This is a genomic window from Caulobacter sp. (genome assembly GCF_965279145.1).
Taxonomy (GTDB): Bacteria; Pseudomonadota; Alphaproteobacteria; order Caulobacterales; family Caulobacteraceae; genus Caulobacter.
The window spans coordinates 2,001,534-2,059,204 of record NZ_OZ257139.1; the positions used below are offsets into that span (position 1 = coordinate 2,001,534).

General features: G+C 66.2%; 40 protein-coding genes (1 of these 40 only partly in view). 25 read left to right on the forward strand and 15 right to left on the reverse strand.

Annotation, left to right across the window (positions count from 1 at the left end; translation table 11 throughout):
* Nucleotides 1-467 precede the first annotated feature (467 nt).
* Entirely contained in the window at nt 468-1,088 is a 621-nt protein-coding gene (lpxI, locus tag ACQY9P_RS09375; RefSeq protein ID WP_421739526.1) for a UDP-2,3-diacylglucosamine diphosphatase LpxI domain-containing protein, read from the reverse strand.
* Between the two features lie 211 nt (nt 1,089-1,299).
* Nucleotides 1,300-2,190 carry a hypothetical protein gene (locus ACQY9P_RS09380; protein ID WP_421739525.1) on the reverse strand — a complete coding sequence of 297 codons (891 nt, stop codon included), beginning with the start codon at nt 2,188-2,190 and terminating at the stop codon, nt 1,300-1,302.
* Between the two features lie 310 nt (nt 2,191-2,500).
* On the opposite strand from ACQY9P_RS09380, the gene ACQY9P_RS09385 reads away from it, so the two are divergent.
* The 10 genes from ACQY9P_RS09385 (at nt 2,501) to ACQY9P_RS09430 (ending at nt 13,918) form a co-directional block, all read left to right on the forward strand.
* Nucleotides 2,501-3,871 (forward strand): hypothetical protein, encoded by a 1,371-nt coding sequence (locus ACQY9P_RS09385; RefSeq protein ID WP_421739524.1) that lies wholly within the window; start codon nt 2,501-2,503, stop codon nt 3,869-3,871.
* A gap of 703 nt (nt 3,872-4,574) precedes the next feature.
* Nucleotides 4,575-4,898: an STAS domain-containing protein gene (locus tag ACQY9P_RS09390; RefSeq protein ID WP_421739523.1), complete on the forward strand. Its 324-nt coding sequence runs from the start codon at nt 4,575-4,577 to the stop codon at nt 4,896-4,898.
* A complete protein-coding gene (locus ACQY9P_RS09395) occupies nt 4,895-5,260 on the forward strand; it encodes a response regulator (RefSeq protein ID WP_421739522.1) in 366 nt (121 codons plus the stop codon). Before ACQY9P_RS09390 ends, ACQY9P_RS09395 begins: the two co-directional genes overlap by 4 nt.
* Nucleotides 5,257-7,212, forward strand: coding sequence for a chemotaxis protein CheA (locus ACQY9P_RS09400; protein ID WP_421739521.1), 1,956 nt, complete (start codon nt 5,257-5,259; stop codon nt 7,210-7,212). The genes ACQY9P_RS09395 and ACQY9P_RS09400 overlap by 4 nt, the downstream gene beginning before the upstream one ends.
* Nucleotides 7,213-7,226: 14 nt before the next feature.
* Nucleotides 7,227-7,727 (forward strand): chemotaxis protein CheW, encoded by a 501-nt coding sequence (locus ACQY9P_RS09405; RefSeq protein ID WP_421739520.1) that lies wholly within the window; start codon nt 7,227-7,229, stop codon nt 7,725-7,727.
* A gap of 14 nt (nt 7,728-7,741) precedes the next feature.
* Nucleotides 7,742-9,682, forward strand: a complete 1,941-nt coding sequence (locus ACQY9P_RS09410; RefSeq protein ID WP_421739519.1) for a methyl-accepting chemotaxis protein — start codon at nt 7,742-7,744, stop codon at nt 9,680-9,682.
* Between the two features lie 39 nt (nt 9,683-9,721).
* Complete coding sequence (locus ACQY9P_RS09415; protein WP_421739518.1) at nt 9,722-11,404, forward strand: methyl-accepting chemotaxis protein; 1,683 nt, start codon at nt 9,722-9,724, stop codon at nt 11,402-11,404.
* Complete coding sequence (locus tag ACQY9P_RS09420; protein WP_421739517.1) at nt 11,404-11,892, forward strand: chemotaxis protein CheW; 489 nt, start codon at nt 11,404-11,406, stop codon at nt 11,890-11,892. The genes ACQY9P_RS09415 and ACQY9P_RS09420 overlap by 1 nt, the downstream gene beginning before the upstream one ends.
* Before the next feature lie 51 nt (nt 11,893-11,943).
* Nucleotides 11,944-12,801: a CheR family methyltransferase gene (locus ACQY9P_RS09425; RefSeq protein WP_421739516.1), complete on the forward strand. Its 858-nt coding sequence runs from the start codon at nt 11,944-11,946 to the stop codon at nt 12,799-12,801.
* A 13-nt stretch (nt 12,802-12,814) separates the two neighbouring features.
* A complete protein-coding gene (locus tag ACQY9P_RS09430) occupies nt 12,815-13,918 on the forward strand; it encodes a protein-glutamate methylesterase/protein-glutamine glutaminase (protein WP_421740124.1) in 1,104 nt (367 codons plus the stop codon).
* Nucleotides 13,919-13,961: 43 nt separating this feature from the next.
* On the opposite strand, the gene ACQY9P_RS09435 is transcribed toward ACQY9P_RS09430, so the two are convergent.
* Nucleotides 13,962-15,707, reverse strand: a complete 1,746-nt coding sequence (locus tag ACQY9P_RS09435) for a hypothetical protein (RefSeq protein ID WP_421739515.1) — start codon at nt 15,705-15,707, stop codon at nt 13,962-13,964.
* A 101-nt stretch (nt 15,708-15,808) separates the two neighbouring features.
* Nucleotides 15,809-17,740 (reverse strand): ATP-binding protein, encoded by a 1,932-nt coding sequence (locus ACQY9P_RS09440; protein ID WP_421739514.1) that lies wholly within the window; start codon nt 17,738-17,740, stop codon nt 15,809-15,811.
* Nucleotides 17,741-18,023: 283 nt separating this feature from the next.
* Here ACQY9P_RS09440 and ACQY9P_RS09445 point away from each other — a divergent pair, with 283 nt between their 5' ends.
* Both ACQY9P_RS09445 and ACQY9P_RS09450 read left to right on the forward strand, forming a co-directional pair.
* Entirely contained in the window at nt 18,024-20,702 is a 2,679-nt protein-coding gene (locus ACQY9P_RS09445) for a Tat pathway signal sequence domain protein (protein WP_421739513.1), read from the forward strand.
* Nucleotides 20,703-20,704: 2 nt separating this feature from the next.
* Complete coding sequence (locus ACQY9P_RS09450) at nt 20,705-21,436, forward strand: DUF6250 domain-containing protein (RefSeq protein ID WP_421739512.1); 732 nt, start codon at nt 20,705-20,707, stop codon at nt 21,434-21,436.
* Here ACQY9P_RS09450 and ACQY9P_RS09455 read toward each other — a convergent pair.
* From ACQY9P_RS09455 to ACQY9P_RS09465, 3 genes are all read right to left on the reverse strand, one after another.
* Nucleotides 21,433-22,581 (reverse strand): DUF2235 domain-containing protein, encoded by a 1,149-nt coding sequence (locus tag ACQY9P_RS09455; RefSeq protein ID WP_421739511.1) that lies wholly within the window; start codon nt 22,579-22,581, stop codon nt 21,433-21,435. The genes ACQY9P_RS09450 and ACQY9P_RS09455 overlap by 4 nt on opposite strands.
* A 73-nt stretch (nt 22,582-22,654) precedes the next feature.
* Nucleotides 22,655-24,163, reverse strand: a complete 1,509-nt coding sequence (locus ACQY9P_RS09460; RefSeq protein WP_421739510.1) for a tryptophan halogenase family protein — start codon at nt 24,161-24,163, stop codon at nt 22,655-22,657.
* A 136-nt stretch (nt 24,164-24,299) separates the two neighbouring features.
* Nucleotides 24,300-27,209 (reverse strand): TonB-dependent receptor, encoded by a 2,910-nt coding sequence (locus ACQY9P_RS09465; RefSeq protein ID WP_421739509.1) that lies wholly within the window; start codon nt 27,207-27,209, stop codon nt 24,300-24,302.
* Between the two features lie 358 nt (nt 27,210-27,567).
* Here ACQY9P_RS09465 and ACQY9P_RS09470 point away from each other — a divergent pair, with 358 nt between their 5' ends.
* The gene (locus tag ACQY9P_RS09470; RefSeq protein ID WP_421739508.1) at nt 27,568-28,788 is read left to right on the forward strand and encodes an ROK family transcriptional regulator; all 1,221 of its coding nucleotides are present in this window, start codon (nt 27,568-27,570) and stop codon (nt 28,786-28,788) included.
* On the opposite strand, the gene ACQY9P_RS09475 is transcribed toward ACQY9P_RS09470, so the two are convergent.
* From ACQY9P_RS09475 to ACQY9P_RS09495, 5 genes are all read right to left on the reverse strand, one after another.
* Entirely contained in the window at nt 28,785-32,234 is a 3,450-nt protein-coding gene (locus ACQY9P_RS09475; protein WP_421739507.1) for a glycosyl hydrolase 2 galactose-binding domain-containing protein, read from the reverse strand. The genes ACQY9P_RS09470 and ACQY9P_RS09475 overlap by 4 nt on opposite strands.
* Nucleotides 32,235-32,288: 54 nt before the next feature.
* Nucleotides 32,289-33,233 carry an ROK family protein gene (locus tag ACQY9P_RS09480; protein WP_421739506.1) on the reverse strand — a complete coding sequence of 315 codons (945 nt, stop codon included), beginning with the start codon at nt 33,231-33,233 and terminating at the stop codon, nt 32,289-32,291.
* 110 nt (nt 33,234-33,343) lie between these two features.
* A complete protein-coding gene (locus tag ACQY9P_RS09485; RefSeq protein WP_421739505.1) occupies nt 33,344-33,853 on the reverse strand; it encodes a DUF6702 family protein in 510 nt (169 codons plus the stop codon).
* Nucleotides 33,850-36,264 carry a M1 family metallopeptidase gene (locus tag ACQY9P_RS09490; protein ID WP_421740123.1) on the reverse strand — a complete coding sequence of 805 codons (2,415 nt, stop codon included), beginning with the start codon at nt 36,262-36,264 and terminating at the stop codon, nt 33,850-33,852. Before ACQY9P_RS09490 ends, ACQY9P_RS09485 begins: the two co-directional genes overlap by 4 nt.
* 103 nt (nt 36,265-36,367) lie before the next feature.
* Nucleotides 36,368-38,377, reverse strand: coding sequence for a TonB-dependent receptor (locus tag ACQY9P_RS09495; protein WP_421739504.1), 2,010 nt, complete (start codon nt 38,375-38,377; stop codon nt 36,368-36,370).
* 256 nt (nt 38,378-38,633) lie between these two features.
* On the opposite strand from ACQY9P_RS09495, the gene ACQY9P_RS09500 reads away from it, so the two are divergent.
* The 6 genes from ACQY9P_RS09500 to ACQY9P_RS09525 all read left to right on the forward strand — a co-directional run bounded on the left by ACQY9P_RS09500 (nt 38,634) and on the right by ACQY9P_RS09525 (nt 42,892).
* The gene (locus ACQY9P_RS09500; RefSeq protein ID WP_421739503.1) at nt 38,634-39,308 is read left to right on the forward strand and encodes a TetR/AcrR family transcriptional regulator; all 675 of its coding nucleotides are present in this window, start codon (nt 38,634-38,636) and stop codon (nt 39,306-39,308) included.
* A 70-nt stretch (nt 39,309-39,378) separates the two neighbouring features.
* Nucleotides 39,379-40,005 (forward strand): GTP cyclohydrolase I FolE, encoded by a 627-nt coding sequence (folE, locus tag ACQY9P_RS09505; protein ID WP_421739502.1) that lies wholly within the window; start codon nt 39,379-39,381, stop codon nt 40,003-40,005.
* Nucleotides 40,006-40,036: 31 nt separating this feature from the next.
* A complete protein-coding gene (locus ACQY9P_RS09510) occupies nt 40,037-40,492 on the forward strand; it encodes a DUF3429 domain-containing protein (protein WP_421739501.1) in 456 nt (151 codons plus the stop codon).
* Entirely contained in the window at nt 40,485-41,219 is a 735-nt protein-coding gene (locus tag ACQY9P_RS09515) for an SDR family NAD(P)-dependent oxidoreductase (protein WP_421739500.1), read from the forward strand. Before ACQY9P_RS09510 ends, ACQY9P_RS09515 begins: the two co-directional genes overlap by 8 nt.
* Nucleotides 41,213-42,232, forward strand: coding sequence for an NAD(P)/FAD-dependent oxidoreductase (locus ACQY9P_RS09520; protein WP_421739499.1), 1,020 nt, complete (start codon nt 41,213-41,215; stop codon nt 42,230-42,232). Before ACQY9P_RS09515 ends, ACQY9P_RS09520 begins: the two co-directional genes overlap by 7 nt.
* A gap of 132 nt (nt 42,233-42,364) precedes the next feature.
* Entirely contained in the window at nt 42,365-42,892 is a 528-nt protein-coding gene (locus ACQY9P_RS09525) for a hemerythrin domain-containing protein (protein WP_421739498.1), read from the forward strand.
* A gap of 84 nt (nt 42,893-42,976) precedes the next feature.
* On the opposite strand, the gene ACQY9P_RS09530 is transcribed toward ACQY9P_RS09525, so the two are convergent.
* On the reverse strand, nt 42,977-44,158 hold the full coding sequence (locus ACQY9P_RS09530) for a TetR/AcrR family transcriptional regulator (protein WP_421739497.1): 1,182 nt from the start codon (nt 44,156-44,158) through the stop codon (nt 42,977-42,979).
* Between the two features lie 248 nt (nt 44,159-44,406).
* Here ACQY9P_RS09530 and ACQY9P_RS09535 point away from each other — a divergent pair, with 248 nt between their 5' ends.
* From ACQY9P_RS09535 to ACQY9P_RS09560, 6 genes are all read left to right on the forward strand, one after another.
* The gene (locus ACQY9P_RS09535) at nt 44,407-46,695 is read left to right on the forward strand and encodes a TonB-dependent receptor (RefSeq protein WP_421739496.1); all 2,289 of its coding nucleotides are present in this window, start codon (nt 44,407-44,409) and stop codon (nt 46,693-46,695) included.
* A gap of 74 nt (nt 46,696-46,769) precedes the next feature.
* Complete coding sequence (locus ACQY9P_RS09540) at nt 46,770-47,876, forward strand: tyrosine-protein phosphatase (protein WP_421739495.1); 1,107 nt, start codon at nt 46,770-46,772, stop codon at nt 47,874-47,876.
* 193 nt (nt 47,877-48,069) lie between these two features.
* The gene (locus ACQY9P_RS09545; RefSeq protein WP_421739494.1) at nt 48,070-49,551 is read left to right on the forward strand and encodes a phosphoesterase; all 1,482 of its coding nucleotides are present in this window, start codon (nt 48,070-48,072) and stop codon (nt 49,549-49,551) included.
* A gap of 103 nt (nt 49,552-49,654) precedes the next feature.
* Nucleotides 49,655-50,161, forward strand: a complete 507-nt coding sequence (locus tag ACQY9P_RS09550) for an RNA polymerase sigma factor (RefSeq protein ID WP_421739493.1) — start codon at nt 49,655-49,657, stop codon at nt 50,159-50,161.
* The gene (locus ACQY9P_RS09555) at nt 50,158-51,087 is read left to right on the forward strand and encodes a FecR family protein (protein ID WP_421739492.1); all 930 of its coding nucleotides are present in this window, start codon (nt 50,158-50,160) and stop codon (nt 51,085-51,087) included. The genes ACQY9P_RS09550 and ACQY9P_RS09555 overlap by 4 nt, the downstream gene beginning before the upstream one ends.
* Before the next feature lie 115 nt (nt 51,088-51,202).
* Complete coding sequence (locus ACQY9P_RS09560) at nt 51,203-54,127, forward strand: TonB-dependent receptor (protein ID WP_421739491.1); 2,925 nt, start codon at nt 51,203-51,205, stop codon at nt 54,125-54,127.
* Between the two features lie 107 nt (nt 54,128-54,234).
* Here ACQY9P_RS09560 and ACQY9P_RS09565 read toward each other — a convergent pair whose 3' ends face one another.
* On the reverse strand, nt 54,235-55,272 hold the full coding sequence (locus tag ACQY9P_RS09565) for a phosphatidylinositol-specific phospholipase C domain-containing protein (RefSeq protein WP_421739490.1): 1,038 nt from the start codon (nt 55,270-55,272) through the stop codon (nt 54,235-54,237).
* 110 nt (nt 55,273-55,382) lie between these two features.
* On the reverse strand, nt 55,383-57,671 hold the 3' portion of the coding sequence (locus ACQY9P_RS09570) for a TonB-dependent receptor (RefSeq protein WP_421739489.1). The gene runs 366 nt beyond the window's last position; the window shows 2,289 of its 2,655 coding nt (coding positions 367-2,655); its start codon lies off the right edge, out of view; its stop codon occupies nt 55,383-55,385.

Genomic DNA, 57,671 nt, shown 5'->3' on the forward strand with positions numbered 1-57,671 from the left:
ACTGTCGTTCCCGGAGAACGCCTGCCCTCGGACCGAGGCTCCGCATAGCCTGTTAGGCTTTCCCGCCGCAGGGGGTATTCACCGGGACCGACATGCTTGGCGGTGGCGATCTGAATGTCCGAGATGGGAGCCGGAGCCAAAGCGTGCTTCCGACCCTGGGGGGGGGGGCGGCAGGTGCGTCCGTTTCCGACGTTGCGGCCTGGATTGCGCTTTAGATCGCCAGCGCCCATTCATAGTTCTCAGTCGCGTCCGTATTTGCGCACCTACTCTAGTCTACGAAATCCTATCCGGGAGTACGCTCGAACCGCCGACAGTGCGCTTCCGCCAGCGGCTTAACGCACGTCTGGGAAGGGGGCAAACAGGGTCCTGGTTCGGCGGCTCCGTCGAGGGGCAGGCCGCCTTGATCGATCCGGTGGTGTCCGGCGCGTTCCGGACCACCTTTAGCTCTGGGCGCGGTCGGAGCGACGCTATGCGCCGATAATCCAGATGCCGAGCGTACCTGCGACCGCCATGGTCTCGGCGCGATCAAAGACGATGCCATGCTCAGCATCCAGGATAATGCCGCTGATCCCAGCTTGCTTGGCATGGCGCAAAGTCTTCGGGCCGATCGCCGGCGGGTCCAGACCGATAGGCTGCTGAGGGGGGCGGAGCTTGACCAGGACGCGCCGGCCTTTCGGCGGGCGCTTGGCGGCTGAACGCAGCATGGTGTCGGTGCCGCTAGATTCCTGAGCGACCAGTTTACCGTCCTCAAAGATGACGGCCTGCGAGACGCTAAAACGGGGCTGACGTGTCGCCAACTGCAGCAGTGCCTGAGGGCGCAACTGCTCGCTGATCGCCAAGGCCTCAGCTTCGACATCTTGCGAAGAACCGCCGGCCGACAAGAGACCGGATCCTACCGAGAAAGCCTCTAGGAACAGGCTATGAGCCTGCGGCTGAATGCCTGCGTCCTGCAGGGCTTGCAGGTATGGGCGCATGACAGCCTCGATCGGCCCGCCACGCGCGCGCAGCGTCTTGAGCACCCCGCCGCCGATCGCGCCGAAGAGCTGACCCAAGACGTCCGCAGCCGAAAACACGCCGATATGCACCACGTGGGTTACGCCACGAGCCTTGAGTTGGTTAGCGACCGTACGCCAGGACGTAACGTTAAGCCGCTCACGCCCTGCTGGGGGTCGACGCCTCCATGTGAAGACCAAGGCCTCGGGCGCGATCTCGAGGAAAGCCTCGACCTGGCGTTCGACCGACCGGCCGGATCCTACCACGAGGCCCAACTGATCCGACGACGCCAAGTCTGGCGGTGGGTTACTCTGCCGCATCGTTCTTCTTACTCGGCTTTGATTGTCCCGGCGACGAGCGGCGGGGGCGGGCGGTCCGCTGACGCTTGGGCGAAGTCGCCCGCGCTGGCGGCGGGGCTGGACTACGCGACTTTTCGAACTCTTCGCACAGTTTCGCGAGTCGCTCTTCAAGGCGAGCCAGGGTGTCAAGCTGATAGCCCACATAAGCGTCGTGATTGGTCTTGAACTCGTACATGAGGAACAGGTGGCCGGCCTCCCGCCAGCCGGCTCCACAGTGCTGCTCGCCTGCGAAGTAGGGCCGGAAGGTGCTTGGGATGGCCACGCCCGCAGCGGCCATCGCCTCGGAAAGTTCGCGCCAAGCTTCCTCCTCGAGCCGCGTCTTGCGGGCGCGCTTAGGTCCTGCCAAGTGCTCGATGGCCTCCAGGCAGAAGCCGCTCTTCATCCAACCGCCCCTGTCCGGGCGGTCCTTGCGATGTGTTGCTTTTTGTTCGTCCTCGATCCAGGCGGATACGCCATCCTGAAAGTGCTTGGCGACCTTCAGATCATGTTCGCCGTCGAACTTGGCGCGGAGCAGGAAGCGGCCGGTCACCGAGCCGAGGCCGCTCAGAGCGCAGCGACGGCCAGCGCGAAGCGCATCCTCGTTCGAGACCGGGCGGCCGCCTTGCAGCAGCGCCTCGACGCGCTTTTCGACGCTGTGTGTCGCCGTTTCGATGAGTTGGATGGCGTAGTGGGCAGGGATGTGGATGAGCGCGCCAGCCGCGACGCCGGCCAACAGCACCGCAGGGGTGTTGGCAGTGACCGCGCCATGGCCGCCGCCGAGTACGACCGCGGCGCCGGCAGCGCTGGCGCTGGCGATGAGGCCCGCAACCAGCTTGAGGGCTTTTGAGGTCTGGGACATGACGTCCTCCCGTGTTGACCTTTCTACCCTCGCAAGTGCGAGCGTTGTTCTCGACACGAAGTTGACGATTTCGGGAAACTCTTCCCCTGACCAACGCCCACGCAAAGTTATCCACAGCCCATATCTCGGTTAACGGGGAGGGGGATTTCGGCTGTGGGAATTATCTGGGTTTTTCTCGCCGGTATTTCGACGCGCGGAGAGGTTGAGAGAGCGGCGTCTTGGTTGACGGCGGACAATTTATTCTTGCAATGAAACTGTCAAAATTTCTCAAGGGAAATTTTGACCAAGGGGGTGAAAATTGGGGGCGCCGGTGGCGAGGGAAACGTACAAAGCGTTCGCAAAACTTACGCCTGAACGGCAACAGATCGCACTAAACCTTCTGAATGACCTAGGCGCGACGGCGGATGAACAAGCTGCGCGGCGAGCGATCGCCTACGTGTTGGCCGAGTACCGGGGGCCGCGCCGCAGCTGGCAGCAGCTTGCCGATGCGATTGCAGCGTTGAACAACAGCCTAGAGTTGCCGGAGACGGAGATCGGGAAGAAGAATCTCATCAACTTCGTGTCGCGCGAGGTTGAGAAGCCGAGCGTCGAGGTGTTGGGGCTTTATGCTCTCTACGCGTGGGAGTGCCTGGAAGACGAAGCGGTTGGCAAGTCGCTGCGCGATGCCTGCTTCAGCGAGCAGTTGCAGGCCCTTGAGTGGGTCAAGAAAATCCTCTCCACGGGTGTGCGGCCTTTGGCCTTTCCACCCGCACCTGTCAAAACCTCGCCCGAGGCAGCCGAAGAACCGCCGGAAGCCAAGGGCATCACGTTGGCGCGTGTTCGGGAGATTTTCGAGGAACGGATCGTCGACTACCTAAGCGACGACCAGGTTCGTCAGCGTTTGGACTGGTCCCCCGACACCGAGCAGGCCGGCTACCTCTGCTTCCGCGCCGCTTTGGGCCAGGAGCGGATGGTGGTGCAGTCCTTCCTCACCATTCTATCGCCCAAGCGCAGTCAAACGCCCTTCTGGACCTTTGCCCATGTCTATAGGCGCAAGGGCCACGGTCAGCTGCGCGCGGCCGGCGGCGTCATTCTGACTACGACCCACGCCCTCTACATGGTCGGCGGCGAAGGCTGGATCGATCCAGAACACGCCGAGGAAGAGCGGGTGATCTACAACACCATCAAGCCGACGACCTTGACCATGTTCTCCATTCCGATGGGCGCTCTAGGCAAGAAAGAGACTACCCTGCCCGGCGTAGCGATGACGGCTAACGGCAAGGATGAGCCGATTGTCAGTCGGGTCGCGCTACGGCGGGTGAACGCCATGAGCCACAAGGATGTCCTGAGCCTCATTCCGGTTGAAGCCTTCCAAGATCACCTGCTCGACTTGGCCACCAAGGGCGATCGCATCCACATCGTCGGGCTTTTAGAAGGGGATACGAGCCCAGGACGTCAGGACCCGCTAAGCAAGGAAGCTGATCGGATCCTGACCTATATAAATAACAGGCCGACTTCCCATTTCCTCGACGCCAAGGACGACAAGGGGGATGTGCTGGACGAGAAGCATCTGCTCAGTCTGATCAACAAGATTTTCGTCAACGCCAAGGGCGGAGCCAAGTATCGGGCGCCGGACGAATCGCCTTTCCGGTTTGACTTGCACCAGTGGTTTCACGCCCTGGACGCGGCTGACATCCAGTAGCCGCCCTAGTCGGACTCAGCGAGGCAAGAAGCGTAACGTTCAACCACCCATAGCAGCCTGTCTAGGACGGTGGTTGCACACGCGGTCCAAACCATCGGGGGCATTCCCAGAGTGGCCTGCCGTTAGATTTTATCAAGCTATGGCAATGGGTTACGGGATTTCCGGGAAAGAAAAACTATTGGCGGGAAACTGCCGAAATATCCGATCGCGCGGGCTACGAATCTGAGGGTCGGCCTTCTTCTCGTTCCGGGCGCGCCATTTCGGTTTGAGACCGAAAACTCCTAAAATTCCTGGGTTTCGCCTTCGCTGCTTCAGGGCTTCGGGGCCTTGGCCCTTGTCCTGTCGCCGCCCCTGGCTCGCCGTATCATTTCATCGTCGACGTCGGTCTGGACCTTCCCTCAGCGCCACAGCCTGAGGCTGCAAGACCTGACGCCAGACTGCGCTGACGGCGCACGAAGCCGTGAAGCTCGTCGCGAACCCCAAGATCCTCTGTCCCGGCATTTCCCCGATGATCCGGCGATTTCGTCCGGTGACGTACGGAACCGGCGAAACCTCATCGTCGGTATGCGCTTATGATCGTGACATAATGTCGCTCCCCCAGAGGTTGTCTAATTTACTCAAATTTAATCGCCCCCTCCCAAGGTCATGATCAAGCAATCGAATTCGCATATCGGCGATATCTACTGCTGTGGGGCTCGATGTGTTGAAAGATGTCGAATTTCTTCCGGTCTCATTCGCCGGCAGTTTGACTGTATCAAATATTGAGACCGCTCAAGCCGAGTTGGGGGCGGCTGTTCGTCAGAGCAGCTCTGTTCTGATCGATCTCGGCGGCGTCAGCGAGGCGGATCTTACCTTCATTCAACTGATCGAAGCCGCGCGGCGGCGGGTCAGTGAGACGGGCGGCGAACTGACGCTGCGCGATCCCGCCGATGGGGCGGTGCTTGAGGTGCTGCGGCGCGGCGGTTTCCTCGACGACGATGGTTCTGACCGCGCCAAGTTCTGGCTTAAAGAGGCGACCCAGCAATGACCGCGATCCTGACCGTGGATGACTCCGCCAGCATTCGGCAGGCCATCAAGATCGCCCTGAGCGGTGAAGGCTATGCCGTCACCGAGGCCGTGAACGGCCAGGACGGTCTGGATAAGGGCGCCGCCGGCGGCTACGACCTGATCGTCACCGACCTGAATATGCCGGTCATGGACGGCCTGGCCATGATCCGCGAGCTCCGCAAGCGGCCGGCCGGCGCGGGCGTGCCGATCCTGTTCCTGACCACTGAATCCGACGCCGAGATCAAGGCCCAGGCCAAGGCGGCCGGCGCCACGGGCTGGCTGACCAAGCCGTTCGACCCCGAACAGCTGATCCGCGTCGTCAAGAAGGTCCTGGCCAAGTGAGCGCCCTCGATCCCATCGAGACCTTCCGCCAGGAAGCCCAGGAACTGCTTGAGGAGATCGAGCAGGGGCTGCTCGATCTGGCCCATCGTCCCGGGGATCGTGAGCTGGTCGACGCGGTGTTCCGCGGCCTGCACACTCTGAAGGGCTCGGGCGCCATGTTCGGCTTTGACGCCCTGGCCGCCTTCACCCATCACTGCGAAACCGCCTTTGACCGCGTCCGCAAGGGCGAGGTGGCCGCCACCTCCGCCCTGGTTGGCGCGGTGCTGGCCTGTCAGGACCATATGCGCGCCCTGGCCGAGGGCCGTCCCGCCTCGGAAGCCACGGGCCAGGCGCTGCTGACGGAGTTGCACCGCGTCGTCGAGGGCGCGGGCCAGCCGGGGACCGAAGCCACGGCGCCCGCCGCCCCCGCCCTCAACACCTGGCGCGTGAAGTTCAGCCTGCCGGCCGACGCCCTGGTCAACGGCACCCGCCCCCTGCCGCTGCTGGATGAATTGCGCGAGCTTGGCGACTGCCACGTCGTGGCGGTGACTGACGCGGTGCCCGCCTTTGACGATCTGGTCGCGACCGAGTGCCACCTGGCGTGGGATGTCACCCTGACGACCAAGTATGGGCGCGACGCGATCGAGGATGTCTTCATCTTCGTGATCGACGACATGACCCTGGACATCCAGGACCTGACCGCGCCCCTGGTCGAGGCCGAGGAGGCCGCCGCCGCGGCGCCTGTCGCCGGCGCCGTTGACGAGGCGCCCGCCGCCGCCGAGGGACGAAACGCCAAGTCCGGCGACACTGTCCGTGTTCCGGCCGAGCGTCTGGACGAGATGATGGACCGGGTCGGCGAGCTGGTCATCGCCCAGTCGCGTCTCAAGCAACTGGCCAATTCCAGCAGCGACATCGCCCTGCGTTCGGTCGCCGAAGAGATCGAGCGCCTGGCCGCCGAAATGCGCGACACCATGATGGTCGTGCGCATGGTGCCGATCGCCCAGCTGTTTGGCCGCTTCCGCCGGCTAATCCACGATCTGGCCCGGGACACCGGCAAGACCATCGAGCTGTCGACCGAGGGTGAGGCCACCGAGCTGGACAAGACGGTGATCGAGCGCCTGGCCGACCCGCTGATCCATCTGATCCGCAACGCCGCCGACCACGGTCTGGAAAACCCCGAGCAACGTCTGGCCGCCGGGAAGCCCGAAGCGGGCCATGTCGTGCTGGCCGCCCGTCAGTCGGGCGCCGAGGTGGTGATCACCATCACTGATGACGGCCGTGGCGTCGACCGCGCCCGCGTCCGCGCCAAGGCCGAGGAAAACGGCCTGATCCAGCCGGGCCAGGTGCTGAACGACAACGAACTGCTGCAGCTGATCTTCGCCCCGGGCTTCTCGACGGCGGCGACGATCACCAACCTGTCAGGGCGCGGCGTGGGCATGGACGTGGTCAAGCGCACCATTGAAGGCCTACGCGGTTCGATCGAGCTTTCCAGCACGCCGGGCGAAGGCTCTGTCGTCTCCCTGCGCATCCCCCTGACCCTGGCGATCATAGACGGCCTGTTGGTTCGTGTCGGAACCGCGCGCTACGTCATTCCGCTGGCTTCGGTGGAAGAGTGCGTCGAGCTGTCGGTCGAGCAGGATGTCCGCTCGACGGGCCGTAGCCTGATCACCCTGCGCGACCAGTTGGTGCCGTTCATCCGGCTGCGTCAGATGTTCTTCACCGGCCTCGCGCCGGATCCGCATCAGAAGATCGTGGTCGTCCAGGCCGGACAGGACCGCGTGGGCCTGGTCGTCGACCAGATCCTTGGCGACCACCAGACCGTCATCAAGGCCCTGTCGGGCTTCCATGCCGAGGTCGGCGCCTTCTCGGGCGCGACGATCCTGGGCGATGGCGGCGTCGCCCTGATCCTGGACATCGGCCACCTGGTCGCGGCCGGCGCTCGCCCGGACGCGCAGATGCGGGCGGCCAGCTGATGGGAGCGCAAGTCATGACCGCTGAAGTCCTGGACGGCCCGATCGAGGCGCTGACCTTCGACCTACAGGGAGAGACCTTCGCCCTGGAGGCCGGTCTGGTGCGCGAGGTCCTGGACATGCTGCCCGAGACCGCCGTCCCCGGCGCTCCACCCTTCGTGGGCGCGGTGATCAACTTCCGTGGACGGGTGATCCCGCTGGTCGACCTTCGCCTGGCCTTCGACATGACGGCCGGAATGACCACCATCGACAGCCGCATCGTCGTTATCGAGTATGATCTTGACGGTGAGCCCACCCTGATCGGCCTGCGGGCCGACAAGGTGCATGAGGTGACCTCGATCACCCTGGACACCACCGAGCAGGCCCCGCGCGTGGGCATGAGCTGGCGCGCGGATTTCATTCGTCTGCTGGCGCGACGGAATGGCGACCTGATCGTCATCCCCGACCTTGACCAGATCTTCGCGGCGCGGGGCCGGTCGGCCGCTACCGTCACCCCCATCACCGCGCCGCAAGGCTGAGCTGGAACTTCACCATGCGCTTCACGATCAAGTTGAAACTGACGGCGGCCTTCACGCTGCTGACCCTGCTGATGGTCGGCGCCGCCAGCTTTGGCGCGCTTGAAATGAGCAAGCTGAGCCGGCTGCAGGACGCCCTTGTCACGGGGCCGGCGGCGCAACTGCAGCGCGCCCAGACCCTCAATGTCGCTTTCATGGAGATCGTCGGCGCACAGCGGGGCATGGCCCTGGCTGAAGGCGACGCAACGCTGAAGGTCGAGAGCGCTCGCGCCGAAAAGCAGAGCCGCGCGGCCGCGACCGTGCTCCAGGCGGGCCTGTCGGCCGCCCAGGGCGCGGATGAAAAGACCAAGTGGGAAACCCTGCGGACCGAATGGGACCAGTTCGCCGCGATCAACGACCGTGTCCGGACGCTGATCCTGGACGATAAGCGTGAAAGCGCCAAGGCGTTGATGATGGGCGAGCAGGAGCAAGTCGCCGGTCAGGCCAGCCGCGTCATTGGTGAGCTTGTCGCCTTCAGCGACCAACGCCTGCAGACCTCGGACGAGGAAAGCGACGCCATCTCCAAGAGTTCGCGCACCGTTCTTCTTGGTCTGATCAGCGTTTCGGTGCTGATCGCAATCGCGGCCGCGATCTGGATCTCCCGCACCATCGGCCAGGGCCTGACCAAGATCGACACCCTGGCCCGCGCGGTGGCCCTGGGTGATCTGGACCAGCACGTCACCACGACATCGAACGACGAGATCAGCGATCTCATCGCGACGATCAACACCATGACCAACAATCTGCGGGCGACCGCCGCCGTGGCGGACCGGGTCGCCGAGGGCGATCTGGGCATGGACGTCACGCCCGTGTCCGACAAGGACACCCTGGGCATCGCACTGCGCCAGATGGTCGAGAACCTGCGCGCCACCGCGTTGCTGGCCGATCAGGTGGCCGAGGGTGATCTGACCATCGATCCCCAGCCGATGTCGGCCAGGGACGTGCTTGGCCAGGCGCTCAGCAAGATGGTCGAGCGGCTGCGCGGCGTGGTTGGCGACGCGATCTCGGCGTCGGAGAACGTTTCGGCGGGTAGCCAGGAGCTGTCGGCAGCCTCGGAGCAGGTCAGCCAGGGCGCCACCGAGCAGGCGTCCGCCGCCGAGGAGGCTTCGGCCTCGATGGAACAGATGGCCGCCAACATCAAACAGAACGCCGACAACGCCACCCAGACCGAGAAGATCGCCCGCCAGTCGGCTCAGGACGCCGAAGTCTCGGGCGCGGCCGTCAACCGCGCCGTCGAGGCCATGCGCACGATCGCCGAGAAGATCACCATCGTTCAGGAAATCGCCCGCCAGACCGACCTGCTGGCCCTGAACGCCGCCGTCGAGGCCGCCCGGGCCGGCGAGCATGGCCGCGGCTTCGCGGTGGTCGCCTCTGAAGTGCGCAAGCTGGCCGAGCGGTCGCAGACCGCCGCCACCGAGATCGGCGCGGTGTCGTCCGACACGGTCAAGGCCGCCCAGTCGGCCGGCGAGATGCTGACCAGCCTGGTGCCCAATATCCGCCGGACGGCCGAACTGGTCTCCGAGATCAGCGCCGCCTGCCGCGAGCAGGACATCGGCGCCTCGCAGATCAACCAGGCCATCCAGCAGCTCGATACCGTCACCCAGCAGAACGCCAGCGCCTCCGAGCAGATGTCGGCGACCTCCGAGGAGCTGGCCGCCCAGGCCGAGGAACTGCAGACCTCCATCGCCTACTTCCGCCTGTCGACCTCGCCCTCCTTCGCCGCTCGCGGCAAGCCGGCCCCGGTCGTGCGCCTGGCGGCCGGCAAGGGCGCCAAGTCCGCACCGCCGCGTCCGGCGGCGCGCAAAATGGCTTCACGGGGTGGCGGCGTTGCTGTCCAGCAGGCGCGCGCCCAAGGCTTCGCGCTGGACCTGAACCAGGGCGGCCCAGACCAGGCCGACACTGAGTTCACTGAATACTGATGTTCCGACCGCTTCGCCCTTAGTCCAAGGATCAAGACCATGCGCTTCACGATCAAATTGCAGCTGGGCCTGGCCTTCGGGCTGATCATCGCCCTGTTGCTGGCGGCGACCCTGTTTGGGATCAACAGTCTGTCGATGACCAACCGCGAGATGAACGCGATGGTTGATGGGCCGGCGGCGCGTCTGCAGGCCGCCCAGCAACTCAATATCCACATGCTCAATGTAGTCCGCGCCGAGAAGAACATGGTGCTGGTCGGCTCTCCGGAAGAGGTGAGGGCGCTAGAGGCGCCGATCGCCAAGGAAAAGCAGGCCTTTGAAACCCTGCTGACCAAGGCGGAAGGGCTGGCGACGGCGGTAGACAAGCCCAAGTGGGAAGCCCTGGGTTCGGCCTGGGAGCGCCTGATCGACACCCATGCGCGAATCTATGATCTGGCCATCGCCGATCGCGATGCAGAGGCGACCGCCCTGTCGATGGGCGAGGGCCGCAAGATCGTCACTGAGGCTGGTGTTCAGGTTCAGGAACTGGTCCAGCTGTCTCAAGCTGAACTGACCGCAGCCACCGACAAGGCCGACAAGGACTTCGCCGACGTCCGCAACGCCCTGATCGCGCTGACCGTGGTGTCGCTGCTGATCGCCAGCGCCGCCGCCCTGTATATCGCCATGGCCGTCAGCAAGGGTCTCAACCGCGCGTCGGACGCCGTGCGCGCCGTCGCCGAGGGCGACCTGACCAAGACGCTCACGATCACCACCAAGGACGAGATCGGCGACCTGCTGGCTCACGTCAATATCATGATCGAGCGGCTGCGCGGCGTGGTTGGCGACGCGATCTCGGCGTCGGAGAACGTATCGGCGGGTAGCCAGGAGCTGTCGGCCGCCTCGGAGCAGGTCAGCCAGGGTGCCACCGAGCAGGCGTCCGCCGCCGAGGAGGCTTCGGCCTCGATGGAGCAGATGGCCGCCAACATCAAGCAGAACGCCGACAACGCCACCCAGACCGAGAAGATCGCCCGCCAGTCGGCTCAGGACGCCGAAGTCTCGGGCGCGGCCGTCAACCGCGCCGTCGAGGCCATGCGCACGATCGCCGAGAAGATCACCATCGTTCAGGAAATCGCCCGCCAGACCGACCTGCTGGCCCTGAACGCCGCCGTCGAGGCCGCCCGGGCCGGCGAGCATGGCCGCGGCTTCGCGGTGGTCGCCTCTGAAGTGCGCAAGCTGGCCGAGCGGTCGCAGACCGCCGCCACCGAGATCGGCGCGGTGTCGTCCGACACGGTCAAGGCCGCCCAGTCGGCCGGCGAGATGCTGACCAGCCTGGTGCCCAATATCCGCCGGACGGCCGAACTGGTCTCCGAGATCAGCGCCGCCTGCCGCGAGCAGGACATCGGCGCCTCGCAGATCAACCAGGCCATCCAGCAGCTCGATACCGTCACCCAGCAGAACGCCAGCGCCTCCGAGCAGATGTCGGCGACCTCCGAGGAGCTGGCCGCCCAGGCCGAGGAACTGCAGACCTCCATCGCCTACTTCCGCACCAGCACGGCCGGCGCGCCCGCGCGGCGTCCGGCGCAGCGCGCCGTCGCCAAGCGCTCGCCCGCCCCCATCCAACGCAAGCCCGCCGCCGCTGCGCGTCAGACGGTCGCCAGTCAGCAGGCCCGGGTCTCGGGCTTCGCCCTGGACCTGACCGCGGGCGGTCCGGACGCCGACGACGCCGAATTCCGGGAATACGCCTGATGTCCGGGTCCGCTGAAGGCCAGTTTGTCACCCTGGGCCTAGGCGAGGAGGTGTTCGCGGTCTCGGTCGCCTTCGTGCGCGAGATCCTGGACTATCAATCCCCGTTCGCCATTCCCGAAGGCCCTGACTATCTGCTGGGCCTGACCGATGTTCGGGGGCGGGGCACGCCGACCATCGACCTGCGCCTGAAGCTGGGCCTGCCCCGCGCCGCGCCGACCGCCACCACGCGCATCCTCGTGCTGGACGTACCGCTGGCCGATCGCGTGCTGTCACTGGGCCTGGTGGCTGACCGGGTGATCGAGGTCGTTTCCATCGCGACGGATCAGATCGAGACGGCGCCCGACATCGGCGTGCCGTGGCGTTCAGAGTACATCCAGGGCGTCGTGCGTCGCGAGACCTCCGCCGGGAAGGGGGGCTTTGTCGTGCTGTTCGACCTGCCCCGCCTGCTGACCAGCCAGGACGCCGCCGTCCTCAGCCAAGCCGCCTAGTCAGGACACGCGCCGGATGGCGCTTGTCCCTCCCCGGGATAGAGAGCCATCATGTCGTCTCAGGCCGCCCTCCAGGCTCCGCCCCCGACCGAACAGCTGAACGCGCGCAATTTCCAGCGTCTCGCCGAGTTCATCCAGGCCTATAGCGGCATCAAGATGCCGGCCAATAAGCGCACCATGCTGGAGGGACGCCTGCGTCGGCGCATGCGCGCCACGCGGATCGACGATGTCAACGACTACTGCCGCTACCTGTTCGAGGAAGACGGCATGGAGTCGGAGGTCATTCACCTGATCGACGCTGTGACCACCAACAAGACCGAATTCTTCCGCGAGCCTGCCCACTTCGATTTTCTGGTCAACAAGGGACTGCCCGCCATCGCGGCGACCCGCACGCGCGAGATCAAGGTCTGGAGTTCGGCCTGCTCGACTGGGGCCGAGCCCTATACCCTGGCCATGATCCTCGACGAGTTCTGCGAAAGCCAGCGCGGCGTCGACTATTCGATCCTGTGCACCGACATCTGCACCGAGGTGCTGGACCAGGCCATCGCCGGCCGCTTCTCCGAGCAGATGATCGAGCCGGTTTCGATGGCGCGTCGCCAGCGCTACGTCATGCGCTCCAAGGATCGCAACCGGCCGGAGGTACGGATCATTCCGCAGCTGCGTTCAAAGCTCTCGTTCGCGCGATTGAACCTGATGGACGACGCCTACCCGATCGAGGGCGATCTCGATATCATCTTCTGTCGGAACATCCTGATCTATTTCGACAAGCCCACCCAGGCCAGCGTGCTGCGGCGGCTGTGCGGCCACCTTCGGCCCGGTGGCTATCTGTTCCTCGGCCATTCGGAGTCGATCGTCGGCATCGATCTGCCGGTCAAGCAGATCGCCAACACCGTGTTCCAGAAGCGCTAGTCCAGTGCCTCCCATCAAAAAAATCCGGGTACTGATTATAGATGACTCCGCCACGGTGCGGCAGACCCTGGCGGCGGTGCTGGAGTCGGACCCACAGATCGAGGTCATCGGCGTCGCCTCTGATCCGTTTGTCGCGGCCCGCCGGATCGCCGAGGAAATCCCCGACGTCATCACCCTGGACGTCGAGATGCCGCGCATGGACGGCATCACCTTCCTGCGCAAGCTGATGGCCCAGAAGCCGATCCCGGTGGTGATGTGCTCGTCGCTGACAGAGGCGGGATCGGAGACCCTTCTCCAGGCCCTGGAGGCCGGGGCCGTCGATATCATCCTCAAGCCCAAGGTCGGGGTCGCCGACCACCTGATGGAATCGAAGATCCGGATCTGCGACGCCGTGAAGGCGGCGGCCGGCGCGCGGCTTGCCGGGCAGCGCCGGGCGGCGTCTCCGACGACCCTGTCTCCCACCCGTTCGGGGCATGAACCTGAAAAGAAGCTGACCGCCGACGCCATGCTGCCGCCGCCGGGCGCGACGCGGGCCATGGCGCGAACCACGGAAACCATCATCTGCGTCGGCGCCTCGACCGGCGGAACCGAGGCGCTGCGTGTCCTGCTGGAAGGCCTGCCGGCGGACTCGCCCGGCATGGTGATCGTGCAGCACATGCCGGAGAAGTTCACCGCCTCGTTCGCCAAGCGGCTCGACAGCCTGTGCGCGGTCTCGGTCAAGGAGGCCGAGGACGGCGACACCGTGCTGCGAGGCCGGGTGCTGATCGCGCCGGGCAACAAGCACACCCTGCTCGAGCGCAGTGGCGCCCGTTACTATGTCTCGGTCAAGGACGGGCCTCTGGTCTCACGCCACCGACCGTCGGTTGACGTGCTGTTCCGCTCGGCCGCCCGCTCGGCCGGTTCGAACGCGGTTGGGGTGATCATGACCGGCATGGGCGATGATGGCGCGCGCGGCCTTGAGGAGATGAAGCAGGCGGGCGCCTATACCCTGGCCCAGGATGAGGCGACCTCGGTCGTGTTCGGCATGCCCAAGGAAGCCATCGCGCGCGGTTGCGTCGATCGCATCGTGCCGCTGCAGAACATCAGCCAGGAAGTGCTGCGCGCCGCCGCGCGGTAAACGGGTAGGACAGTGGCTCAGGGCCCTTTCGCGAGGACCCGGATCAGAACAGAACGTCGTCCGGATCTTCCGCCGGTGCGACGGCGACTGCGACGGAGGCCGAGCCGTGATCGTCGCCCAGGCAGTCGGTGAAGGTGCGATGCACGTCGCGTTCCTGGGCCATGGTGTATTGCTTGGCCAGCCGCGCCATGAACGGATGCAGGACGCCGCCCAAGTCATCGGTGGCGATTTCGGACTCGCCAGCCATGTCCAGCAGGTCGTCGGCGGCCTGATCCAGGGCTGAGCCGATCTGGCGCTCGAAGTCGAACCGGCCAGCGGCCCGCTGCAACATGTCGACCACGTCCTGACCCTGACGAGCCACGGCCGCGAGATCCTTTTCCACACCGTCGCCTGCCTTGCCGATCCGGGCGACCGCGCCGCTCAGCACCGAAGCCGCGGTCGTGGCCTGGCCCCCCTCGGAGGCTTCCGAGGCATCGCGGCGCCCCAGCGCCTCGGCCGCGGAAGACAGGCCGTCGAGCGAGGTGAGGGTCAGGGCGGCGGACTTTTCAAGGTGGATGGCATGCTGACGCAGTTCGACGGCGATGACGCCCAGCGGCTTGCCGGTCTCGCCGATGCGACTGCATTTCAGCGTGGTGTTCAGCGCCATCATCTGGACGTCCGCGCGGATGTTCTGAATGCCGGCGATACGTTCGGTCAGTTCGCGGGCCGCCTCGGCCGCCGAACGGCTGACATCCTCGGCCGCCTGTTCGCCGGCCGTCATGTCGCCCACCAGATCAAGCGCCTGGCCGACATTGCTTTCGAGGCTGCGGAGGAAGCCGTTCTCGGCGCCTTCGTTCTGACCATAGGCCAGGTCGCGCAGGCGCAGAATTTCCGAAGCGTCGGAGGCCATGCCCGAGATGTTCGAGCCGATCCGGGTGACGTCGCGGTGAAAATCCTCGGCTGTCGAGATCAACTGGGCGGCTAGCAGGCGATGCACGAAGGCGTCCGCGCGTTCGCGCTGGTCTGCCGACAGGGCGCCCCGGCTCTCCGCCAGGAATTGCAGACCGGCCTGTACGTGTTCGATCCGTTGGCGGGTGATGTCGCCGATCTGCAGGGCGGCAAGGCCGCTCCCGACCTTCTTCTGGACGTCTCGCGCCAGGGCCGACACGCTGACGGCGACGCTGGAGATCTTGGCGTGATGCGCACCGATCGCCGTGGCGCTGGCCATCAGGGCGTCCGGCACGGCAGGCAACAGGGTCACGCAGTGTCGACCCAACTCCTGCTCCTGGCTGAGCGCCGTCCGCAGAGTGTCGTCCAGGCTCATCAGGTCGGCATTGAAGGCGTCGAGCTGGGCGCGGCCCATATCGATGCAGTCATAGATCTCCTGCGCGAAGATCGCGAACTCGGGTCCGGCCGCGACAATGCCGCCGGAGGTGATCTTGATGTTGATGGCGAAGACCCGGAGATAGGCCAGATGCTGGCGCATCTCCTCGATGCACGCCGCCAGGCTGTCGCCGACCTTGACCAGCTCGCCCACGCGAACGCGCCGGCTCTCGAGACTGTCGGGCAGCGAGCGCAGGGTCTTGGCCGCCTCGGCCAGTTCCGCTGTGGTAGTCGTGACGGTCTCGACGTCGAGATTGTCGCGCATCCGGTCCAGCGAGGCGATCAGGGCGCCGACGCCTTCCACGGCCCGCGACAGAACGTCGCCGGCCTCCAGGAAGCGTCCCTCGATCGCTTGACGGGCGGCCTCGAGACGCGCGTCGATCTCCGATCCCTGGAGGGGCGGGGACGTCGTGGCCGCAACAGCCAAAGGTGATGCCAAGCCCATGAATTCGCCGGATGATTTACACTGGAGGCCAGTATCGCCGGTATGTGCGAAGGTCCGGTAAAGACCGGCGGACATACCGCGCCTCAGGCGCTGATCGCGAGGCCTTCGGCATGGGCGCTCGCCGCCTCGAACGCTTGGCCGATGGCGGCGAACAGCATGGCGCTGGTGATCGGCTTCTCAAGGTGGAGATCGGCGCCCGCGTCGCGGCTGGCGCGGATGTGCTCGGGACGCGCATTGGCGGTCAGCATGATGATCGGCACCCGACCGCCGCCGGTCGATGCTTCCAGATCACGGATCTCACGAACGGCCGACAGCCCGTCCATCACCGGCATCTGCATGTCCATCAGGATCAGGTCCGGACAGTCGCGCCTGAACACGTCGGCGGCCTCGCGGCCATTCTCGGCCGTGTAGATATGGGCCAGGTCGCCCAGGATCAGTTCGACGATCTTGCGGTTGGTCGGGTGGTCATCGGCTACCAGGATGCGGGGAACGCCGGCCGTGGCAACGGCGACTTCGTCTGGCGCCGGGGCGGCTTCCGCTGCCCGGTGCGGGGTCAGCGGCAACTCGAACCAGAACGTGGATCCCACGCCCGGTGCGCTGTCGCAGGACAGGGTCCCGCCCATCAGCTCCACCAGTTCGCGCGAGATGGCCAGACCCAGACCCGAGCCGCCGAACCGGCGTGTGAACGAGGTGTCGGCCTGCTGGAAGCGATCAAAGAGCCGGCTCTTTTCGGCGACATCGAAGCCGATGCCCGTATCCGCAACCGAGAAGCGCGTCGCGCCGCCGGCTCCCGGGACTATATCGAGCCTGACCTGCCCCCGGTCTGTGAACTTGACGGCGTTGCTGAGCAGATTGGTCAGCACCTGTCGCAGACGGGCGCCGTCGCCGGTGACCACGATGTCCGAACCTGGGGCAACGTGGGTTTCGAGCACCACACCCTTTTCCTCGGCGCGCAGCGCGCAGAGCGCCGCGATCGAGCGCGCGGTGTCGCCCACATGGAAGGGGCCGGTCTCTATCACGACCTGGCCCGACTCGATGCGCACCAGATCCAGAATGTCAGACAGCAGACGTTCCAGGCTCTGGCCGGAGGCCAGGATGATATCCACGAGTTCCCTGGCGCGCGGAGTCAGATCGCTTTTGGCCAGCAGATCGGCGCCCGCGACAATGCCGTTCAAGGGCGTACGGATTTCGTGGCTCATATTGGCCAGGAAGGCGGTCTTGGCCTGGCTGGCCTGTTCTGCCTGGTCCAGGGCCACGCGCAGGGTGGCGGCGGCGGCCTTCTGGGCGGTGATGTCCTCGCCCAGCGTGATCAGGTGGCGGGCGCCGACATCGTCGTAGGTGGCCAGGGTCTTGGTCAGGTAGCAGCGCGCCTCGCCGCCATTGCCCTGGCTGACGACCTGTTCCGAGAGATGCATCTCGCCTGTGTTCAGAACCGAGGCCTCGCGCTCTGCTGTCCGCGCCGCGAAGTCGGGGTCGGAAGCGAAGATGTCCGACACAGTCCGGCCCAGAGCCTCGTCGGCGACTATATCGAAGGCGTCCTCGGCCGCGCGATTGATCAGTACGTAGCGGCCGTCCTCAACGTTCTTCACGGTCAGGGGCGATGGAAGAAGCTGGATGACGGTCTTCAGAAAGCCCTGGGTCTCGACTTCCTGGGTAACGTCACGGGCGGTGGCCAGCAGGCGCACGACAGCGCCGGCGCGATCACGGATGGGCGAGATGGTGGTGTCGCAATAGGTGCGACTATGCTGGGCCTCGCCCAGAAAGGCGCGAAACCGCGCCATCTGGCCGTTGACGGCGGTATTGAAGGCGCGGTCCAGGGAGAAGCGGCTTTCCTCGGGCCAGATGCGCCGCCAGTTACTGAGGTCGACGGACTCAGCGGGAAACTTCGCCTGCGCGCGCTGGTTCACATGTTCGATCGAGCCGTCTGGTCGCAGGATCCAGGCACAGTCCTGACTGGCGTCCAGAATATCAAGGGCTCCATAGCCGCCTTGATCGCTCGAGGACTTGCCGGCCACTGCTTCAACACCTCTTGCTTGGGTCAGAGCGCGGCGCACGGATCAGCGGACTCTTGCCGCCATAAGGGCATGCCGGATTGAAAAGACTCTTAAGTTGATGGCGCAAGCTTGACCTTGTCTCCATAATCCCAAAAAATGAGATCAGTATCTGAAATGTGAAACTAATTGCATCCTTCATATCTCGCTGTTACGGATTCCATGGCGGTGGCGCGAGATCCGATCACGCGCCTTGGTCATGGCTGGATCGCCCGGAGCCCACGGACGACGCGCGCGGGAGTGAGCGATGCCCCCCATTTCTCGCCGAAATCTGATGCAGGGCGCGGCGGGACTGGCCGCTGTGACGGCGGCCTTACCGGCATTGCCTGCTCCATCGTCCAAGCCCAGCGTCGACCTCACCTGGCTGGGTGGCGCGGCCAGGCGTGTGGAGGGCGAAGCCGTTTGGGGAGCGCCGTGGCCGCGCGGCGCGATCAAGGCTTCCTCCCGCTTCAGGGCATCGGCGGGGGCCGGCGAGCTTCCGCTCCAGACTTGGCCCCTGGCCTACTGGCCCGACGGCTCGCTAAAATGGACCGGTCACGCGCTGGCGGGACCCGTGACCGCCGAAACCATACGGATCGAACCAGGCCAGCCAGCCCGGCCCGCCAGCCCTGTCATCGTTGTCGCGACGTCCGAGTCGATCACTGTCACGACGGGCGATCTGATCTGTCGGCTGGCCCGTCGGGGATCATCCCTGATCACTTCGGTCACGCGCAACGGTCGCGAGGCGCTGCGTAACGGCCGTCTCGTCTGTCTGCGCCAGGATCGGTTCCAGGCCGAGACCGGTGTCCTGCGCACCCAGGCCTTCGAGAGCCAGGTGACCAGCGCCACGGTCGAGCAATCGGGCCCAGTGCGGGCGGTGGTGCGGCTGGACGGGATACATCGCGGCGCGGGGCGCGACTGGCTTCCGTTCAGCGTGCGGGTGGCCATTGCGGCCGGCGGCGGCATGACCCTGACGCACACCTTCACCTTCGATGGCGACGCCGCGACCGATTTCATCTCTGGGCTGGGGGTGCGGTTCGATGCGCCGCTGACGGACGAACTTCACAATCGCCACGTCCGCTTCGCCGGAGCCGCCGACGGGCTCTGGGGCGAGGCAGTGCGTAATCTGCCGGGCTGGCAGCCGGCCAAGTTCGCGCTGGCGGGGCGCTTCGCCGACCAACTCGAAGGCAAGCCGGTTCCGTCCCTGGCCGAGATGGACGCCAAGACCCAGGCGCAGCTTCTGACCGTGCCGGCCTGGGACGACTTCTCGCTATTCCAGGGCGACGCTGACCATTTCGATGTTCGCAAGCGCACCGGCCAGTCCAGCGCCTGGCTGCAAGCCGGGCAGGGCGCGCGCGCGGGCGGACTGGGCTATCTCGGCGGGCCTTCTGGCGGCGTCGCCTTTGGCCTGCGCGATTTCTGGCAGCGGCATCCGACCGAACTGGAGATCAATCGCGCGACCAGCGACCTGGCCAGCGTGACCCTGTGGCTCTGGTCGCCGCGCGCCCAGCCGATGGACCTGCGCCACTACAGTGACCGCGCCCACGGCCTGGAGATCCAGTACGAGGACGTCGAGGCCGGTCACAGCACGCCGTTGGGCATCGCCCGGACCAACGAGATCTTCCTGTGGTTCACGTCCTCCACACCCGCCCGCGCCGCCCTGGCCAAGATGGCGGAGACCGTGCGCGCGCCGCCGCTGCTGGTCTGCGCGCCGGCCCACTACAAGGCCTGCAGTGTGTTCGGCGTGTGGAGTCTTCCCGATCGCGCCGATCCCTCGAAGGCAAGGTTGGAAGAGGCCCACGACAGCTTGCTGGCCGTGTATCTGAACGAGATCGAGCAACGTCGCTGGTACGGGTTCTGGGACCACGGCGATGTCATGCACACCTACGACAATGAGCGCCACGCCTGGCGCTACGATGTCGGCGGCTATGCCTGGGCCAATAGCGAACTGGTGCCGGAGCTGTGGCTGTGGAGCGCCTATCTGCGGTCGGGGCGCGCCGATCTGTTCCGGATGGCCGAGGCCATGACCCGCCACACCAGCGAGGTCGACACCTATCATCTGGGGCCGTTCGCTGGCCTGGGCTCGCGACACAATGTCAGCCATTGGGGCGACGGGGCCAAGGAAGCGCGGATCAGCCAGGCGCTGCTGCGCCGTCACTACTACTATCTGACCGCGGACGCCCGAACCGGCGACATCATGGCTTCGATGGTCGACGCCGATCACGCCCTGGTGGCGGTGGATCCGCTGCGCAAGATTCTCAAGAAGCCCGAGCAGCCGACCCACGCCCGCAGCGGTCCAGACTGGTTCGCCTTCGCCAGCAACTGGATGACCCAGTGGGAGCGCACCGGCGACTGGCGCTGGCGGGACAAGATCGTCAGGGGCCTGGATGCGATCTCGGCCTCGCCTTACGGCATGTTCTCGGGGCCGGGTTTTGGCTACGATCCCGCTACCGCGACGATGACCTCTATCGGCGGCGAGTTCGGCTCCAGCTATCATCTGGTGACGATCATGGGCGGGGCCGAGTTCGTCTTCGAGCTTTCGACCCTGATCGACCATCCGGCCTGGACGAAAGCCTGGACGCGGTTCTGCGCCTTCTACAACGCGCCGCAGGCGGAACGGGTGGCGGCCCTGGGGCCTAAGGCGGTCGATCGGCTGTTCGGCTATCCGGTCTGGCACGCGCGCCTGACAGCCTATGCGGCCCGAATGACGGGCGACCCGGCCCTGGCGCGACGCGCCTGGTCGGAGTTTCTGGTCGATGGACGCACGGGTGAGGCCAGCCTGTCGGTCGCCACCGTCAAGGTCGGCGGGCCGGCGGTGCTGGAGCCGATCCTTGAACTGCCGGCGCTTTCGACCAACCATTCCTCGCAGTGGGGGCTGAACATGATCGAGGTGCTCGACTTGGTGGGCGATGCGATCCCGCATCCGCTGCCTTCGGTCTGGCGCTAGCCATGCCGTCGCGCCGCCAGGCCCTGGTTCTGGCCACCGGTTGTGTTGTCACGGCGTTTGGCGGCGCCCCGGCGATCGCCGCGCGAGCCTACGAGCCCTGGCGAATTGGAAGAAATCTCTACACGGACAAATTTCGCGACGGTCTTGGCCGCTGGCTGGTCGAGGCCGAGGCTCCGTCGCGCGTTCAGGCGTCCGGGGGTGTGCTGGAGATCGACGCGCCCGAAGGTGTGTCGGTCTGGTTCCGTACGGAACTGATTGGTCCGGTGATGATCGAGTACCGCGCCCAGGCGGTGTCGGCCGGCGGCCCCAACGACCGGGTCAGCGACCTCAACGCCTTCTGGATGGCGAGCGATCCGCGTGCGCCCGGCGACCTGATCGCCCGTCCGCGCTCCGGCGCCTTCTCCGACTATGACCCGCTGCGAACCTATTATGTGGGGCAAGGCGGTAATGGCAACACGACCACGCGGTTCCGACGCTATGTCGGCCGTGACGGTGAACGGCCGCTTTTGCCGCAGAACGATCGCAGGGGCGCGGTCGACATGCTGGTTCCCAACGCGATCCAGACCGTGCGGCTGATCGCGTTTGGCGATCTGATCCAGTACTGGCGTGACGACCGGAAGGTGTTCGAGTACCGCGACGACGCGCCCTATACGCGGGGCTGGTTCGCCATACGCACCACGCGCAGTCACCTGCGGATCAGTCACTTCAGCATCCGCGCCCTCGAAGCGCGCTAGACACCGGCGTCCAGAACGGCCGCAACATGGGCAAGGGTCTTGGGGCGATAGGCCGGCAGCTTAGTCCAACGCGTACGGGCCGCCTGGGACACCTCGTCGATGAACTTTGGGCCTTCCCGGTCCTTTGACCCTATCAGGCCCAGCACGATCGAGCCCACGCTGCGGTCAGAGCCACGGAGGGGCGCGGTGGGGTCGGCCGCCGCCGAGAAGTCGCCCAACTGATCGGGAGAGAAGGCCAGACCCGCCTTCAGCGCACCGTCCATCATCCAGAGCAGCGGCGGTAGCGAGATGCCCCCATCGGACTCGCCGCCGCCAACAGCCCCATGCCCGCCGGGAAACCAGGTCTGCTGATAGGGGCGCTGGTCATAGGGCAGGTCGCTGGCTCCGGCATTGGCGTTGAGCGCGTCGATATTGCTCCACAGGGTGGGGGTGAAGGTCTCGCGTCGCTCGTCGATGGCCACGGCGTGTCGGGCGTTCCAGACGAAGCGGGACAGGGCGGTGTCGTGGAACTCGTACTTGCCGTTGATCTGTTCCGAAAAGGGCAGGCCGCGCGGAATGCCCAGCGAGCCGACCGTGTCCCAGACGCCCAGGAACTGGATCCAGCCCGTCTGGTCGACGTCGTGCGTGACGGTCTTGGCCGGGGAGTCAGGATCGAAGGCCCGGCTCGCCAGCGCCGGATCGCCGTCGTGACAGAAGTTGCGCCGGAAACGCTTGATCTCGACGGCGTCCTTGTCGTGGTCGCGATAGAGGGTGATGGCGCGCTCGCATTCCGAGGCGTTCTCGCGCTTGAGCACCCAGACCTGCCGCAGCAGGCCCGCCAGACTGCGGGCGGTGTAGGCGCCGCGACTGAAGCCGAAGATGAAGATACGGTCGCCGGGCTCGTAGTTGAGGGCCAGGAACTCGTAGGCTTCCATCACCTTGCGATCCAGGCCCTCGCCCAGCGCGCCGCCCAGGATGCGGGTGGCCTTGTCCAGCACGCCCGTGCCCACCCCGACGCCGTCGTCATAGAAGATGACCTGCGGAATGCTCTGGCTACCGCGTGTGGCGCGCGGAGCCAGGGCTCGGGTCAGGCGGGTTACGTTGGTGGGGAAGCGCTGTGACAGCTCCTGCCAGGTGCCGTCGCAACAGATGACCAGGTTCTTCATCGTCGTCGCTCCCCGTCAGGATTGCGCGCGATGATACAACCAAAGGTCTTTAAAGCGAAGAGTGATCGCCTTGTCAGGCGCGCGCCAGCGAGGGCAGGACGTCGGCATGGCGGGGCATGGCGTCGGCGGTCTGCCGGATCTCGCGCCGAATCTGCTCGAACTCGGCCGCGATGCGATCGGTGTCGTGCAGATCGACCAGAGGGTCATAGGACCTGGGGCGGATGCCCTGGCCGTCCAGAACCGCCTGCCAGCTGGTGGCGGTGAACATCTCCTCGGGGTGCTGGGACAGGCGACCACAGGCCCGGAACAGGGCCAGGCGTTCGGACAGGCTATCGGGCAGCTCCATCTCGCGGCGCGCCCGCCACAGCGGCTCATCGCGCTGGTTGGCGTGATAGTGCAGGATGATGAAGTCGCGGATGCGCTCGAAGTCCAGCCGGATGCGCCTGTTGTAGTCGTCGACCTGGGCCGGCTCCCAGGTCTTGCCCGGGAACGACGACAGGAACTTCAGCAGCCCGGCCTGGATCATGTGGATGCTGGTCGATTCCAAGGGCTCGATGAAGCCGCTGGCCAGGCCCAGGCTGAGCACGTTCTTGTTCCACGCCTTCTTGCGACGGCCGGTGACGAAGCGCAGGCGATTGGGTTCTGCCTGGGCCTCGCCGCCCAGGCTGGCGCGCAGGGTGCGCTCGGCCTCCTCGTCGTCGATGAACTGGCTGGAATAGACATAGCCGTTGCCGTCGCGATGCTGCAGCGGGATGTTCCATACCCAGCCGCCGGCCTTGGCCGTGGAGCGGGTGAAGGGATCTGGATCGCCGGATCGCGCGCACGGCATGGCCATCGCCCGGTCGCAGGGCAGCCAGTGCGACCAGTCCTCGTAACCCGTCTCCAGGACCTGCTCGATCAGCACGCCTCGGAAACCCGAGCAGTCGATGAAGAAGTCGCCTTCTATCCGGCGATCCTGGTCCAGCAGCAAGGCCTCGACGAAGCCGTCGGTTCCGCGCTGGGCGACATCGAGGACCTTGCCCTCGACGCGCGTGACGCCCAGCCGCTCGGCGTAGGTCCGCAGGTAGCGGGCATAGAGCCCGGCGTCGAAGTGGAAGGCCGAGCCGAAGGTCGAGAGTGGGGAGTTGGGATCATGGCTCTGTTGGCCAAACCGACCGCGCCGCGCGGCCTGGTCGCACAGGGAGTAGTCGCCCAACGGCCCGGCCTTGTTCAGGGCCGACAGTTTCAGCCAGTACTGATGAAAATAGCCAGGATCGGGCGACACGCCATGGACGCCGAACGGGTGGAAATAGCTCTCACCGGGCCGTGTCCAGCCCTGGAACGCGATGCCCAGCTTGTAGCTGCCCTTGGTCTCGCGAATGAACTCGGCCTCGTCCAGGCCCAGGGTGGCGTTGAAGCTCCGGATCGGTGGAATGGTCGCCTCGCCCACGCCAACCGTGGCGATCGCGTCGCTCTCGACCAGGGTGATCGCGCAGCGCCGCCCCAGGGCGCGAGAAAACAGCGCCGCCGCCATCCAGCCCGCCGTGCCGCCGCCCAGTATGACGATCGAATTGGGCAGGTTGTCGCTTTTCGGGTCGATCACCGGATGCTCCTTGAGCGCCGCCGATCATGACCCGCCGGCGGCCGGAAACAAGTCCGGGACCGCCCACGCAGGAGGGGCGGTCCCGGTAAGGTTCAGAACGGCGGGAGGGGATGCAAACCCGCCGTCAGGGAGGCGATTACATGCCGAACTTGAACCGCGCCCCGACCGACAGACGGCGGTCGCCGCCGACGAACCGGAACGGCAGGTTCGGGAACTGCAGATAGGTCTTGGCGTCTTCCTTGGTCAGGTTGGACCCTTCCAAGGTCAGCTTCAGAGCCGGCGTGACGGAGAAGGCGACCTGACCGTCCAGTTGTCCGTAGGCGTCGTTGTAGATGCCCAGGGTATGGACGTCGGTCCCGGCGCCGAAGCCGTAGTTGCCGACGAAGGCCTTGTCGCGCCAAGCGTAGGAGAGTCGGGCCGAGAAGGGGCCGGTCTCATAATAGCCCTGGACGTTGAAGGCGCTCTTCGACACGCCGGGGATCGGCAGGCTCTTGGAGTAGTCGTTGAAGTAGGGCGAACTGGAGTCCGAGTAGGTGTAGTTGGCGGTGAAGCCGACCCCGAAGTCGAACGCATACTGAGCCTGCAGTTCGACACCCTTGATGGTGCCGCCTTCGCCGTTCACGACCGACGAGAACGGACCGACGGAGCTGCCGGCGACCGACTGGTCCTTTACGGTGATGCTGTAGGTGTTGGAGACGATGAACGAGTCCACCGTCTTGTAGAAGAACCCGGCCGACAGCAGGCCCTGGCCGCCGAAATAATGCTCATAGGCGATGTCGAACTGCGAGGCCCGGAAGGGGTCGAGGTTCGGGTTGCCGCCGCTGCCGTTGGTATAGAGGAACTTGTCCAGGTTCGGGCCGGGGTTGGACGAGCGCGTGAAGTTGTACGACGCGCCCTGACCCAGATCGAAGAGGTTCTGCGACGAGACCACGCGGGCGGCGCTGGCGCGGACCTTGTCGGTGTCGCTGACCTCGAACACGCCCGACAGGCTGGGCAGCACATCGGTGTATTCGCGGACGGTGCGGGCGGCGTCGGGGTTCTTCAGCACGCCGTTCCAGCTGTCGGTGCCCCACCACAGGGGGGTGACCGGCGTGTTGGATGAGTCGATGACCAGCTTGGTGTGAACGATCCGGACGCCGGCATTGACGTGATAGGCGTCGTCGGCGTCGCCCAGGTCGGCCATCGCGTAGCTCGAGGTCGTCTCGTCCTTGATTTTGAAGGACTCGATCGGATCCTTGTAGAAGCCCAGCTTGGTTGACGGATACAGGGCCTGCAGCCAGGCGACCGGATTCTTCATCTGGCCGTAGTCCTGGAAGATCGCCTTCACGCCATGCACGTTATCGGTGACCGCGCGGCTCGGGGCCGAGGCGGCGGTCTGGTACGGCGTCACGACGGCCGGCGAGTTGCCGAAGCGCGAGCAGCCGTAGAAGGCGATGTCGCACTTCTTCAGGCCGATGGCGCCGTCCTGGAAGTAACCCAGCGGCGTCCAGTCCACGAACACGCCGTGGTCGGTGGTGCCCTGGGCCGTTGCCGGCAGTTCGCCCTTGCCCGAATAGTCAGCCAGATAGCGGCCATAGGTCGAGTCGATCTTGCGGTCCGAATAGCGACCGCCGAAGCTGATCACCAGATTGGCTTCCTCGGCGAAGGTCGGCTTGTATTTGAAGTCCGCCGTCAGCGCGGTGTCGTCGATCTTGGACTTGTCGCCGAAGGCCCAGTGCGACTTGAAGAACACCGAGCTGGGCGTCGCCATGGCCGTGGCCAGATTGGCGGCCGGCGTGAAGGTCGGGTAGTCGCCGTTGGTGTAGCCGTAGGTGGCGACCAGCGGCGCGGTCGAGTTCGGCGCGAAGCCGGCGATGCCGTCACGCACGCCGTACTGGGTATAGCGCGTGTCGACCTGACCGGAGGTCGAGGCGTAGTCGGACTTCGACACCGCCGCGCGAACCTTGCCGGTCAGGCGTCCGCCATTGTCCCAGTCGGCCGCGAACTGCACGTTGTCGGTCTTGGCGTGGGCGTTCTTGGCGAAGGTGTCGCCTTCCGACGAGTTGGCCGTGACGTTGCCCGACTGCAGGATGCCGTTGCTAACCGACAGGCCCTGCGCGTTGTAGGTCGCGTTTTCGTTGGCATAGGCCCACTTCAGGGAGTGCTCGCCCGTGAAGATCTTCAGGTCCGAGTGGAACCAGTCGGCCCGGACCGAGAGCGAGTCGGAGACGCGCAGGTCGGCGTTCAGCGAGAAGGCCTTACGCTCGCGTTCCTGGTGCCGGTTGTTGGTGTAGCGGTATTCCGGCGACCAGACATTGACCGTGCCGGTCTGGGTCTGGTTGTTCCCCGTGGCCGTGGCGCGGCCCAGATAGGCCCAGTTGCCCCGGTTTTCACCGCTCAGGATCTCGGTGTCGATATTGGTCTTGTCCCAGGTGAAGCTGCCCAGGAGGCCGAAATTGTCCGTGAACTTGTGGCCCAGGACGACCGAGATCTGGGGCTGTTCCTTGCCCTTGAACGAGCCCTTGTTGTAGCGCAGGTCGGCCGACACCGTGGTGTCGCCCTTCACATCGAGGGCGTTGCGGGTCTTCAGGTTGACCGTGCCGCCAAGCCCGCCTTCGATGACGTCGGCGCGGGGCGACTTGATCACATCGACGCCGGCCAGCAGGTCGGACGGGATGCCTTCCAGCGAGTTGGTCTGCTTGGCGTTGCCCTCGCCGAGGCGGAAGGCTTCAAGGCCCGACAGGAAGGTGTCGCCGTTCAGCAGGGTGACGTTCTGGTCCAAGCCCCGGATCCGGACCTTGGTGCCCTGGCCGTTTTCGCGGTCGATCTGGACGCCGGGCAGGCGCTGCAGCGACTCGGAGATGTTCTGATCGGGGAATTTCCCCATGTCCTCGGCCGTGACCGATTCAATGATCAGGTTGGAGTTCTTCTTCAGGTTCAGTGCGTTGGCCAGCGAAGCGCGGAAACCGGTGATGACCACCTGTTCGACTTCGGTGCTTTCGGTTTTCGCCTGGGCGTGAACCTGGCCGGCGGTGATCATGGCGAGCGCCGACGTCGCGGTCAGCAAGGTCGCGCGAGACCTATGGAATGACTTTCTCAAGACCTAGTACCCCTCTGCATAAGTTGACGCGCGGAGGCTCACGCCCGGAATCAGAGATCCGGGATGGAACCGCGCTAGCTTTTGGGATGCCTGACGCATCCTCCCCGTACTGATCCCGGCTCTCGTTGGGCCGGTGACCTTGAGCCCCGAAGGATCCAAAGGCAGCGCTGTCAATTGAAATCGACAGCGCTGTCAGCGACAGTCAGATAACAACGTTTCAATTCTTCTTGCAAGTTGTTTTAATTGGCCTGACGTGCGCGTCGGGCCTGTCAGACCAGTGGCTGGAGCGCTACGGTGAGCCGACAGTTTTTGACGAGGCATCCTCTTGGTCGATCAGTCCGCTCCCGCGGCAAACACGCGGCGCCGCAGCGTCGGAGCCAGTTTTTCGGGCACCAACCTGGAGCGAGCCGGCGACCACAATCAGCGGGTCACGCTTCAGGCGATCCGGGCCAGGGGGCCGATCACCCGTGTCGAACTGGCCGAGATCACGGGCCTGACGCCGCCGGCCATCGCCAATATCACCAAGCGGCTGATGGACATGGGCCTGGTGCTTGAAGCCGGACGCCTTCACGGCGGTCGAGGCCAGCCCGCCATGACCCTGATCGCCAATCCCGAAGGCGGCTTCGCGATCGGGGTCCATATCGACCGCGACCACATTACCGCCGCCCTGGTGGATTTCTCCGGGCAGGTGCGTGCGCGCGAGAGCCTGGAGATCGCCTTTCCGCTGCCTGATGATGTGGCGCGGTTCTGGGCGGGCGAGGCGGGGCGGCGTCTGTTCGCCGCCGTGCCCGCGCCGGATCGGCTGCTGGGCATCGGCGTGGCCCTGCCCGACGACTTGGGCAAGGTCGTCCTGCCGCATAGGCCCGACAGTTTCGACGCCTGGAACAATGTCGACCCCGCCAGCCTGTTCGCCCGCGCCGGCGGCCCCCCAGTCTTCGTCGAAAACGACGCGGCCGCCGCCGCCCTGGGCGAGCTGCAGTACGGCCACGGGCTGCGCAAGCCCAGCTTCTTCTATGTGCTGATCGCCGCAGGCCTGGGGGGCGGACTGATCATCGAGGGCGAATATTTCCGGGGCGCCGACGGCCGCAGCGGCGAGCTGGGCTTCCTGCCGATGCGGACGGGGTCGAACGGCGCCTCACTGCAGTCTGTCGTGTCGCTTTCGGCCCTCTACGCCGTTGTCGAGGCCGGCGGCTTCTCCGTGGTCGATCCTACCGGACTGCTTGAACTACCGGCCGAGGGCCAGGCTCTGATCGGCGAGTGGGTCCAGCGGGCGGCGGAGGCGCTGGTCGATCCGGTGGTCAATATCAGCTGCCTGATCAATCCAGAGGCCGTGTATCTGGGAGGGCGTCTGCCAGCACGGATCGTCGATGAGCTGGCCACGGCGCTGAACACTCGCCTCGCGGCCCTGACGGGCATGCCGGCCATTGCCCGGGCCCGCCGCGCGGCGACCTCGGCGGATGGCCCCGCCATTGGCGCGGCCATCCTGCCGATCATCGACCAGCTCTTGCCGTCGCGGGCGACATTGCGCAAGACGGCCTCTGTTTAGCGACCGGTGATCGCCGCCTTCGTCGGCGTGACGTTCCAGCCCCGCACGGCCAGATCCAGTTTTCCGGAGGCGGCGGTCAGCGGATAGCGAACCTCCACCGCGCGGCGCTCACCGGGTGTCAGCGACAGGTAGTTGTCGCTGTAATAAGCGGGCAAGACAGCCCGGCCCTCTGCGTCCGTCAGGGTCAGCTTCAGGTTCAGGGCCGGCGCCGCGCCGTTGTTGGCGAGGTCCGCGGTCAGCACCACCTCGCCGCCGTCGACGCGGCGGGTGGTCTTCAGCGCCACGGCCTGGGGCGTCATGGCCGAGAGCTTGCGAGAGCCGGCCGCGTCGCCCGCGATCCAGTAGGTGTTGTTGTCCAGCGGCTCACCCTTGGCCCCAGATAGATCCAGCCGGACGATGACCGCGCCCTCGGCGACGAGGACTGAGGTCAGGTCAAGAGCGTCCCCGACGCTGACGCTGTCAGCCTTGGCGCTGAAGCTGAATGCGCGTTCCGACAGAAGACGGCCATTCAAGGCGAAGACCCTGGCCCGAACCTTGGCGTCACCCAGATCGACGCCGCCGTTGTTGACCAGCGCCAGGCGGTGATCGGCCAAGCCCATCTGGACGTGAACCGTCTCGGCCGCCTTCTTGACCCCGTAGAACGCGCCGTGGGTGTCGTAGTCGTGGCTATAGATTTGCCACATCGTGCTGGGCCAGGCGGGCTGGGTCATCCACAGCAGACGGCCCGAAGACTTGGTCCACAGCTCGGCGTTCATCCCTTCGAACATCGCCCGATGGGTCTCATAGTTCATCAACTGGGCCTTGCGCTCGAAGTCTTCGAGGTCGGTGGGAGGGCCCAGCTTGGCGGCCATGGCATCCTGGAACGATTTCACCGCGCCGTTCCCGGTCGGATGCCAGTCGTGATAGGCCCAGCTGTCGCTGATCGGCCAGCGATCGGCTTCGGGCACGGCGGCCTTGAAGGCTTCCAGCGTCGGGAACGACGGCGTGCCGACCTCGACCGAAAAGCCCTTGGCGTGCTCGCTGAAATAGCTGGAAGGTTCGCGGTAGTTATAGGGCCCGCTGTTCTGCAGGTTCACCCGGTTTGAGCTGCCGGTGTACCAGCGCGTGCCGTCCAGATCGTGGACCAGAGCCTCCAGGCCTTCATTGAGGATCGGCTGTGGCACGCCCTCGTTGCGGCCGAACCACAGGGCGATCGAGGGGTGGTTGCGGAACCGCTTGATCACGTCGGCGGCGTTGGCCAGGAACAGCGGAACGTCCTGCGGCTCGAGTTGGTAGTCCTGGGTCGAGGCCCAGAAATCATTGAGGATCAGCAGGCCGTACTCGTCGGCCAGATCGTAGAAGACCTCTTCGGTGTTCTGGCCCACCCAATTGCGGATGATGTTGAGGTGGGCCTCCTTGTGCAGTCGGAAATAGGGCTCCAGCCGCTCGCGCTCGACGCGCTTGCGCCAGTCATCCATCCCCCAGTTGCCACCGCGCGCGGCGATGCGTCGCCCGTTGACCTTGATCACCAGATACGGCGTCAGGCCGGTGTCCGGTACGTCGCGCACGGCCGGCGAGGTGTCGCCCTGAGCGGTGAGCGAAGTGGCCCAGCCGTCCGGAACCTTGTGGATGCCTTCGTGGCTGCCGTCGGTGATGTCGTGCCCCAGCTGGCGAGCCTTGGAGAAATCCACCTCGACCCGGCGCAGATGGCCGGCGGGGTTCATCAGGCTGAGGTCGTAGGTGATCTGGCGCATGCCAAACCGCAGGGCCTTTTCATCCGAGGTCTGACCGTCGGCCTTGGCGAACAGGGTCAGGGCGTGCAGGGCCGGCGCGCCATACCCATTGGGCCACCACAGCTTTGGATTCTTTACTGACAGCGCCGGGAATTCGGCGGGCGTGAACCTTGCTTCCGACAGGCCGGGCGGGGCCGTGATGGCCTTTTCGACGCGGACGTCGTCAAACGCTGCAGTGACGGTGATCCGCACGGGCCTGTCGCTGAGGTTTTCGACGGGAACCGTGATTTCGACATCGGCCTGGCTGTTGTCCGCCCTGGGCAGGGTGGTGATCACCTGGGCGTCGCCCAGACGCGCGTCGCCGGTGGCTCGCAGGGTGACGTCCTGCCAGATGCCGGTATTGCGGTCTCGGACGCTGGGGATCCAGTCCCACCCTTCGGCGGCGACGAAGGTCGGGCCGTCCAGGGCCATCATGCCGCCGTTCTCCCCCACGCCGGCGGTCAGGGATTCCTCGTGGGCGATGCCTGGATGCGGCGGTGGTGAGACCTTCACCGCCAGCACATTTGCGCCGGCCACCAGCGCCTTGCTGACGTCGAACTGACCGCGAATGAAGGCGCCCTTCATCGCGCCCAGCCTTTGGCCGTTCAGCCAGATCTCGGCAGCGTAGTTGATGCCCTTGAACGTGAGCAGCAGGCGTTTGCCGGCCAGATCCGCCGGCGCGTCGAAGGCCGAGCGGTACCAGTAGTCCTGCCGGCTCAGGCTTTCCGGGATCAGGGTATTGTTCAGCCCATGGTCGGGATCGGCATAGACGCCGCGGTCAACCAATGTGGTCAGCACCGTTCCGGGTACGGTGGCGGCTTTCCAGGCGCTGGCGTTGAAGTCGGGTCTCGAGATCCTTGCCCCGTCCGCACCGACGCTGGGCGCGTCGATCAGCGACCAGCGCTTCAGCGTCCACAGTCCCGCGCCGTCAGGCTTCAGCGCCGGGCCGGAATAGGCGGGAATGGCGACGGGCCGGTCAGGCGTCGGCGCCTTGCTTCTGGGCAGGGTCCAGGGATCCTGCGGCGCGGTCTGGCCATACATCTGGCGCACCTGCACCGGCCAGGTCGGGCTGCCGGTGTCGAACACGGTCAGGGCGTCGTTGGGCGGAGCCTTGGCGAGGGCAGCGATCGCTTCAGGCGTCGCTGCGGCGCCGTCATAGCCAAAGCCGGCCAGGGTTCCGGCGAACGGCGCGAAACCCGCCACCTTGCGCGGGGCCAGACGCAGCCTCGCCGGGACCGGGCCGCTGGCCAGGGGAGCGCCGCCAACAACCTGGCCGTCCACGAACAACCGAACCGCCGCGCCGTCGGACACCGCCGCGACCTGCCGCCACTGGCCGGGTGTCCAGACGATCTTGGTCACGACCTCAGCGCCGTCGCTGCGGACACCCAGACCTTGGGGGCTCAAGATCAGATAGCGGCCCTTGCCGGACGGGTCGCCGACCCCGGCGATCAAGGTCGAGCCCGAAGGCGCCTCCGACAGCTTCACCCAGGCCCGCAGCGTCCAGGGCGCGTTGGCAGGCAGGATCGCGCCGGGCGCGAGGCCCGGCAGGTCGCGGGCGATCTCGTCGCCACCGGCCGGGAACGTGGCGTTGAACGGTCCCGCCGATTGTCGCGTCGACCCGGTGGCGGGCGCGAACAGGGCGGCGGCGACCGCGATCAGCGCCGTCGAGCGGAGCAAGCCAATGCCTGAACCCATGATCGTTTCCTCCTCTTCGCGCCGGCGATTACGTGACCGCCCGGCTGCTCTTGTTCAGATGTGATGCGGTATTGGCGCCTCGGTGGGATTCCACAGCATGGCCGCGCCTCGCACGCCGGAGGCGTCGCCCCAGCGGGCCGGGGCCAGCCGGGCCGTCCAGCGATCGGAAAAGACGTGCGGCGCAATGTAGCCGGGCAGGCGATCGTATAGCGCCTCGACCTTCGACAGACCGCCGGCGAAGACGAAGACGTCCGGGTCCAGGATGTCGCAGATCATCGCCAGGCCGCGGCCCAGTCGGTCGAAAAGTCGATCCAGAGCCTCGACGGCCTGGGCGTCGCCAGCTTCCGCCGCCGCGACGATTTCCTCGCCTTTCAGGGGGCGGCCGGTCCTGGCCTCGAAGTCGCGACGCAGGCCCGAGCCGGAGACCCAGGTCTCGAGGCAGCCCCTGCGACCGCACCAGCAGGCGGGGCCCGGCGCCTCGTCCGCCGTCGGCCAGGGCAGGGGCACGTGACCCCATTCGCCGCCGACGCCATTGGCGCCTTCGACCAGCCGGCCGTCCACCACGACCCCGCCGCCGCAGCCGGTGCCCAGGATCACGGCGAAGGCCGTCCTGGCGCCGCTGGCCGCGCCGTCAGTGGCTTCTGATAGCGCCATGCAGTTGGCGTCATTGGCCAGCCGGACGGGACGCGACAGGGCCGCCTCGAGATCTTCGCGGGGCGTGCGGCCGTTCAGCCAGACGGTGTTGGCGTTGCGCACCATGCCTGTGGCCGGAGAGATCGACCCGGGCGCGCCTACGCCGACAGTGCCGCGCGCGCCAATGGCCGCCTCAGTGTCAATGATCAGTTCACGGATTGTGTCGATAGCGCCGGCATAGGAGCTGGGTGTCGGCGCGCGCAATCGCGATAGATAGCCGCCGTCGGGGCCCAGGGCCGCGACCTCGATCTTGGTGCCGCCCAGATCGACCCCGATCCGAACAAACCCTGTCTGCTCCCTGTCCAACGTCTTGTCCCCGGCGCCTGGATTTGGCGAAGACAGATCACAGAGGAATTATAAAAACAATTTGTTTTATTATTGCGGGCGGTCAGGGCCTCAGCGCGCGGCAGCGCGCTCTAGGGGTAGGTGAGGGCCTGCGGCTCCGAATCCTCGCCCTGGAACACCAGGGTGCGGGTCACGCCAAAGCGGCGGACGTTCACCTGATTGGCCTGGTCACCATAGACGTCGGCGAACATCATGGCCTGCACGGCGACGGGACCGCCGGCGTCCTTCGCAGCGATGTGGCCGCCATAGACCAAGCGGACCTCGTCGGCGCCGAGGGTGACATCCTTCAGCGTCAGGTCGACGGCCACGCCCTCGACGGCCAGGGTGAACCGGCGGCCGACATAGGTGGTCATCGCCTTGACCGCGTCCGGGTCGTCCAGGCTGGCCTGGGCGTTGGGCGCGATCACGGCCAGCGCGGGCTCGGCGTCGTGGGTCTGGAGCCGGTGGCTGACCGTTATGTCGCCTGTACGGGCGTCGATCTCCACGACGCTCAGCGCGCCGTGGCCGCGATGGGCGGCCGCCGGAAACGGCGAGAGCAGGGCCCCCGCCGCCAGCATCAGGGCCGCGACGCGCGCGATCACTTGGGCCCGTCGCCCTTCTTCTCTTCCACAGCGGGCTGAGTGTTGAGGCTGTCAGGGTCGACTTTCAGGTTGGCGTCCTTCATCCGGTTGCTGCCCGGTTCGGGCGGCTTGGTGATCTTCAGGGTCGTGGGCGTGATCGCGCCGTCGAAGACATTGTTTGAGCGGTCGGCGTCGGCGGTTTCCCAAAGGGGATCCAGCTCGGCGCCCTTCACCTGCTTGGTCGAGACGTACTGCCAGGTGACGGTCTTGGAGTTCTTGCGCCAGATCTCGGCCGGGATGCGGATCGTCTCGGTCGTGCCGTCGGTGTAGTCCAGCTTCAGGATCACCGGCATCACCAGGCCGCCGATGTTGCGGAAGGTGAAACGGTAGAAGTTGTCCTTCACGTCCTGGGCGGCGGCTTCTTCCGGCGTCAGGTCCTCGCGCGCCGTCTTGGCGCGCTTCTTCGCCCCTTCGGTGACCGTAAATTCGTCGGTCTGATCGTAGAAGTCGCGGGTCTTGGGATCCAGTTCCGTCACGGTCTTGCCGGTGTTGCGGCTGGCGGTCAGCGAGCCCGGCTCCTTGTCGCGCAGGGCCTTGCGGGCGGCCGCCTCGGCGTCCGGATCAGCGCTCTCCAGACGACCCTGCACCACCTTGTCCAGGGCGATGTCGACGTGGTCGGTCGAGTAGAACCAGCCGCGCCAGAACCAGTCGAGATCAACCCCTGACGACTCCTCCATGGTGCGGAAAAAGTCGTAAGGCGTGGGGTGCTTGAAGCGCCAGCGGTTGGAATATTCCTTGAAGGCGCGGTCGAACAGTTCGCGACCCATGATGGTCTCGCGCAGGATGACCAGGGCGGTGGCGGGCTTTGAATAGCCGTTGGGGCCGAACTGCAGCACCGAGTCCGACTGGGTCATCAGCGGCACCTGGTCCTGGCTGACCATGTACTCGACGATGTCCTTGGGCTCGCCGCGCCGCGACGGGAACTTGGCGTCCCACTGCTTCTCGGCCTGGAACTCCAGGAAGCTGTTGAGGCCCTCGTCCATCCAGGTCCACTGACGCTCGTCGGAATTGACGATCATCGGGAAGTAGTTGTGCCCGACCTCGTGGATGACCACGCCGATCAGGCCGGTCTTGGCGCGCTCGGTATAGGTCAGGGCACCCGTCTTCTTGTCCTTCACCGGCCGGGGGCCGTTGAAGCTGATCATCGGATATTCCATGCCGCCCTGTGGCCCGTTCACCGACTGGGCGATGGGGTAGGGGTAGGCGAAGGTGAAGCCCGAATAGACCTTCAGCGTCTGGGCTATGGCCTTGGTGGAATAGGCGTCCCACAGCGGGCGAGCTTCCTTGGGGAAGAACGACATCGCCATGACCAGGGGATGCTCGGCCTTCGGGTCGGCCTGCTTCACGCCCATGGCGTCCCAGACGAACTTGCGCGAGGTGGCCCAGCCAAAGTCGCGGACGTTCTTGGCCTTGAAGACCCAGGTCTTGTCGCCGGTGGGCTTGCCCTGCTCGGCGGCGACCGCTTCTGCGGGGGTGACCACATAGACCGGCTCGCTGGCCGTGCGGGCCTTGGCCAGGCGCTCGCGCTGCGCTGCGCTCAGCACCTGCGCGGCGTTCTGAAGCTCGCCCGTGGCCGAGACCACGTGGTCGGAGGGCACGGTCAGGGCGACGGTGTAGTCGCCGAATTCCAGGGTGAATTCGCCGCCGCTGAGGAAGGTCTTGTTGTGCCAGCCCTCATAGTCGGAATAGACGGCCAGGCGCGGGAACCACTGGGCGACCTCGAAGATGCAGTTGCCGTCGTCGCCCTTGGCGGTGAAGCATTCATAGCCGCTGCGACCGCCGACCAGCTTGGTCTCGATCATCGGGAACGACCATTCGATGGTCAGCTTGGTCTCGCCGCCATTGGCCTTGACCGACTGGGGCAGGTCGACGCGCAGCATGGTGTCGACGACGGTGAACTTCAGCGAACGGCCCTGGGCGTCCTTGACCGACTTGATGGTCATGCCGCCTTCCCACTCCTGGAAGCGCTTGGCGCGGCGCACCTGGTTCAGGGTGACGCCGTCGCCCGACACCGTCTCGGTCATGTGACTGATCGAGCTGCGCTTGAAGTCGTTCTGGTCAAGCATCAGCCACAGGTAGGGCAGGTCGTCGGGCGAGTTGTTGCGATAGGTGATCGCGGCCTTGCCGGTGACGGTCTTGGTCGGCTCGTCCAGGCGGGTGGAGATGTCGTAGTCGACCTTCTGCTGCCAGTAGCGATAGCCCGGCGCGCCCGAGGCGTTGCGATAGTCGGTCGGCGAGGGCCAGTCCTCGCCCTCGAGCTGGCGGAACTTGTCCTCGAAAGGGGCCTTGGTCTGCTTGATCGCATCGGCGTGAGCGACGGAGACGGCCAGAACGGCGGCGATTGCACCGGATACGGCGTAACGAACTGACATCTTCAGCAAAACGAAAAACCCCCAAACCAGGACGCGGACATTACCCCAGGCGGCTACCTTGGCCAGAGGCATGGCGAAAATCACCCCATTTTCGATGAGGCGCTCAGAAGTTGACCTTGAGGCCGACGCGGATCGAGCGCGGCTCGACGGGGTGGAAGTGAATGTCCTCGACGCCCGAGACGGGCTCGCCCGGCAGGCGCGAGGCGTAGACATAGGCGATGTCGTCCCCCCCGCTGTCGGTGAGATTGAGCGCCTCGACCATCACGCTGACGCGGTCCAGATCCTGGACGAAGAGGCCGTTGATCATGGCGGTAGGGCGCGAGCGAACCGAATTGTCCTGCGCCAGGGGGGCGGCGCCCAGGCGACGGTAGGTCAGCGACAGGGTCGAGGCCGCGCCCGGCTTCCAACTGACCCCGGCCGTCAGCACCGCGCCGACGGCGTTGGGAATGCGATCGCCTTCGGGAGGGGCTCCCGCGAACCGGGCCCGGGTGGCCGCATAGGAGGCCGTCAGGTTCAGGCGTGGGGTGACGCGCCAGTCGATCAGGGTCTCCAAGCCCACCCGCCGGGTCGCACCTGCCGCTTCGGTGAAGCCGGCGTCGCCGACATAGATCAGCTCGGAATCCACATTCAGCGCCCAGACGGATGCGGTCAGGTTCAGGCCGTGACCCCTCCACCGGGCGCCCAGTTCCGCACCTTCGGCGGGCGACAACAGCGGCGCGCGCTCTGCGGGCGCGCCGCTGACCGGATCGACGGTGATCACCGCGCCGCGCGCGTCGTTGGAATGGAAGCCGCGTCCCGCGTCGCCATAGAGCTCGAAGGTTTTTGAGATGCGCCAGGCGAGCGCCAGCTTGGGACTGAGCAGGGCATCGGTCACCTCGCCCGAATTGCGCCGATCACCCGCCGACACATCGGCGCCGAACGCGTCGGCGCGCAGACCCAGCGTGGCGTCGATGGGCCCGATCCGCCGGGCGGCCTCGCCCCAGAGCGCAGCGGACCACTCCGTCAGGCGGTCCTGGCGCACCGTCGCGCGGCGGACGCGGGCGGTTGTGCGATAGAGACCCACCTTGCCGATGTCGTCCAGGCGCGCCGACAGGCCTGTGCGAAACGTCCAGCCGCCGGGCTCGCCGGCCCAGCGCTTGGTCAATGATCCGCCATAGACCCAGCGCTGGTCGACCTGCTGGAACTGGTCGCCATTGGCCGGATCGTCGAGGAAATAAGTGAAGTTCGACCACAGATCGAGCCGGTAGCGCTGGACATAGACGACGGTGTCGAGACCGTGCAGCAGATCGCGTCGCCGCGCCGAGAGCATGTAGCGCGAGGTCTGGCCGCCGTCGGTGGTGTCCACGGCGTCGGGCCGGCCCAGGGTTCCGGACTCGACCGCGCGGCGGGGGATCTGGTCGGTGGCGTTCCAGCGGGCGTCATAGGCCAAGGCCGTGATCGACCAGCCGCTGATCAGCAGACGGCTCAGGATGTTGATCTTCCGTAGGTCCTCCGGCGTGGTCCAGGCTCCACGAGAGGTCGAGAGGTCGGCCGCGACGATGGCGTTGTCGCTCAGGCCCTTGGAGCCGACCAGGCGATAGGCCTGATTCTGGCCGAGCCACGCCTGCAGGCCGTCGCCGTGCAGATGGTCAGCCGTTTCGAAGGCCACCGCGCCGGCTGTGGCGAAGTCGCCATTTTCTGCGGCGTAGGGCCCTTTGCGAAAGCCGATGTCGTGCACGAACTCCGGCGTCAGCAGGTTGAGGTCCAGATAGCCCTGGCCGTGACCGTGAGACGGCAGGTTCAGCGGGACGCCGTCCAGGGAGGCGGCCAGATCCGTGCCATGGTCCAGATTGAAGCCGCGCAGAAAATACTGGTTGGCCTTGCCCGCGCCGGAATGCTGGGTCGCCGCAAGGCCCGGCACCGCCTCGATCAGTTCACCGGGGCGCAGCAGAGGCCGTATGGCGAAGTCGCTGTAGGACACGTGGCCTTCGCTGGCCGACATCGCCCGGCCCAGTTCGTTGGCCCGCTTGCCCCAGACGGAGACAGCCTCGACCTCCTGGGCGGCCGCCGGGTCGGCCAGCGCCAGCACGGCGGCCGCAGCAAGCCAGAGCGCTCGATGGGGAAAGGGCGTCATCGACCTCTTTGAGTTTCCGGAATTCCACAAGGTCTGGGTCCGACTTGCCGCTATTTCGGGTTACGGCGTGAACTACTTGAGACCGTGCCCGCGAACCAGAGGCCAGCCAGTTCGCCATTGGGCCCCTGGAGATACTCGCGGCGGAGAGCGCTGGGCCGTCAATCGCAGGTTGGCCATTTTATCTATCGCATGCGATATAGAATGTCGTCCCGAGCGCCAGCTTGGGTCCTGCGTCTTCGTTCCAGGGATCAAGATCTTGTCCAGACCCAAGGGCTCCCGCGACGGGGATCATGAGGCCAAGCGGCGAGACCTGCTGGCCAGGATGACTCTGCATATGGTCCGCCGCGACGGCGCGCGTCCCAGCCTGCGCGAACTGGCTGGCGCGGCGGGCGTGTCGGTGCCGACGCTCCGTCACTATTTCGGCGACCGGTCGCAGACGATCGACGCTGTTCTCGCCGAATGCCTGCGCCGGGGGCGTCCTGGCCTTGATGCCCAACGCAGCAGCGACAAGCCTTTCGCCCAATCCATCGCCGACTACGCCGCCGATCTTGTCCTGGCCCTGACAGCGCCCAAGACCGTGCGACTTGGCGACGTATTCGCCATCAGCCTGGCGGAAGGGTTCCTGGACCCCAGCCTGGGCTCAGCGACCCTGACGCACATCCTTGATCCCACGATCGAGGCTTTGCGGGTCCGGCTCGAGGAGCACGTCCAGCGTGGAGAGATGATCGCTACCGATCTGCGAGCCGCCGCCATGGTCCTGGTCTCGCCGCTATTGATGGCCTGCCTCCATCAGCAGCAGTTGCGCGGACATGTCACCAGTCCGCTTGAGATGCCCAGGCTGGTCGAAGACGTGGTGGCCGCCTTCGTGCGAGCCTACGCCACGCCAGCCGGACGGGACCATTCGGGGCAGTCGGCAAGCCTTGCGGCATAATCGCGCTTTTCTATATCTCAGTTGATATATAAAACTCTGCGGGATGCATACGTGTCGCGTGGAGATTTCGATGCCTTCAGTCCTGACGTCAGCCCTCGCCCCTCTGGCCAGCGCGCCCCCCGCCCGCCCGACACAGGCCCAGGCCGAGGATGCCGTTCGGCTGCTGATCGCCTGGGCCGGCGATGATCCGAACCGTGAAGGCTTGCTCGACACGCCCGCGCGCGTGGCACGCTCCTACGCCGAACTGTTCAGCGGCTATAACGAGGATCCGTGCACGCACCTGACGCGCACCTTCCAGGAGACTGGCGGCTATGACGACCTGATCGTGCTGTCGAACATCCGAGTGGTCAGCTGCTGCGAGCACCATATGCTGCCGGTCGTCGGCCGGGCCCATGTCGGCTACCTTCCCGGAAACCGTGTGGTGGGGATATCCAAACTGGCCCGCGTGGTGTCGGGCTTTTCGCGCCGGCTGCAGATCCAGGAGAAGCTGACAACCGACATCGCCAACGCGATCCAGGACAGCCTGGACCCTCGTGGGGTGGGCGTGGTGATCGAGGCCGAGCACAGCTGCATGACGTTACGGGGTGTGGATACGCCCGGCTCCATGCTGACCACCAGCCGCCTGCTGGGCCAGATGCGCGACGATCCCCAGATCCGTGAAGAGTTCCTGAGCCAGGTCCGTCAGGCGCGCGCCTAGTGGCCCTGGCGCCGGACATCAGGGGCATCGCGTGAACAGCCCGACCCTCGAGGCTCGCCCGGGCGCGCCAACCCTTCTGAGCGCCTTGGGCGCGCTCGGCGCGGCGCCCTTTTGGTTGCCTGTTCTGGCGGGGCTGGCGTGGCCGCGATGGCAGGCCGTCGCCGTCGACGCTCTGTCGGTTTACGCCGCCGTGATCCTGTCTTTTCTGGCTGGCGCGCGCATGGGTATGACCATCGTTCAGGACCGTCCGTCCTCCCTAACGCTTTGCCTTTCGATGGTTCCGCCGATCCTGGCCTGGGTCCTGGTGCTGGTTCCGTTCAACACCCCGGCCTTGAGGTTCGTCCTTCTGGCCCTGGCGCTGCTAGGCCACGCCGCGTGGGATTCCCGCGCCCGCGAGACGCCGCTCTGGTACCCCCGGCTGCGGTGGCCACTGACCCTCGCGGCGACGGCGGGGCTGCTGACGGGTGCGGTGGTGCTGCATGGCTGAGCCGGCGTCGATCGCGGTTGTCGTCGGCGTCGCCGGCGGACTGGGCGGCGCCCTGGCCAGGACGCTCGGCGCTCAGGGGCGATATGATCTTGTCGTGGGCCTCGCCCGGCGACGCCCCGCTGACTGGCCGAATAGCCCCGAATGGCCTTTCATCGAGACCGACATCCAGAATGAGGACGACCTTTTGGCTGCGGCCCAGGTCCTGCGCGCTCTCGGATCGCTCGACCGCGTAGTGGTCGCGACGGGGTTGCTGCATGGAGAGGGCGTCGCACCCGAAAAGACCATGCGGTCACTCGACGCCGCGACCCTGACCCGGCTCTTCGCCGTCAACGCCGTGGCCCCGGCCTTGATCGCCAAGCACCTGCTGCCTCTTACGCCGAAGGATCGGCCCAGCGTCTTCGCGGCGCTCTCGGCGCGCGTGGGCAGCATCTCCGACAACCGCCTGGGCGGATGGTACGGTTATCGCGCCTCCAAGGCGGCGCTGAACATGTTGATCGCCACCCTGGCCATTGAGCATCGACGCACGCGGCCGCTGGGCGTTTGCGTCGCGCTTCATCCGGGCACCGTCCTGACTGACCTGAGCGCGCCCTTCCGCAAAGGCGGGGCCGACGACACCTCCTTCATCCCCGCTCGCTCGGCGCAGGCCCTGGTAGAGCTGATGGATCGTCTTGGGGCTGATGATAATGGCGGGTTCTTCGCCTGGGACGGGAGCAGAATAGAATGGTGATCGCGCCATCGCGCGCCGGCCCCCGCCGTGTCGCGATCATCGGCGCAGGCCTGGCCGGCCTGGCCTGCGCCCAGCGCCTGACCCAGGCAGGCCTTTCGGTGAGACTGTTGGACAAGGGCCGCGGCCCGGGCGGCCGGATGTCGACCCGTCGGATCCAGACACCCTTGGGCGAGGCCTCCTTCGACCACGGAGCCACCGCCTTCACGGCGGAAGACCCCGCCTTCCGCGACTGCGTCGATGGATGGATCCTGGCGGGCCACGCGGCGCCTTGGCCGGAAGGCGGCGCGGAGGCCATCGTGGGTCTGCCGTCGATGAACGCGCCGATCAAGGCCCTCGCCGAGGGATTCGACATCGAATGGTCCGCCCAGGTCACCGGCCTCGCGCGCGAGGCGACGGGCTGGAGGCTTGATGTTTCGGGGCGCGGGGCCGGGTCCGAAGGTCCCTTCGACGCCGTCATCCTGGCTATCCCGCCCGAACAGGCCATGCCACTCCTGGCTCCTCACTCCTTCGACCTGGCCGTCTACGCCGCCATGGCGCGGTCGGAGGCCGTGTGGTCGGCCATGGTGGCGTTCGACGACCGACTCCCGATCAAGGCTTCAAGCCTTGGCGGTTGTGAGATCCTGGCCGCGGCGATCCGTGAGAACAGCAAGCCTGGCCGCTCGGGACCCGAGGCGTGGACCTTGCAGGCGACAAGCCAATGGTCCGGGCGAAACCTCGAGGCCAGCTCGACCGACGTCGCCGCAAGCCTGCTGGAGGCGCTGGAACAGCGCCTCGACAGGTCTCTGCCTGCGGTGCTGGCCCTGCAGGCGCATCGCTGGCGCTACGCGCGGCCGGCCCGGGCCACATCGGGGCCGATCTGGCGCGCGACCGTGGGTCTTGGCCTGTGCGGCGACTGGGTCGTGGGGCATGGTGTCGAAGCGGCGTGGCGTTCAGGCGTCCGCGTGGCGGACCGTGTCAGCGGTCTGGTCAGTTCGGCGTTGGAGCAGGTCGTTGAGGTTCATGCTGCCTCCTAAGAGCATGGCGATCGTGGGGGGGCGGGCGGACCGAGGGTGCTAAGAGTGACTCTCAGCTAGCTTGGCTGGAGGAACCTTGGGAGGGCGGATTTCCTTCTACACGGGATTTCAACCACACCCCGGGAGACAACCATGGTCGCCGCCGCCAAGTCCAAGACCGCCGCCGCCAAGACTCGCCGCACCCGCCGCACGGGCCGCAAGGACCCGTTGGCGATCACGCTCCTGAAGCAGGATCATCGCGAGGTCGAGGGCTGGTTTGACGAATACGAACAGCTCGAGGCTGACGCCGAAAAGCTGTCCCTGTTCAACAAGATCGCCCTGGCCCTGAAGGTTCACACCCAGATCGAGGAAGAAATCTTCTATCCGGAAGAGCGCGGTGAGATCGAGGACGACATGCTCGACGAGGCCTATGTCGAGCACGACGGGGCCAAGAAGCTGATTGCAGAGATCGAGGCGATGAAGCCGGGCGATGAGTATTACGACGCCAAGGTCAAGGTGCTGGGCGAATACATCAAGCATCACGTGAAGGAAGAGGAACAGCCCGGTGGTATCTTCGCCCAGGCCAAGAAGGGTGACGAGGACCTCGACGCCATGGGTGAGCGCTTGAAAGCGCGCAAGGAAGAACTGATGCGTGAACTGGGCGCCGACCAGGGGCACTGATGTCCGCAACCTGAGCCCCGGATCCGGTCTCGCCGCCAGCGCTCGACCATTCGGCCCCGAGTGGATGGCGGCGCGGACCGGATCCTAGGCTTGGCTGTGCGTTGCGATCCGCAGCGCGCGAACGGAGCGTTCCGCGATCGCGTCGAACAGCCGCTCACGCGAGACCCGGGGCGCCTCATCGGCCGAGCAGGCGAACCAGAGGGCCGAGGCGAAGCGGGAGATGAGGCCCGAATGCAACGCCAGCGGGCCGCCGGCCAAGCCGATCTGCGCCAGCATGTCACGCGTCGTGCCGCCATGCGAAAACCGGATGATCGCGCCCGCTCCGGCAAGGTCGGGTCTACGCACGGCCGCCAGGAACAGACGTCTGCGCAGCGGACTGGCGGGAGGGTCGTCGAGGACGTGGCGGGCGATGCCCTGGAACATGCGCTCCAAGGTTATGGGCTCCAACGCCGGTCCGTCGGCAAGCGTGGCCGCGTCGGTCAGCATCTGCACCTGCCCACGGATCGCGCCGGTCACCAGGTCTTCGATCGTACGAAAATGGTGCGTGACCGAGCCCGTGGTGACTCCGGCCTTACTGGCTACCGCCCGCTGGGTCAGCCCGGAGAAGCCGGAGGTCTCGACGATCTGGGCGGCGGCGATGGCGATACGCATGGCGGCCGGCGGGATCGAGGTCGACGATGGCGATCCCGCCGCTGTCAGGGCGGTCGGCAGCGCGCCGCTGTCGATCCTGTGCGGCGCGCCCAGATAGACCGCGCCGACATGGTCGGTCAGGTCCCGCAGGACCGCGCGCTCCAGTCCCGGCGACCAGGTCGAGAGATGGTACAGGGCCTCTGACTCGAAAGTCAGGTGCAGGAGACGACCGTCGATCTCGCTCAGTCCGAAGAGACCCGCGGCACTGATCCAGAAATCGCGCCATTGTCGCGTCCAGCCCGCGCACGGTTCCGCGCCCGCGCCGACGTTCAGGGCTTCCTGATAGAGCAGGGCCAGCGACCGCTCGTCGGTCGTCCATGCGATGATGACATGCTCGAGCGCGCGCGCGGCGCCATCGGCCGTCCGAGGCAAGGCCGCGATCTCGACGGTTCTGGCCTCCATCCATTGCGCCGTCTGCTCCGCGCCGCGCGCAAACGCGGAAGATAACAATCGTTCTATATTGCCAAAGTTGTAGTTGATCGCGCTGGGCGCGACTTCCGCCGCCGCCGCGATCGCGCGGGCCGACGCCTCGGCCGCGCCCTGATCCGAAATCAGCGCCGCGGCCGCCTGGATCAATCGGTTCGCGGGTCGATCCTGCTCTTTGAAAATCGATGCGGTGTCGGACGGTAAGGGCAATGGACCAGCAAGCGAACAACGAATGGGGCGCGGATCATCTGCGGCTGGCCCGCTTCGCGCAAGCCCGGGCTTCGTGAAGTCGAGACCTTCACGAACATGAAACATAACATTCGTTCTAAGTTCACGCGCCGCGCTTAGCACCCACCCCCGACGCCGACGGCTCGTCGGACCATCAGAGGGGTGTGGGTATGGAACAACGTCTTGATCGGATCGCGCTGCGCGCGGCCCTGCTGGCCGGCGGCGCGGCCTTGGCCCTTGCTGGCCATGCCTGGGCCATGGAAGCCCCCGCCGTCTCTCCGGCCGAAGGGGATCGCGTCGGTCTCGAGGAGATCGTGGTCACCGCCCAGAAGCGCAAGACCAACCTGCAGGACACCCCGATCGCGATCTCGGCCATGGACAGCGATGCGCTCAAGGCCCGCCACGTCCAGTCGATCGATGATCTGGGCGATGGATCGATCCCGTCGCTGCGGGTTGCGCCATTCTTCGCGCGCAAGTCGGCCCTGACGATTGGCATGCGCGGCGTCGGATCGTCGGGCGACGCCAACCAGCCGGCCCGCGACCAGGCCGTCGGCGTCTATATCAACGGCGTCTATCTGGGCCGCGCCCAGGGCCTGGGCTCGGCGCTGTATGACGTCGAGCGCATCGAGGTGCTGAAGGGGCCGCAGGGCACGCTGTTTGGCCGCAACACCGAGGGCGGCGCGATCAGCATCGTCACCAAGGCGCCGACCGGTGTCTTTGGCGCCAGCACCACGCTGGGCTATGGCAACTACGGCGCCTACAAGGCCGAGACCCACATCGATCTGCCGGCCGTCAACGCCGTCAGCGTCAAGATCGACGCACTGCTGAGCAAGCGCGACGGCACTGTCGAAAACCCGACCACTTCTGGCCAGCCGGATTTCAACGGCTACGACAAGCGCGGCTTCCAGGTGGAAGCGCTGTGGAAGCCGACCGACAAGGTCAGCGTCGGATACGCCTTCGACGACGCCTATGACGCCACCACGCCCTACTATGTGCAACTGGTCAGCAAGGGCGCCCTGGCCCTGGCGCCGGCGTCGCCGCTCCAGCCCGGGCGAGCCGAGCACGCCAATATCGGCGTACCGCTGCGTCAGAGCGAAGGCTTCACCTTCGGCCACCGCCTGAACCTGAACTGGACGCTGTCGGACAATCTGGAGCTGAGATCGATCAGCTCTTATCGCAAGCTCAAGCAGGGCCAGTACGACAACGGGGCGGTCGCCCTGTCGGTGTTCGCGCCGAACGGCAATTTCGCCCGCTACAGCATCGCCAACTTCCATCAGAAGCAATACAGCCAGGAATTCCAGGCCATCGGCCACACCGATCGTGTGGAATACGTCCTGGGCGCCTTCTATTTCCACGAGAAGGTCGACGACAGCGCCCAGACGCCCAATACACTGCAATGGAACGCCACGGGCACGGCCTATACGACGCTGTCGTTGAACCTTAACGCCGTGCCTTTCGACCGCGCCAGCGAGGCGGACACCACCAGCTACGGCGTGTTCGGCCAGGCCGTGTGGACGCCCGCGATCCTCGACGACGCCCTGCACCTGACGGTCGGCGGCCGCCTGACCAAGGACCAGAAGACCGGTTCGCTGAACACCGTCAACGGCGCGACGCCCAGCTATGTCGACGCCAACAAGGTCACGATCGTCGGCGCCATCCCTCTGGACGAGTCGTGGAGCCGGTTCGATCCGCTGGTCACCGTGGCCTATACGCTGGCCCCGAATGTCAACGTCTATGGCCGCTGGAGCACCGGCTACAAGGCCGGCGGGGCCAACTCGCGCTCGCTCACCTATCGCGCCTTCGATCCGGAGACGGTGTCGATGTACGAGGTGGGCGCCAAGAGCGAGTTCTGGGATCGCCGCGCCCGCCTTAACCTCGCGGCCTATAGCGGCGACATCAAGGACGCCCAAGTCGACTTCAACGTCCTGATCGTCAACAACAACCGCGGCACGCTGGAGACGACCAACGCCGCCACGGGCAAGACCAAGGGCCTGGAAGCCGACTTCACCCTGGCGCCGGTGGAAGGCCTGACCCTGACGGCGGGCTACGCCTACACCAAAGTCACGCTGTCCAAGGCGTTCAATCCGTTCACCAACGCCATGGCGACGATCTATCCGATCTATACGCCCGAGAACGCCTACAGCTTCGCGGCGGACTATCAGCGCCCGGCCTTCGGAGCCACGCTGAAGGCCCACCTGGACGCGGCCTACGCCGACGCCCAGCACACCTCTACCACCGACCCGACCTATGGCGACGACTCCCTGATCGTCAACGGTCGGCTGGCTCTGACCGATATCCGCGCCACCGAGGACGGACCCGCCCTGCAGCTGTCGCTGTGGTCGCGCAACCTGCTCAACGAGTCCCACGCCTTCCTGAAGAACACCAACGCCGCCCTCGGGACCTACGCGATCTTCAACGAGCCGCGTACCTACGGCGTCGAGCTGAACGTCAAATTCTAACCCAAGGGTCAAAGGGTCGGACGGGCTGTCCCGTTCGGCCCGGGGACCTCGTCCAGGATTTAGGGAGCAAGCTCATGGATCGTCGTAGTTTCCTGGCGGCCACGGCCGCCAATACCGCCCTGGCCTTCGCGCCGTCGGCCTTCGCCGCCCAAGGCTCCAGGGGCGAGGCCCTGGAAGGCCAGGCCAATCGCATTCCCGGCAAGGGTGTTGAACTGTCGTGGAACGCCAGGTCCGCCCGGACCACGATCTACGTCTCATCCGACCCGGACGCGTCCCGTCGCGCCATGCGCCAGGTGAAGGCCGGCGTGACCGGGGGGCGGGTCGCGGTTTCGGCGGAGATCGCGCCGCGGCCCTACTACCTGCTGGCGGCCAACGGCCGCGAGACGCGGGTGGCCGAGCGTCTGCTGCCGCTGGAGGGCGGACGCAATTTCCGCGACCTGGGCGGCTATCGTGTCGCCGACGGCCGCCAGGTGCGCTGGGGGCGGATCTATCGCTCCGGCGTGATGAGCGGCCTGACGGCGGGCGACATGGACTATCTGTCGAAGCTGGGCGTGAAGGTCATTTGCGACCTGCGCAGTCCGCAGGAGCGACAGGGCGAACCCAACCCGTTCATCAAGGCGAAGCATCCCGAGGTTGTGGCGTTCGACTACGACATGGGCAGTTCGCTCGGGCAACTGGCTCAAGCCACCACGCGCGAGCAGGCCATCGACGTCTTCGCCGCCGCCTATGTCCAGTTTCTCGACATGCTGACGCCGCACTATACCGACCTCTTCGCGCGTCTGGCGGAAGGCCAGGCCCCCCTGGCGCTGAACTGCAGCGCGGGCAAGGACCGCACGGGCATGGGCTCGGCCCTGATCCTGTCGGTGCTGGGCGCGCCGCGCGAGACCATCCTGGCCGACTACGCCCTGACCCAGGTCTACACGCCGCCCTCGTTCTACAGGAAGCAGATGGCCGAGGCCGGCAAGGCTCCGAGCGCCGGAATGACGGCTCAGCAGACCCAGGCCTTCGCACGGATGCCCTCCGAGGTGCTGGACGTCATCATGGGTTCGGACCCCGAGGTGATGCGCAAGGCTCTGGTCGAGATCGATCGCAAGTTCGGTGGGCCGATCGCTCTGGCCAAGTCGCGCTTCGGGCTCAGCGACGCCAGGATCGCCTCTATGCGTCGCGCCTATCTGATCTGATGGCGGCGGTCAGGCTCGCCGGCTCCTTGGCGGGCTTGGGCCGACGCAGGTCGTCGTTGGAAGGGCGCGCGGTCGGATAGTCTGGCGTTTGCCGCCCGATGAGGTCTGCAATCGAAGTGTTGCAATTGGTCACTAGGGCCTAGCTATGCAAATGCCTGTTCCGTCCGCCCCCGCCCGTCTGCATTCCCGCGTCATGACGCTCCTCCTGCTCGGCCTGATAGCGGCGCCGCTGTCGTCGGCTGACGCCCATCCGGGTCATGCCATCCGGCCCGTGGCCCCCGAGGCGAGGTCCAGACATCCGGCAAATCCCCGGGATCGTCGCTGGCTGGCCGGCGACCACCACGTCCACAGCTGGTTCAGCGTCGGGGTCAAGGCGGCCGCCGATCCGTCCCAGCCGCCGATACTGATCAAGGCCGGGGACGCCAGTAATCCGATCACGACCAATGCCAGCATGGCGGCCAGGCATGGGCTGTCCTGGATGGTCGCGACAGATCATGGCGGCCCCAACCATTCGAAACTGAACCGGAACGAGGCCTATCCCGAGCTTCTCCGGGCCCGGCGCGCGACGCCTTCCGTTTTGCAGTTCTGGGGCATGGAACTGGACACGCCGGCGGCCGAGCATTCCAGCCTGATCCTTCCCCGGTCCGCCTCGGAACGGGAGGTGCTGTTTGGCGTCGAGAGCCGGTTCAACCGGCGCGAGCCGTGGCCCGCCGACCCCGCGCGCGACCAGGAGGCCTTCATGCTGGAAGCGCTTCGTCACATGCGGGCCCTGCCCCAGCCGCCGGTGGTCATCGCCAACCATCCGTCTCGTTCCGCGACGGATGTGGGCCGCTATGGCCTGGTTTCGCCATCGGAGCTGCGCGCCTGGAACGATACGGCGCCCGGCGTCGCGGTGGGGATGGAAGGCGCGCCCGGACATCAGGCCTCGACGCTGAAGCCGGATGGCTCCGCCGATCCCAAGGGCGATCGGGGCGGCTATTCGCGAGCCCCGACCATGGGCGGCTTCGACCAGATGACGGCGCGGCTGGGCGGATTCTGGGACTCCATGCTGGGCGAAGGGCGTCGCTGGTGGATCACCTCGACCTCGGACTCTCACCGACACTACACCGACGGCGGCAGCGACTTCTGGCCCGGTGAATATTCCAAGACCTATGTGAAGGCCGAGCACACCTATGACGATGTGCTGGACGGCCTGCGCAATGGTCGGGTTTTCGTGACCCTGGGCGATCTGGTCTCCGAGGTGGAGGTGACCGCCATGACGGCCGATGGCGCGCGTCGGGCGGACATCGGCGGGCGCCTGGACGTCGCGGCCGGCAGCGACGTCACCGTCGTCATCCGCGTTCGCGATCCGGCCGGCAAGAATTTCGGCGGACGCTCGCCCGATGTCTCGCGGATCGACCTTATCCAGGGCGACGTCATGGGACCTGCGGCGGACCCTCATCTCGATTCAAATCCGACGACTCGCATTGTCAGGAGCTTCGCGCCCGGGGCCTGGGTTCGCGAGGGCGAGCGCCTGTCCATGACCTATGTGCTGAAGGATGTGCGGGGGCCCAGCTATATTCGCGTGAGGGGCACGAACGGTTCGGAACTCGAGCCCCAGCCGGATCCACTGGGCGAGGATCCCTGGTCTGACCTGTGGTTCTACGCCAACCCCGTCTTCATCTCCGTGCGGTGATCGAGGTCAGCGCAACTGTCACAGACCAATGCTAAGCGCCGTCCATGCTGGTCGCGCCGCAGAAGATCACCGTCGCTCGACGACATGGCGATGAGCCGCGTCGATGACGGATCTCGCCAGCGTTCGAGCCCAGCGTGAGGACCTCTACCATTTCATCGTGGAGCGGACCCGCGACCCCGCCGCCGCCGACGACCTGGTTCAGGAGACGTTCGCGCGTCTGCTGGCCTATGAACGCGCGCGTACGGTCGTTGATCGCGCGGCCCTGGGCTATCGTATCGCCCTCAATCTTGTGCGTGACCATTTCCGCAGCCGAAAGCGTCGGCCGGTCGAGATCCTGAACGACGACATTCCCTGCCAAGCCCCCGCGCCGGAGCAGATCCTGATGCATCGCCAGAAGGTCGAGGTCTTTGGCAAGGTGCTGGACGCCATGCCTCCGCTGCGCCGCGACGTCTTCATTCGCCGCCGTCTGCACGGACAGACCTGCCGCCAGATCGCAGCCGAGCTCGACATGAAGGAAGCCGCCGTCGAGAAGCACGTCGTGCGCGCGCTGGAGCAGTTGCATCGCGAAGTCGCCAAGGCGGAACGGCGTCGGCCGGGAGGCGGCGCGTGAGCCGCCTCGATCAGGACGCCGCGCGCTGGGTGGCTCGCCGGCTGGACTCGCCGATCGACGAAGACGCGGCCTTCGAAGCCTGGATCTCGGCGGACCCGGCCCATGCGGCCGCCTATCGGCGACTGTGGGCCATCACGCAGGACCCGGCGCTCGCCGAGGCTCTGGACCGCAGCGCTCAGGTTCGGGCAAGGCCGTCTCGCCGCCCCGTCGCGAGGATACTGGTCGGCGGCTTGAGTCTGGCCGCCTGCGCCGTGGCGAGTGTGCTGTTCTGGCCTGAACTGCAGCTGTCGATGGAGCGACCCGCGCCCTTCGAGACCGCGGCCGGACAGCATCGCACGGTCGCCCTGGCCGACGGCACCCAGGTGACCCTGGATGGCGCCACGCGTGTCGAGGTCCAACTGGGCGCCCACCGCCGACGGGTACGGCTGGTGCGGGGCGAGGCGTTCTTCGATGTCGCCCATGACGCCGCGAGACCTTTCATCGTCAGCGCCCCGGAAGGGTCGGCGCGCGTGCTGGGCACGGCCTTCGATCTGGAGCGCGGTGGCGACCGCCTGGAACTTTCCGTGCATCGGGGCCGGGTGCGCTTGGCGCCGACGGGCCTGATCCATCGCTCGGCCGAGCTGACCGTGGGCCAGCGGGCGTTCGCGATCGATGGGCGCCTGTCCGCCATCCGGCCCTTCGACCCCGCCGCCGACGATTGGCGCTCGGGATGGCTGGAGACGGACGGCGTCACGCTGGAGAAACTGGTCGACCGCCTCAATCGCGAGTCCGCCAAGCCGATCATCATCACTGACCGGGCCCTGGCCAAGCAACGCGTGGCGGGGCGCTTCCGTCTGGACCAGCCCGATGCCCTGATCCAAAATCTGGCCCTGATGCATGGCTTCACCGCGCGCGAGCAGGGCGGCCGACTGGTGCTGGCGCGGTAGCCCGGCGGGGTGTCGTCGCCGAAACTTCACAAAAATCCCTGTCCTGAAAACCTGTTCGCCGACGTCTTCACCGCCGAGGCCGGCGACAACGCCGCGCGATCTCGGGGATGTATCGATGACCTTCAAGACTTGGACCTGGCGCGGATCCGCCTCCGCAATCGCCCTGCTGCTGGCCAGCGCGGCCGCCGGATCGCCCAACCTCGCCGTCGCCGCGTCGCCGGCCGCGAAGATCGAGGTGGCTATCCCGGCAGGGGATCTGGCCTCGGCCCTGCCGGCCTTCTCGCGCGCCACGGGTCTGCAGGTGCTGGCCGATCCGGCCCTTCTGCGCGGCAAGCGGACAGCGGGGGTCAAGGGCACGCTTGATGCGGATCGCGGCCTTAGCCAGTTGTTGCGCGGGACGGGTCTGACCTTCGTGCGTAACGGCGGCAGCGCCATCCTGCGTCCCGCCGCCCAGCCGATCTCGACGGTGCCGAGCGCCGCCGGGGCAGGGCGAGCGGAACCGGCCTCGGCCGACACCGTTCGGGCGGCCGAGAGCACCACGGTCGAGGAACTCGTGGTCACGGGCGGCTTCGCCAACTCGCTGGCTCGGGCTCTGGCGGACAAGCGCAAGGCGGCCAATGTCGTCGACGGGATATCGGCCGAGGATATCGGCAAGTTCCCGTCCAACAATATCGCCGAGGCCCTGCAGCGGGTGCCGGGCGTGGCCATCACCCGTGACCGGGGAGAGGGCCTGTTCGTTCGCGTCCGGGGCCTGGGTCCCAACTTCCAGATCGTCACGCTGAACGGTCGCAGCGCCGCCGTGAACGAGAACATGCGCGACAGCGGCCAGAGCGGCCGTCAGTTCCGCTTCGACACCCTGCCGTCGGAACTGGTCGCGGGCGTCGAGGTGGGCAAGACCCCTCTGGCCTCGCTGGACGAAGGCGCGATCGGCGGCGTCGTCGACATCAAGACGTTCCGCCCGCTCGACCTGGGTCGCAGCACCCTGGCGCTGTCGGCCACGGCCAGCATGCCGCAACTCGCCGACCAGACCGACCCGCGGGTCTCGGGTCTGGCCAGTTGGACGAACGCCGCTGAGACCTTCGGTGTGCTGGCGGCGGTGGTCTATGACCAGCGCACCTTGCGCCAGGACCGTATCACGGGGGTGGGCTGGAGCTATTCGGATCCGGCCACGACCCTTGGCAAGAGCCTGATCGCCCAGGGGATCAACCTCTATCCCACAGCCATCCGCCCCACCCTCGAGCGCGAGGATCGCGAGCGAAAGGGCGTGGTGCTGTCGGCCCAGTATCGCCCGACCGAAGAGACCGAGATCACCTTCGACGCCAGCTACACCAAGCTGGACGACCACTATGACGAGCTGACCTACTCGGTCGATCAGGGCGTCGCGACGCTGGTTCCCGGCTCGGCGGTGATCAAGGATAACGTGCTGGTCGGCGGCACGGTGACATCCACCACCCAGATCGGCCGCGAGGTCAGTGATCTGGCGCACGACAACCTGATGGTCGCCGGCAAGATCCGCCAGAAGCTGAACGACTGGACCCTGACCGCCGACCTCGCCTACGCCCGGGCCTATTCAGAGACCTCAAAGCCCATCACCCGCACCCGCCTGCTGGGGCCGATCGGCCAGACGACGTTCTCGATGACCAAGGCCGATGATGACGCCGTGCCCAGCGTCAAGCTGCTGACGGCCGATCTGAGCAACCCGTCGCTGCTGCCGTTTCGCCGCATCGAGTGGCGCGTCAATGACTCCACCGACGACGAAGCCGCCATCCAGTTTGACGCCGAACGCCCGGTGTCCTGGGGGCCGTTGACCCGCGTCCAGTTCGGCGTGAAGTACCGCGAGCGCTCGCGCGACTACAATCGGGCCGACATCAACTACACCACCAACCTGGCCGGCAAGTTCTTCGGGGCCGAGTATTTCGGCGCCTTCCCGGTCAGTGATTTCCTGGGCGATGTCGACGGCGCCCTGCCGACGACCTGGGCCATGCCCGATCCGACGGCCTTCTGGTCCCTGGCCGACAAGACCCAGAAGGGCACGGCGCGGGCGGACCAGCGCAACTCCTACCACGTGTCCGAAGACATCGCGGCGGCCTACGCCCTAACCGACATCGACACCAAGCTGTTCAACTGGCCCCTGCGCGGCGAGGTCGGCGTGCGCGCCGCCCAGACCAAGCAGGTCTCGGCCGGGCATGCCGACAACGGCTCGGCGGCGATCCCCGTCCGCTACGAGAAGACCTACAGCGATGTGCTGCCGACGGCCAACTTCGCGCTGGAACTGTCCGACACCCTGCAGGCGCGTGTCGCGGCGGCCAAGGTGATCACCCGTCCGTCCCTGGCCGACCTGGCACCGCGCCTGACATTGAATTCCTCGGGCACTGTGCTCACCGCCGTTGGTGGCAATCCCGAGCTGCGGCCGTTCGAGGCCTGGCAGTATGACGCCACCCTCGAATGGTATTTCGCTCCGGGCAGCGCCCTGATCGCCGGCGCCTTCTACAAGGACATCACCACCTTCGTTTACAGCCAGAAGACCAACATCGTGGTCGACGGTCAGACCTATCTGCTGGCGTCTCCGACCAACGGCGGTCAGGCCACGATCAAGGGCGTGGAACTGGCCTATCAGCACCTGTTCAAGACCCTCCCGGCGCCATTCGATGGCCTGGGGTTCCTCGCCAACTATACCTACACCGACACCGAAGCGACCTACTCGCCGACCCTGAAGGACGAGATGGTCAATGTCGCCAAGAACAGCTTCAACCTGACCGGCTTCTACGAAAAGGACCGCTTCGCCGCGAGGGCCAGTTACAGCTGGGTCGATGACGTCCTGCAGGACGTCGGCGGCGCCGGCCTGTCGGCGCTCAATGACTCGGCTTTCGGCTCATTGGACGCCAGCGTCAGCTACAAGATAACCCCGCGCATCACGGCGGCGATCGAAGCCCAGAACCTCACCGACGCGGCCCAATGGCAATTCGTCAAGGGGGGCTGGTTTGGCGGCTATACCAACTACGGCCGCACCCTCAGCCTTGGGCTGCGCGCCAAATTCTAGCGGTTGCCTGACGGGCTGTTCGTCTCAAAAGGCCCGCCTGATCATTCAGGCGGGCCGCCTTTCCGCGTGCTCCTCGGCAGCGGTCACAAGGGTTCTTACCGAGCGGCTTACTGGCCCTTGGGCTCGGTGGTCCTGAACCAGGGCGGAGAGACCGTGAAGCGCAGACCCAGTGGATCCGGGGCGCCGGGATAATAGTCGGTGCTGATCACCTGGGCCCCGGAGCGCAGCGCCGCCTGCAGGCGGCTCTGGTCGTGGGTCCGGGCCTCGCGGGTGTCGGCGTCGCTGCGGGTGCGGACCAGGAACCCCTGGGCGACCAGGGATTTGATGCGGGCCTCCTCGGCTTTCGGGTCCTGGATGTTGAACACCGCGGCTTCGGGCTCGGCGGCGTCATACAGCCCGAACATCATCCGGCCCTTCAGCGAGGGGTGACCCTCACGATAAGCTTGGGCGATGCGCGGGTTGGAGTCGAGAACCAGCAGGACCTTCCCTCGCGACGACCGCTGCGTGGGCCAGTGGCCGGAGAGGACCGCCTGGCGCAAGCTGTCGGCGTCGCCCCGCACATCGTCCGGCGCCACGATACGGTCGCGGCCGAAGGCGGCGATGGCGTCGGCGTCGATCCCGGCCAGATCCGCCTCGGAGTAGAGCGGCGGGTCGGGGATGAGCGGCGTATTGAACGGCTCTTCCTTGGTGTTGATGAAGATCACGATCAACGCGTGATCGGGATGGGCGCGCGACCAGCCAGCGACCTGGCCCAGGCAGTCGGCCAGGGTCAGGCACAGGGTGCGGGCGTCCAGGATGGGGGCGTGCAGAACCTTGGCGCCGGGCCGGTTCATCACCGTCAGTCTGGCGGGGTCGTTCGCATAAGGCGCCGAATAGAGGCCGCCGGCGCTGTCGGCATAGGGGTCGAATTCAAGTTGCCGCACGCCGAGGTTCAGTTGATCCGTGATCGGCGGGTGACCGTATTCGACGCCGAACGAGCGCTCGCCCATCACCTGGCGCTGATGCGCAAGGGCGGCGGCATCGAGTTCGGGGCGATAGCTGTTATGCGAGCCCAGCACACGCATGGCGTTGATCTTGGCGCCTTCGGCGCCCTCGGCGGCGCCTGCCGTCAGCATGGCGGCGGCCAGAAGCAGAGATCGCAACATCGGAGGGCTCGCAAGGTTTTGGGGAAGACGTCAGGACCGGCCGGCCAAGGGGCAGCAAAGCCAGCCGGTCCTCTGTCAGGGCGGGTCCGAAGGCCCGCCCTGAAGCCGGATCAGAACTTGCCGCGGAGAGTCAGCGAGACCGTGCGGCCCCAGTGATAGATCTCCATCGGCTGGTCCTTGGTCTTGCCGTAGACATAGCGGATCTCATCCGTGAGGTTCGACCCCTCCAGCGTCACGGCGTAGTTCTTGGTCAGGTCGTAGGAGATCGAGCCGTCCAGCGAGCCGTAGGCGTCGATATAGGACTCGGCGGTCGTGGTGCTGCCGGTTCCCGACAGGTAGCGCGAGCGCCAGAACCACCCCAGACGGGCCGCCAGCGGACCCTTTTCGTAGTAGCCGACCAGATTGTAGCTGGTCTTCGACAGGCCGATCAGGTTGTCCCTGATCGGACGATTGCCGGCCAGGTAGTTGGCCTTGGCGTCCACGACGGTGAACGAGGCCTGGACGCCCAGACCGTCGAGCGGACCAGGCAGGAACGCCAGGCTCTGGTTGTAGGCCACCTCGACGCCGGTCAGCTTGGCGGCACCGCCGTTGACGCTGGTCGACAGCAGGACGTCACCCCGGCCGGGCACCTGGATCGTGGTGTTCTGCTGGGTGATGTAGTCGTCCATCTTCTTGTAGAACACCGCGCCGGTCAGGGCGGTGGTCGGCGCCGGATACCACTCAAGCGAAGCGTCCAACTGGTCGGCCAGGAACGGCTGCAGGTCGGGGTTGCCGCCGGAGGCGCTGGGCGTGTCGCGGGCGACGCTGATCCGCGGGGCGCTGTCGGTGATGTTGGGCCGGTTGACCACGCGTGAGGCGGCGAAGCGGGCGATCAGGTCGTCGCGCACCTCGACCTTGACGTTCAGGCTGGGCAGCCAGTTGCCGTAGTCCTGCGGATAGGAGACCGGCGTCAGCACGGGCTGGTTCTGAGCGTTCGTGCTGGTCAGGGTGCCGCTCGCCACCTGTTCGGTGCGGGCATAGCGGACGCCGACATTGCCGCTGATCGGCATGGCGGTGTCGAACTTGAAGTCGCCGCGGACATAGCCGCTGGTGATCTTCTGGTCGACGACGAACGAGTTGCGCGCATCGGCGGCCGACAGTGGTTGAGCGGCCACGGCCGGGGTGAACAGGCTGTTGTAGAAGGCCGTGGTGGTGGGGGTGACCCAGTTGCGCGGCGTATTGCCGGAGAAGTCCGACAGGAAGCCCGAATAGGGCAGGGCTTCGTAGAAGCTGGCGCCCAGCGTGCTGGTCGGAACATTGAGCGCGTTGGTCAGCACCCAGTCGCGGCGACGATAGTCGCGCTTCATCTCGTGGCGCTCGGCCCCGAAGGCGATTTTCGTGAACCAGCCGTCGAAGACGCGGCCACCGTCCAGGCGAAGGGTCTCGTCGGTGTCGCGCGAGTCCTTCCAGGTATAGTCGAAGGCCTGGCCGACGAAATTGGCCGGGTTGGTGTAGTCAACCGTGGTCGTCAGTTGCGGGATCGACGTGTAGCCGCGCGAGAAATCGTAGGTCAGCGGGCCGAAGAAGGCGAGGCGGTTACGCTTGGTGGCCTGGCCGTCAGGGTGATAGCTGCGGGCCCGCGAGAAGGCGTACTCGGCGTTGAAGTTCCAGGCGCCCGGCGTCCAGGCCTGCTTGAGGCCGACGGCCGTCAGGTCATGGCGATTGAGGCTGGTTTCGCGCGAGGCCATCCAGCGCACGTTGTTGATCGTGCCGCCGACAACGGTGTCGCCAACCACCTTCTGGCTTCCGGCGACGAAGACCGGGGTCTGGAAGGTGGTGTCGTCCGGATAGATGTCGAGACCGAACTCGTCGTAGTCGACGTCCAGGCGCGTCACCAGCACATCGACATCGGTCTGGAAGTCGCCGTTGGGGCGCCACTGACCGGTCACCGCGCCCGAATAGAGCTTGCGATGTTCGGTCTCGATGGTGGGGCGGGTGCGCGAGGGCGTATAGAAGCCGCCGCCCAGCGTGGACTTGAACTTATCCAGGTTCCAGCCGACCTGGTACAGGCGGTCGTTGCGCACGTGGCGCTCGTCATAGAGGCCCGAGGCCAGCAGGCCCAGGGTGTTGTCGGCGCTGGTCCAGCTGAGCAGGCCCGAGGCCGAGGGATCGGCCTTCTTGCGAACGTCGCCATAGGTTTCGCGGATCGAGAAGGCGGCCTTGTCGCCCAGATCCAGCGGCTTGAAGGTCTTGATGTTGATGTTGCCGCCCAGGGCGCCTTCATCCATGTCGGCGGTCGGGGTCTTCACCACCTCGATCTGCGAGATCAGTTCTGACGGGAGAACCTCGAAGCGAAACTGACGGCCCTTGGCGCCGCCGTTCTCGATCAGTTCGTTGACCGCGATCGAACGGCCGTTCAG

What these genes read in the sequence shown, in the direction of transcription:
- ACQY9P_RS09380 (WP_421739525.1), bottom strand. Translation starts at nt 2,190, where the DNA reads ATGTCCCAGACCTCAAAAGCCCTCAAGCTGGTTGCGGGCCTCATCGCC.
- ACQY9P_RS09395 (WP_421739522.1), top strand. Translation starts at nt 4,895, where the DNA reads ATGACCGCGATCCTGACCGTGGATGACTCCGCCAGCATTCGGCAGGCC.
- ACQY9P_RS09405 (WP_421739520.1), top strand. Translation starts at nt 7,227, where the DNA reads ATGACCGCTGAAGTCCTGGACGGCCCGATCGAGGCGCTGACCTTCGAC.
- ACQY9P_RS09410 (WP_421739519.1), top strand. Translation starts at nt 7,742, where the DNA reads ATGCGCTTCACGATCAAGTTGAAACTGACGGCGGCCTTCACGCTGCTG.
- ACQY9P_RS09415 (WP_421739518.1), top strand. Translation starts at nt 9,722, where the DNA reads ATGCGCTTCACGATCAAATTGCAGCTGGGCCTGGCCTTCGGGCTGATC.
- ACQY9P_RS09420 (WP_421739517.1), top strand. Translation starts at nt 11,404, where the DNA reads ATGTCCGGGTCCGCTGAAGGCCAGTTTGTCACCCTGGGCCTAGGCGAG.
- ACQY9P_RS09425 (WP_421739516.1), top strand. Translation starts at nt 11,944, where the DNA reads ATGTCGTCTCAGGCCGCCCTCCAGGCTCCGCCCCCGACCGAACAGCTG.
- ACQY9P_RS09445 (WP_421739513.1), top strand. Translation starts at nt 18,024, where the DNA reads ATGCCCCCCATTTCTCGCCGAAATCTGATGCAGGGCGCGGCGGGACTG.
- ACQY9P_RS09450 (WP_421739512.1), top strand. Translation starts at nt 20,705, where the DNA reads ATGCCGTCGCGCCGCCAGGCCCTGGTTCTGGCCACCGGTTGTGTTGTC.
- ACQY9P_RS09455 (WP_421739511.1), bottom strand. Translation starts at nt 22,581, where the DNA reads ATGAAGAACCTGGTCATCTGTTGCGACGGCACCTGGCAGGAGCTGTCA.
- ACQY9P_RS09475 (WP_421739507.1), bottom strand. Translation starts at nt 32,234, where the DNA reads ATGGGTTCAGGCATTGGCTTGCTCCGCTCGACGGCGCTGATCGCGGTC.
- ACQY9P_RS09490 (WP_421740123.1), bottom strand. Translation starts at nt 36,264, where the DNA reads ATGTCAGTTCGTTACGCCGTATCCGGTGCAATCGCCGCCGTTCTGGCC.
- ACQY9P_RS09495 (WP_421739504.1), bottom strand. Translation starts at nt 38,377, where the DNA reads ATGACGCCCTTTCCCCATCGAGCGCTCTGGCTTGCTGCGGCCGCCGTG.
- folE (WP_421739502.1), top strand. Translation starts at nt 39,379, where the DNA reads ATGCCTTCAGTCCTGACGTCAGCCCTCGCCCCTCTGGCCAGCGCGCCC.
- ACQY9P_RS09515 (WP_421739500.1), top strand. Translation starts at nt 40,485, where the DNA reads ATGGCTGAGCCGGCGTCGATCGCGGTTGTCGTCGGCGTCGCCGGCGGA.
- ACQY9P_RS09520 (WP_421739499.1), top strand. Translation starts at nt 41,213, where the DNA reads ATGGTGATCGCGCCATCGCGCGCCGGCCCCCGCCGTGTCGCGATCATC.
- ACQY9P_RS09525 (WP_421739498.1), top strand. Translation starts at nt 42,365, where the DNA reads ATGGTCGCCGCCGCCAAGTCCAAGACCGCCGCCGCCAAGACTCGCCGC.
- ACQY9P_RS09535 (WP_421739496.1), top strand. Translation starts at nt 44,407, where the DNA reads ATGGAACAACGTCTTGATCGGATCGCGCTGCGCGCGGCCCTGCTGGCC.
- ACQY9P_RS09540 (WP_421739495.1), top strand. Translation starts at nt 46,770, where the DNA reads ATGGATCGTCGTAGTTTCCTGGCGGCCACGGCCGCCAATACCGCCCTG.
- ACQY9P_RS09545 (WP_421739494.1), top strand. Translation starts at nt 48,070, where the DNA reads ATGACGCTCCTCCTGCTCGGCCTGATAGCGGCGCCGCTGTCGTCGGCT.
- ACQY9P_RS09550 (WP_421739493.1), top strand. Translation starts at nt 49,655, where the DNA reads ATGACGGATCTCGCCAGCGTTCGAGCCCAGCGTGAGGACCTCTACCAT.
- ACQY9P_RS09560 (WP_421739491.1), top strand. Translation starts at nt 51,203, where the DNA reads ATGACCTTCAAGACTTGGACCTGGCGCGGATCCGCCTCCGCAATCGCC.
- ACQY9P_RS09565 (WP_421739490.1), bottom strand. Translation starts at nt 55,272, where the DNA reads ATGTTGCGATCTCTGCTTCTGGCCGCCGCCATGCTGACGGCAGGCGCC.